We start from the raw sequence: 57,671 nt of genomic DNA on the forward strand, positions 1-57,671 counted from the left end.
ACCATTCTTGAAGGCAAGTTTACCATTAGCAAAATTACTCTCGCCATCAGCTTCTGCAACTAAAGGAGTGATCGCAGTAGAAAATCCAATCCCCAAAGACATTGCAACAAACATAAAACTATTTCCCAAAGACACCGCCGCTAATTCTGCAGTACCTAATTGACCAACCATAATATTATCGATCAACCCAACAAAAGTATGTCCCAACATCCCTAACATAACAGGTGCTGCAAGCTTGAGGTTATAGTTAAACTCTTTCGTATATCGTTGTAACATTACTTCAATTTAGAGCTGTCAAAGATAAGGAGATTCCTTCTTGAAATATCTTTTGATTAACGCAACTTTAATCACAAAAAAAGGTGCTTTATAAAAGCACCTTTTTAATTAGTTTGACTATTCTCAAAAATTAAATCTTCATAAATTTTGATGTGACTTGACTTCCGCTATTACTTGTTACAGTAATAAAATACATTCCTGAAGATAAATCCACTGTGGGTATTGAAATTTGATTCGTAGCAACATCTGATACTAAAATTGATTTTACTGTAGTACCTGTTATTCCTGAAATAACAACTCTAGAATTTTGAATTTTTGCAAGATCTCCAGAAATATAAAGTTCACTCTTAGTAGGATTTGGATATAATTGTAATCCTAAAGCCTCAAAATCATTAACTGATAATGATCTTGAAGGTTCGATTCCCCAAACCAATTCACCATCAGCATAAATTGGCACTCTTTCAGATTCTACCAATGTATTACTTAATCCATCATATGAAAAATCATTTGAAGGATCCCAAGAACTTTCATCAGCGTTATTAGGTACTGAGACTCTTACCTGAATTTCCTTTCTATGTTCTCCTTGACCTCCAGGAAAAGGCATTTTATCGCTATCAATTGCTACCTCTACATAGTATATATTATTGTCTTGATCCCAAACTTGTAATCCTCCTGTTGCTCCTCCATTACCTCTTCCGGTGATTTCATAATCACTTGGAGAGTATCCTGCATTAATTCCTTCAGTAATATCAATAAAATATCTAGCAGATAAACTACCAGGAACCCTTGCAGGCCAAGCAGATCTGTTATTTAACCATATTGCTAATTCAGTAAATCTTCCAGACTCGCTGTTAATCTTGGTTTCATTTAAAAACTCAACTCCTGCAGCTTCTTCTGTTGGGAAGTTGGGCAATTCTGTACCACCAAAATCCATCACCATTTTAGCAAGCACACCTTGATAACAAGCATTATAATCACATGCTACTTCATTTGCTTGAAAATCTGAACGATTCTCTACAAATACATCATCTGGACTTCCTGGTCCTCCCATTAATGCTCCCCATAATGTATGTCTTGATTCTTCTGGTATAGACTCGCTTCTTGTCCAACTAGAGTGTTGACCTCTATGATGAGGCTTTGTAGGAGGATTAACTCCAAAACCCGTCACCAAACTTCTATCATTTGGATTATCTCCTAAAGCATATTTCACCTGACTTACCGCAAAATCATAGTAATCTTGATTATTAGGTGTACTTACATTATTCACAAATATCAATGCTGTTAATGCAGCATTCATAGAGTGACGTAAAGATCCCCATTGTGTTAAATGTGCTTGACCTCCTGGAGAATAGGTAACTCCACTTCCATTATCAATCCAAAACTGCAAATGTCTTTCTGTATTATCAATATACTGTTGCTTACCGGTAAGTTCTGCTAACAATACCATATTACCATATCGTTTATCATCCCATACCAAACTCCATAAATAGTCCGGCTCTCCATACGTTGCTTCTGCTTTCTGAAGATATGTGTTATCACCAGTTGCTTTATATAGCCAAAGCGCTCCCCAAGTTAATTCATCTTCATAACCACCAGAAGAATAGGTTCCTACTGCAGGGATTCCTCCTTCTTCTGTATATTTTCCTTTATATGTCTCTCCGAATTCGTATAAATCCTTAGCATGCTGTAATAAAGTAGCACTATAAGTTGGATCACTATCTTTAAAAATAATACTGGCAGACGCTAGTGCCGCGGCAGTTTCACAAACCACCTCTGTTCCAGGATGACTTGTATCTAATTTAAAAGATTCTCTTTGTCCATATTGTGGATGTACATCTACCATCTCTGCTGGCATCCAAAAACTATGGTCTTGACCTTTTTTAGAAACTTGAGCATAAAACTCAAATTTTGTTGGATGACACTTGATAAAATAATCCGTTACCCATTTGATGTTTCTTTTAAAATGTTCTGTTTGATTTACAGCATCATAACCATCTTTGTATTCTAAAAATCCCCAGTTTAAAGCAGTTACAGAAAATGCCATTGGAAATCCAAATTTAATATGATCTCCCGCATCGAACCAACCACCAGTAAGATCTAATCCTACATCTTGTCCATCATTAACTCCTGCATCACTTCGCCAACTTACTCTATTCCAATCTGGAAGTACTCCAGATTGCTGAGATTCATAAAATAGAATTGATTTTTGTAGGGCTTCTCCATAATTGTGCTGGGCGATGACTTGTGTTCCTTGTAATCCTAAAAAGATTACCAATAAGCTTAGTAAGTTTTTTTTCATTTTTGAATGATTTGTGTTTAATTTAATTTGTGTGGTTTGATAAGGTATTAATAACTCTATCAGGGCTTTTATATTATGATTTTTTTCATTTGTTAAGAGAGTGATAAGATCTTTCTGAACTTTTGAAAAAAATTCTTACAACAGTATTTTTTATGTTATCCGAAAATTAAGAAGAGAAACTGCCTTTTATCAAAAGACAGCTTCTCTTAGCTGAGTTTGCATCAATGTATATTGGTAGTTAATCAATATTCAATTAATTTTTTAATTACTCTTTATTGTTTGATTATTTTAAGAGTGCTAATATTCTTATTTGTCTTTCCTGGTTCTAGAATAGTAATAATATAATACCCAGAAGACAAACTACTCATGTCTATAGAGTTTTCTCCCTCATTCATTTGCTTCTCTTTTATTAATATCCCATGAGTATTAAAAATCTTAATGGTTTTACCTGACATTTCCTGAGAAAAATTGATTTTATTAATAACAGGATTTGGATATAATGTTATATCATTTGCTAGATCATCATCCTCTCTATTTGTGGTATAGGTTATAACTAATTGTGGTTTTGCTACCGATCCATTTTCTTTAGACGCGAATGCAAAATCATTTCCTGAAAGCGCACTTATTATTAATGAAAGTCTATTACCAGAAATTTGAGCTGTTTTTAAAGGTATTGTTTTGGTATTACCAATTTGGAAATTAGCATTCAATGACCCTAATTGGGTTCCTTTTCCTGGTTTGTTATCATTCGACAAATTAGCTTCTGTCCAATTGTTACTATTTCCTTTGTTTACAGAAATATTACCATTTCCTGGATCCGAAAACACGGTAAACTTCAAATCCGCTTTAGAAATTGTTCCGTTAATAGATGAAAGGTCAAACATTAAGTATCCAGTCCTTTTATTAGATTCTATACGGACCATATTATTATTATATCTGGTAGATCCTTGCATGTACGCATCATGAATTGGACTTAATGTTATCGTTTGTTCGACAGGTTGAATTTTTGTTGCAACAACTTTATCGATATTATATAAATATCCTGATCCTCCCTTGAATGATAATCTCAATGTTTTTTCTCCAGAAGAAAGCGCTACTGTAGTTGAATATTTCTTATAATCATGCCATTGACCAGTAACAGGAATGTTTACAGAACCAACGATACTTCCTGATTCTAAAATATCTACTCTTCCTCCAGTTCCTTTACTTGAAGCATATATATCAAAGGCATATTCGCTAGATCCATCAACATTAACCTTATATTCTGAGTAGTCATTATTAACTATGTATCCGAGATTTTTACCAGAATTGCTTCCTGGCGTATTTTCTACACGAACACTACCTGACTTTGCTTCAAAATCTTCTACTTCAAACGATCCTGGGATCTTTAGAGCATCAATTGGTGGAGTGCTATCATCCTTAACTGTTATCGTAATGGATTGTGAAGTTTTTGTTGCACCATCGTTATCGGTAGCTTTAGCTGTTAAGGTATAATTACCAGGAGTATTGATGGTCGTAGATGTTTCATAGGGAGCATTTTGTTCTGTTGCTGTCAAATTATTATTGATAAAGAACTCTACTTTAGATATAGATCCATCACTATCCGATGCGTTCGCCTTCAATGGTATTGTTTGACCAATAGTATAAGTCGCTCCATTTGATGGAGTCGTAAGGTTAACTGATGGAGGATTGTTAGGATTCGTATCATCTACCAATCTATAAGAACGTACCCAATCATAGTACGTAGTTCTATTCTCTAGAGAATCATTCATTCCATCCTGACCATTTTTTGGTGGATTCCAGTCGTAAGTCTCTACTACCATTCGTAAGTACATTGGAAGATCGAAATCTGCAGGTGGTTTTATTTGACCTACAAATTGACCATCTAAATAAAATAAAATTTCACTTTTACTTTTCCACCAAACTCCGTAGGTGTGGTAATTTTTCCAAGAGGCTTCTCCAAGTGGAGCTTTATTTCCCTGCTGCCCAACAGGTGTATTATTACAATTGGTATTTCTACTATGCGTATTGGAGTTCATATTGGTAATCATATTATTTACCCAATTTGCTCCATTTGAATTAACACCCACTGTCTCAGTGATATCTAATTCGGTCACACGAAGATCACATCCACTACCTTCATTTCGTTTGTTAATTAGCCAAAAGGTAGAAGACATAAAAGTTTTATTTCCTTTCATACGAGTTTCATAGTATCCATATGTATTTCTTGTTATAGATCTTACCAAACCTCCATTGTGAGTCCAACCATTGAATGGATTGGTCTTTTTAGAAGCAGAAATCTTAAGGTTCCCGCTCCCAACAGAAACTGATGATGTTTCAAATCTAGCTGGTTTTCTACCTTCCCATTGGGGACTATTTATTGCCCATTTGTTCGTATTTAATGAAGAACCATTAAACTCATCGGACATGATGTCTATTTTTTCCCATTTCTTTCCATTCGGTGGAGTAGGCTGCGCAAAAGCGCTAATTGTTATCAAACATAACAATAGGGATATGATCGGTTTTATATTTTTTTCCATGATTAAAATTGTTTTGTTTCTTAGACCTAAAATGTCAAGCTATTAAGATTATAAGATGATATTGTAGCGTAAGCTTTTAAGCTATTACTATTCAATACTACTATATCAGAGGAAAAGGCGGTCTTAAAAATGACCGCCTATTTATATCCATGTCTTTTAACTTATTTTGATCTAATAAGAAAAAGTTTACTTAACGTTTCAATACTTTCTTAGCAGAAAGAATCTTATTGGTTTTACCAGGTTCTAGAATATTTATGATGTAATAACCAGAAGATAAGTTGCTCATATCAATAGTATTTTGCCCCTCAGTTAACGCTACTTCTTTAACAAGAACTCCAACAGTATTAAATACTTTAATAGTTTTACCAGCAGTAGTTCCGGAAATATTCATCACATCGACTATAGGATTTGGATATATAATAATATCATCTTCTAGCAGTCCATCATCTCTATTAGTAGTATACGTAATTACCAACTGCGGTTTAGCGACAGAACCGTTCTCTTTAGATGCAAATGCAAAATCGTTTCCTGAAAGTGCATCGATCACAAGCGAAAGTCTGTTACCAGAAATTTGAGCAGTTTTCAATGGTATTGTTTTGGTATTTCCAATTTGGAAATTAGCATTCAATGAACCTAATTGAGTACCTTTTCCAGGTTTGTTCGAATTTGACAAATTAGCTTCTGTCCAATTATTACTATTTCCTTTTTTCACTGAAATGTTACCATTTCCTGGATCTGAAAATACAGTAAACTTTAAATCTGCTTTTGTAATAGTTCCGTTTATTGAAGATAAATCAAACATTAGATATCCCGTTCTTTTATTCAATTCAATACGTACCATATCATTGTTATATCTCGTAGACCCTTGCATATAAGCATCATGAATAGGAGTCAAAGTAACTGTTTGTTCCACCGGTTGAATTTTGGTAGTAACAACTTTATCTATATTATATAAATATCCTGATCCTCCTTTAAATACTAATCTTAATGGTTTTTCTCCAGAAGAAAGAGATACGCTAGTCGAGTATTTCTTGTAATCATGCCATTGTCCATTTACAGGAATGGTCACAGACCCCACAACTGTTCCTCCTTCTACAATATCCACAGTACCACCAGAACCTTTACTTGAGGCATAAAAATCAAAAGTATACTCACTAGTCGAATCTACATTTGCATTATACTCTACAAAATCTCCATTCTTAATGAATCCTAAGTTCTTACCAGTATTGGTACCAGGAGTATTTTCCACACGTACACTTCCTGATTTTGATTCAAAATCTTCTGCTTCAAAAGCACCTGGAATATTGATAGCATCCGTTGGTGGAGTAGAATCATCTTTAACCGTAATAGTAATAGGTGAAGATGTTTTTGTTGCACCATTATTATCTGTAGCCTTAGCTGTTATAGTATAACTACCAGGATTATTGATAATAGTAGATGTTTCGTAAGGAGCAATTTGCTCTGTCGCTTCTAAGTTATTATTTATATAAAATTCAACTTTTGCAATAGATCCATCACTATCTGATGCACTTGCTACTAATGGAATTGTTTGGCCTATATCATAGCTTGCTCCATTTGTAGGAGAAGTAACAGCAACCTGAGGAGGTGTATTTTGATCTTGACAATCAGTATAGAAAACATCTGGTCCAGCACCTGATGGTTTATTATAAGCTTTTGATAATACAAATTTATCCATCTCGAAACCATCTTCTCTCATAGAGAAAGAAATTGTATGGATTCCTGCAGAAGGAATATCCAAATATATCTTTTGTGCTTCTCCACAGTGATTTGCATTGGTTCTTTGTTTACTTTCCCATGTCCATTGGTTTTTACCTGCACACCACTGCATTCTAGCTCCAGATGCTGGCCAATTTCCATTTAGTCCTACATGAATTCCATTATCCTCCGTTCCTGTAGAGTGTGCTCGTACCCATACAAAATATCTTCCTGCAGAAGTAAATTTCACTTTGTAATTAATAATTGCCACTTGACCAGGCGTATTAGAGAAGCTCACTCCATTCACTAATGGATCTCCATGAGTTACTCGAGTATCTGGTAAAATTTCCAGATATCCACCTCCACTAGCTCCATTAGAATGATCGGGATCCGGATCAGGCGTAGGCGTTGCAGCTCCACTACCATCTAGCACATACCACTTTCTGTCTGCCACTTTAGTTTGGTTTTCAAACTGTTCAGCTTCTACAGCTAAGACTCCATTTTTTTCTGTTGGGATACAATTATCACCATCTCCACCACCGTCACCGTCACCACCATCTCCACCACTGTCTACACATGTGAAGTTTAAGGCTGTCCATCTTCCTCGAGAATATGCTGTACTATTACCTTCTGGTATTGTACCATTGGTATGGGAGTTAAACTCAACTCTAATTTTATCACCTTTCGTTACTTGAATATTCGTAAAAGTAGTTCCTGAAGGTGAATAATCTGTACTTGTAGTAGGGTTTACAAATTCTCCTATTCGAGTACCGTTAAGAGAAACACGGTAGGTTGATTCTCCATCGATCTCTGTCAATGTAGCTAAATTAATATCATAGGTTCCTGATTCACCATTAAAAGTAGCTTCTGCTGCTGCAAACTTATCTTTGTATTGAGCAGCATTGATGGCAAGTGCATTTCTTGCGTTATCCTTATATGCTGGTGAAAAACCTGCTACAGCGATATTAGGGAAATCTGTGATTGCTTGCATAGAAATTGTACCACAATTTCCTCCGCCATTGTTATCACCATCCTTACTAGTTACTAGCGCTACCCAGTCATTATTATCTGGAGCAACCAAGTTATTTCCTAAAGTTTGCTTAGCCGATAAGTTACCACCAGAACGAGGATTATACCATTGTACATCGTATTTATTGTTACCACCTGGCAAGCTTAATCCAGTAGATCCTCCACTTGGCCTATATACTGCATAAACACTTCCTGCTTTTGCAAATACGTAGTCGTTACCATCTGATGTAACCCCATCAGAACTCACCATATTTATCATGTCAGATTGTAAGTAACGATTAAAGAAATTCAGTGCATAACCACCTTCTTTATATTTCTTACCTCTCTTTCTGTGGTCGTTTCCGTTAATATCACCATCATCATTGGTATATCCGCTATAATATTCGACACCAGTTCCTCCAGCCATTAATGTACCCCAAAGTACTCTATGTCTTACTTCTTTATCAGAAACTCTTACTCCTGTAGAAGCAGGCCCTTGTTCATCATTTGCAACAACCCATCTTTTACCAGAATTTCTAGATTTCTCTAGCCATCTTCTTACATCATTATGAACATTATTTTTTCCTGTTTGGATAGAAGCTCCAGTCAAATCAGAATTGTTTCCTAATAATGGATTATATCTCTGATCCTGCTGATTTGGATAGGTATGGATCACGATGTTATGATCATAAGGATCTATATTTTTGATGTATGTAGCTGTTGCTTTAGCTACTTGATCTTTTAATGTAGTTTCCTCTGTTAAATTCCAGTTTAATGCCAAATGGTGACTAAATCTTGCAATTAATTCCCGATAGTATAATTTTCTTTCTCTTCCGAAATTGTCACCATCCATTTTATTATCATTTTCTGTCTCCATGGTTTTGAAGTGCAGATAAACTCCTTTTTTATCAGCATATTCCATTACTTTTTCCCACTGTGCCATTTTGGAAACGTCAAATCTATCATGATGAACTTTGTTCCATTGCTGACCTCTTGCTGTGTTTCCATATTCTTGTTCAGAAACTTTTAATACATGAGGAAAAACGGCTCCACCATCACCTGAAGTATTCCATGTTAGGAAAGAAACTACATTAGCTCCTTCACCAGAAAGGTAATTGATCATTCCTAAAATTTCGGTTCCTTTACCGTTACTCCAAGTATAAGAAGAAGCATCTGAAGCTACATAATCTCTTTGATGTGGTTGCCAGGTTTTATTCCCAATTTTATTAAGATTATTGTTATAGCTAGGAGTTGCATCAAAATCTACATAATTAAACGCATTTTCTGGAGAATCTGCTCCTGCCTTTATGAACCAAGGCCCGTTTGGATTGCCTGGATTAGTTCCAACATGTTTAAGATAGTGCTGACCTACGTATTTGAGTCTTCCTAGTTCTTTACTTCTAAAATCTCTACCAGATTTATTAGATTCGGCAATATTGAAAGAACCGGTATCGCCGTTCATAAAACCAGCATTGGATCCTCCTCCATTTATGGACACATTAGATCCGGATTTAAAAGAGGCAGACCAGTTCCATGTACCTGTTCTATCTGGAGCAAAATGTACTCTCCATTTATTCCCTGAATTACATCCATTGTTTTCTGCATTTCCACARGCAGCAAAATATCCTGGCACTGTATAACTTGCGTTACTTCCTTGATGCGTAAAAGTTACGTCTAAACGATAATCTGAAAATGGATTTGGGTTTGCGGTCTCCGACGTATTCGGACCGTTAAATGTCAATGTGACTTTGTGCCACCTTCTTAATTCTCCTTCTGGTGTTTGTGCTTGAAGCAAAAAACCAAAAAACAGTAATGCTACTAAAGCATTGAGTTTGGTTAGTTTCATAATTTTGAATTGTTTTTTGTGTGTGTAGTTTTAAGATGTTAATAGTCTTAGTTAAGCAGTTCAAAGAACGTATTTTATTATGTTAAATTCCAGTATCAAAAACAACATAACCCACTAGTTAACAGCTTTTAACAAGTATTAAACATTTTAAAAAGTTCTTGAATTAAAGGGTCAAAAATCTATATCGTTTCTAAAGATTTATTAAACGATATTTAGTAAATAGAATTCGTTAATCATTATTGAGAATTCGGTTTTGGAAGACTGTGTTATTCTATTCTATTTTTTAAAAAAGAAGATCACGGAGTCACAAAATCCTACTAACTCAAATTATTTTTTAACTTTTATTTAACTGTTTTGTTTCATTTTTCTGAAAGTTTTTAACGCTTTTTAAAAGGCTGCAAGAAGGAAGGTTTTACAGCCTTTTTCATATATGTTTTTAAATTAATTTATCAAGTCTACTCCTTTACAAACTGAGTTTTACTTTTTCCAAATACAGAAAGGATATAAACTCCAGATTCTATTTCTGAAACAGATATCAATTCATTCGCAGAATTCAGTTTCGTTTTCTTAATAGTTTTACCTGTGATATCATAAATTGTTATAATATCATTGACCTCAGCACCTAGAATTGAAATCGATTCTTTTGAAGGATTTGGATACACTCTTAATAATGAATCTGATGTAGGGTCTTGTCTGTTTCCTAAAGAGGTGATTTTCCATTTCTGATTGGCATTTGTACTACTATAATTCCAAATGATTACATTAGCACCTACCGCTCCTCCTGCTCTATCCAGCGCTCTAGAAAGACAATGCGTGGGTTGTAAAGCGTAAATATCGTTTCCATTTTTAACGATTTTCCATTTTTTATGTGAGTCTACATCATCAATCCAAGTGGCAACATTGGTTCCATTCTCGCAACGAGCATAAGGCACTTCTAAATATCTATTAGTTCCTAAATTTCTAATAGTGTACACATTATCATCAATATGTTTGATCTCCCATTTCTGATCATCAAAATTAGCCGGCTTATGCATTCTAGCACTGTGGTTTTCTAATGCTCTAGCTAATAACCGCTCATTATTTTGAGGTGATTCTATATGATAAACTCCATTTGAGATTAATTGAGAAAAACGAGCAGTAACAGTAACATTATTTATTTGGTCTCGATCTAAGGCATCTTGCCAAGATGTGTTTAAAGGTCTGATATGAACTTTGTAAACATATCCTGATCCTGGTTCTGGCAGATTTGGTAAATTAACTGTGATAGTTTTTGTCCCCGTTCCTTTAGCAACCTGCTCGTTCTGCTGTGCTATCCAACCTGTTGACGACCAAAATTCTACTATGATATCTCTAGTAGTTGAGGCTTCATAACTAATATCAAATGAATAAGATGTGGCTTGCACTACACTAGTTGGCGCATTATTAAAAGAAACCTTATCGGCAAATGTTTGATTCGCAACTGTTACATTATCAACTTGATCTCTATCTATAGCTTCTTGCCAGGTTGTTCCAACCGGTCTTATATGTGCCTTGTATATATATCCTGAACCAGGTGCTGGAGCTGTTGGTAAATCTACCGTAACATTTGCTACACCAGTTCCTGCTTCTACCCTAACCATCTTTTGACCTAACCAATTGGTTGATGACCAAAATTCTACTACAATTTCTCTATTTGTTGATGCGCTATAATTCACTTTAAAATCATAAGAAGTTTGTGGTTGAATAGTTGTTGCTGGATTTATAAAGGCAACCTCATCAGGAGTGGTACTTACATTACAATCCTCACCTGGTAGTCCATAACATCCGTTTCCTGTGGGACCAAGATCTGGATTCCAGTTGATTCCTGGAACCCAATTTGTTCCTCCAAATTCATAGGCGCCTGCATCTGGTGCAGATCCAACAAAACCATCCGTTATTCCAGATATTCTTCTACCAGCATTTACAGCAGGAGAATTTGACCTTAGTGTAAAATCATTACCGTTGTAGTTAGTATATCCTAATTTAGTAATTACGTTATTTTGTTTATCCGCATCTCTTTCGAAAGTACCTTCATCTTCTTGTGTAGAAGGGTCATCTTCAGTTTTAACATCAGCTATATTATTCCAAACTTTTACATTTGAAAAGGCTGTTCCTGGTTTATGCCAAGCTCCCATGGCTCCTCCCTCTGTCTTGACCAAAGTATTATTAAAAATATCAATGTCTTTACCATTCCAATTAATCTGAACTCCGGTCCACTCGACATTCCACACAACATTATGATGTACCGAAAATGCTTCTGCATCATTATCTAAATATATGGCCGCAGCTTTTCTTAGCTTCCCTCTCCCTTCACTATCATGAAACCAATTATGATGAATCTCACCATAATGCGGTCCACCTACTGTGTACAATAAGGCACAATCATCATTAATTAAGTTTGACCTGTATACATCGTTATAGGCAAATTCACTTCTATTATTAAAAAATTGAATACCATCTCTTCCGGCTCTAAAAATTGTATTTCCTTTGAAAAGTGTATTTTTTCCACCTCTAGCATTTATAGGTGCGTCATAAGAACCGATATAATTAAAATCGTGAATTCTAGAGTTAAGAATTCTATTTTTATCTCCGCTTACTTTAATACCATTAGCAGCACCGAAAGCTATTTCACAGTGTTCTACAGTATTATTATTCCCCTCCATTAAAACACTTTGTTTATTAGCGGAAAAACCTTTCTGAACTCCAAGCGTATGATTCCCGTAAAAAGAAGAAACGCCATAAATCACATTGTTGTTTGAATTTCTGGGCATATTGATAGATCCCCCAAAAACAGCTAGGTTTCTGATATGAATAAAACTTCTACCACTTAAATCTACAGTGGTTGTTCTTCTTCTCATTTGTACAACTCCATTAACTGGAGCCTGCCCACCAGGCATTTGTACAAATAATTCTTTTGTCTGTTTATTAAACCACCATTCGTTTTGATAATCTAATGCTCCTTTTACTCCTTCCAAATAAAAATCCCCTTTATCTGCAGGTGCATGAAAGGTTCTTATCCAAGCAGGATTTTTGTCTAATTTAAAATTAACTCTTCCTGATGAACTGCTAGTGATAAATGCTTTCCAGGCAATCCATCCTGATCCAGGTTTATCTCCATAAAAGAAAACTGATCCTCCTGACCAATTGATATTGGGTATCTGTGAAGAAGTTAAGAAAGCACCATTAACTACATTACTTCCACTACCTCCATCATTTCTACGAGAATTTAATGTAAAAGGATCACCATCTGTATTATTGGGCCACCTAGCTAGATCCATGGCCGTATTACCATTTAAGACAAAGTTTTCTTGTCCTAAATCCCAGTTGACCTTGATTTTGTAAATAGCACCATTATCTTTTTGCCATCCACTAAGGGCTTGCATAGCACTAATTATTACTTTCTCTCCTTGTTTAGAAGTATAAGTAATTGGTTGTCCGCCTTGACCTGATCTGGCAGGTCTAATTATTTCCTCATAAGTTCCTCCTCCAATAATGATAACATCACCAGGCTGGGCTACCGAAGAAGCTTTTGAAATCGTTTTGTAAGGTTTGGTTTGCGTTCCGGGATTTGAATCATTCCCGTTTTTTGCTACGTAAATGTCTTTAGCATTTATAAATGATACAATGGTCATTAAAAAGACCAAAATACATCTCCGTAAAAGAGTTTTAAAATTTTTCATGATTGTTAGTTGAGTTTAGTTTTTAAAAGTAAATTTTACATTTATTATTTATGTTTTCGTTTTAGTATTCGTATTCTTTTGTAGAGAATCCGTTAGATATTTCGAGGAAATTTAGAATAAGAGAAAATTATACGAAGAAGCTTTCTCTTATTCTAAATAGAGGTTATTTCCCCAAACATTTTACTTAAGCTATCTATTCACAAAGATTTTCTTGCGTGTTATTTGATTGCTTTCGATATCTTTTATTTCTAAAACATAAATTCCCTGATGTAATCCCTGAAATGAAATTGAAACTTGTTTTTGTTGGTCTTTTAATTTTTCGCGTTTGATTACATTTCCAACAAAATCAGTCAACTTGATCTCAGGATTTTTAAGTGTTTCAAAACCAGAAAGGTTAACAAAATCCTTGGTTGGATTTGGAAACACTTTAATTTCATCAAAGATTCTTGATGCGATAAACGATGAAGATGGTTCAGTACCCCAAACCAAACTATTATTAATGTACAGCGTAATATTTTGATTTGGTGAGAATGCTGTCCCTATGGATTTATATGAATAATCATCTGTTTCATCAAAAGCACTCCAATTTGTTTTGGCAAATCGAGTTTGAATAGGCCCTGAATTTTGAGATGTATCTAATATTCCAGCTCCAGTAGCAAAAGTTACTTCTAAATAATCCATACCATTATCTTGTCCAAAAGTACCATTGACAAGATTAGTTCCTAATTGTGCCCAATCACACCAAAAATTAAGATTACTATTATCTTCTGAAGTAAACCAATATCTGATACTTAGGTCTTCATAAGAAACTGTTTGAGTTCCATTATTTACAATTCTGATATGTGGATTGATCATATTATCAGCAGCATTTCCACGTCCTCCATCCAGATATTCTAGAGTTAAATCACCACTAGGTTGATCCATCACGGAAATTTCTAATGATTTTGTAGCGGTTTGTCCCGCTCCATTATCAATGGTAAGTGTAACTAGATATGTTCCTACACTATTAAAAGTATGACTAGTTGTAATACCTGATCCTACAGTTCCATCACCAAAATCCCATGAAAATGAAAGTGGATTTCCTAATGGATCAGAAGATCCAGAAGCATCAAAATTCACTACCAAAGGAGCAGTTCCGGACTGATTATCCGCTGTAAAATCAACAATAAGGCTTCCATCGGATACAGTGATTGTTTTTGTAATCATATCCTCTAGCTTTCCGTCACTTACTGTGAGTTTTACATCATAAATCCCTTGATTTGTAAATTCATAATCTGTAGTTATTCCTATAGCCGAATCGCCATTTCCAAAATCCCAGAAATATGTTAATACATCATTATCGGGATCTGAAGATGTAGACGCATCAAAGCTTACCAATAGCGGAGCTATTCCTAAATCAACATTTGAAGTAAATTGAGCTATTGGTGGTTGATTAGGATCTTGTACTTCGATAGCTATTGTAGTGCTATCTGTATTTCCATCAGCATCAGTTACTGTAAGAGTAACTATTTGATCTCCTATTTGAGTAAACTCATATGACGTGGTAACTCCTATAGCCGTGTCTCCATTTCCAAAATCCCAAGCAAATGATAATACATCTCCATTAGGATCACTAGAAGCTGAAGCATCAAAATCCACTAGTAAAGGAGAGAAACCTGACATTGGAGTTGCAATTGCTCTTGCTATAGGAACATTACTACCTCCTGGTTCAATCCCGCTTACTAATTGTCCATTGAGGTACAATCCCACTCGATCCCAAGGGGCAAATTCTTTTTTGGTTCCGTCATACGAATAATCATTGGATTGATCAGTTTCTGACCAATTACTATTGGCTATTTTGGGTTCCATTCTACCTGAACCAGCACTTCTTCCTAACATGCCGGCAGCGGGATCAAATGTAATCTCCAGATAATGATTATTTCCTTCTGTATTTACTATTTGACCTTTTACATTAGTACTACCGATCATCGCATAATCCATAAAGAAATTAAGCGGTAAATCCGTTTCTGTTTCAAACCAATAACGAATACTTAAATCTGCATAAGCCACATCTTCTGATGAGTTATTAAAAATTCTAAAATGTGGTTTGATAATATTGGTAATTGCACCTTCTGAAGCATCTTTATACTCTAATGTTAAGATTCCATCTCCACCTATTTGGATATTTCGAGGAGTTGATGTTTTGATCACGCCATTGATTCCTGTAGCAACCGATGTAATCTGGTAGTTTCCATCTGGCAATCCTGAAACATCCAATTCATATGGAGCGGTGGTATCTTCACCAACTAATTCTCCATTACTAAAAAATTCTACTTTAAGTACCGTATTATTCTCATTCAAGAGATTAGCTTCCATATGTACAGTACTTCCTGAGACATATTTATCACCAGATTTTGGAGACATCAATGATAAATAAATTGCTTCTCCACCAGACATTTCTTCCATGCGGAGTGAATGTTCTTTGTAGATCGCAACTTCTATATCTCCTTCAAAAACTCCGAATTTATCTCTTGGAGTATTGTTGTCTGGAAACCACCAAAACGCACTAGCTCCAATCTTTTTTTGTTCGATAAATCCATACATTTCTTCCCACCACTCATATCGCTCTTGAATTTCTACATTAAATTCTCCAATATAGAGCGGTTTCTTTAAGATCTGATGGGATTCATCAGCCCAGTCACAAACAAGTTTCAAAGTCTCTTCTAATGTAAAATTGGACCAGCTCTCCCGAATATAGGGATGTGCTGAAGCAAAGTCTATATAAGGAGATTGGTGTATTTTGATAAAATCATTTCCTTCATCTCCACCAAATCCATAGCGCGTTCCATGAGCTTCTAAACCAGTACTTAGTAAATGATTGGAATCAATTGCTTTGATAAAAGCTCCCATATCATCTACCCAAGCTCTTAATACATCTGAAGTTACATCATCTCCAAATCCCTGATATCTTGGTTCGTTCATCAACTCCCAAGCAAGAATTGTAGGATCATTTCTATATTCTACACCATCATAATGATTGACACGGGTAAGAAAATATTCTACATAATCCTTATATCCTTGAATAGCAGAAGCGTTTGTAAAGAACTGACCTTGATCGTGTGTTCCTGCACCTTCAACTTCAATACCTTCCCATTTAAGGCGATCTTTGATCCCTCCATAATCATTCCAATAATTTTCTAAAGCAACGATCAGTTTAATTCCATTTGCTTCTGCTGATTTGATTACATAATCAAATAAGGAAAATTGACCTTCACTATAAACTCCTTTTTGAGGTTCAAATCCATGCCAATCTTCATGGCTAAATCCCCATAGGCGGACTACTCTCACGCCGTTTTTATATAATCTTCGCATATGTTCATCAATGCGATCTTTATCCATAAACTGTGTTTCTATATCTCCACTGGAAGAACCATAGGTAAAAAAATCATACACGTTAGTACCTGAAAAATAATAAGGCCTACCGTCTAGCATAAATTTCTCTCCATCCGTATAGACAAAGTCTGAAGATGGCATTTTCTGGGAAAATAACTGCATACTAAAAAACAGTAAGCATAGAAATACTAAAGGTTTGATGTTAGTTTTCATTTTAAAATAGATTAGTTGAGTTTTTAAATTGTTTTTTTAATACTCCAACTATTCCCAAACGATATCACTACAATACAAGACATTCCCCATCAGTCTTTATACGTGATAAAACTTTACTTTTTGAATTCGATGTTTTAGATAACTGTTGAACACCTTTGAAGAATTTGGCGCCCAACAGTTTCACATTTACTTGGCAATCTGTTTAATTATAGTTTTCTTGTCTACTTGAATCTGAATAAAATATACACCAGATGGAACTGTGGCCATATCTAGTTTCATTCCTTTTACATCTTCTTGAACATATCTTGATGCTATTGTTTTTCCACTGATATCCACTATTCGGATAAAAGCTTCTTGCAAACTAGAATTACTTTCCAAGCTGAGATAATCTGTAACCGGATTTGGAAATGCTTTGATAGCTATAACACCTTCAAGAGTAGAAGGATCATTTTCCTTATTTTGACAATCAGGAATACTATTTTGATTTGTAAAGTAAATAGTATAAGCTCCACTTTTAGAGACCAGTGCAAAATTGTCACCATCCATTGTTACAAGGTAGGCACCATCAAAATTTGATATTCCAGTTCCAGACAAAACAATATCAGGTGCTATTTGTCCAAAAGTTTGACTAACAATAGAAGCTTTCAAATCAATCCACCATCCTGGGTTTCCGTTATTTGTGCTCATGGAAAGTTGCCATAATCCATTATTTTGCAAATCCCAATTGACTGTCAGATTGGTTACATTACTCAAATCTGGACCATTTTGACCTAAAACATGTACATTATCGTATGAAATATTAGCTAAGGTTGGTAATGCAGTATTTAATGGAGCTCCAAAACTACAGTCATTTCCAGATGATGGTTGGGTTACGGTAATCGTTTGTGTTACATTATCTGACAAAGAACCATCACTTACTGTTAGTGTAATGGTATATATTCCTTCTATCGTATATGTATGACTCTCAGTTTCACCATTTCCGGTAGTACCATCTCCAAAATCCCATAAATACTCTAATATATCTCCATTAGCATCTGAAGATGCTGATGCGTCCATACTTATTACAAGTGGAGCTATTCCTGTAGCTACAGAAGTACTAAAACTCGCTACTGGAGCTACATTTCCTTCCAAAACAGTAATAGTTATTGGTGAAGATACATCCGATTGAATTCCATCACTAATTGTTAAAGTAACAGCATAGGACCCTGCTATAGTATACGTATGTGAAGGGTTTTCTAAATTACTAGTATTTCCATCTCCAAAATCCCATAAATAATCAATGCTAGATCCAACAGGAAAAATAGAACTCGATGGATCAAAACTTACCAGTAACGGAGCATCTCCAGAAACTGGAGTTGCGGTAAAGTTTGCTTCTAAGCCTGGTAATGTATTTTGCACCTCAACTGTGAGCATATCTGTATCCGTTTTCCCATTACCGTCATCTACTGTTAGCATTACTTCATAGGTTCCAAGCTGTTGATATGTATAAGAAGTTGTGATTCCCGTAGCGGTATCTCCATTTCCAAAATCCCAACTATAGGATAGTGTATCGCCATCTGGATCAGTAGAATTGCTTGCATCAAAATTTATAGCTAACGGAGCTTCACCAGAACTAACATCACTCGTTATCACAGCATTTGGACTTCTGTTGGTATTATCACCTTGAATAGGTTCTAATCCCCAAACTAATACTCCTTGATAATAGAGAGTTACTAATACATGTGATTTTAATGACGTTTTAGAAGCATCATACGAAAAATCATTGCTTTGATTATGTGTTTGAAATCCTGCATGATGTAATCGAGTTTGTATTTGACCGGATTTACTATTCGCATTTATATTTCCTGATGATGTAGAAAAGCCAACTTCTAAATAATGTTCATTATCCTGAACTCCATAATTGCCATTGACACCTGTAGGTTGTGAATAGTCAATATTAAAGTTCATCGGAATATCATGTTCTGGAGTAAACCAATATCGTATTTTGAAATCATCCAATGAAACACTTTGATTAGACTCATTCACAATTTGAAATACTGGTTTTAATTCTACAGTAGAAACTCCTGAACTATTGTCGCGATATTCTAAACTGAAATCTGTATCTGGTAAGTCTCCAAATCTTTCATCTACAGTAATCGTGATCTCTGTTGGATCACCTACAATTTCTCCATTAGAATTAGCTCTTATCAATTTTATAGTATGTTCTCCTTCAGAAAGGTTTGTAACTGCAATTGGCGCAACGTTATAAACCGAACCTTGTTCAACATTATCAATAAAATATTTGATATGCTGACCATTTGGAGTGATATCCCATAAGAATGTGGTAAATTCTATTTCAAAATCAGGACCTACCAATCCTCCATCAGAAGGGGATTGTATGATTACTGTAGGATCTTGAGGCAACTGATCCTTAGTTACAATAACTGTTATTGTTTCTCCCAAATCTGTAACAGAGTTATCACTACGCTCCATTTGCAGTGTCAATTCATGAGGCCCTTCGGCTAAAGCTGTTCCATCTGCGTGAGGTCCTTCAGCATCAATCAGTCCTCTGTCCTGACCATCTATTTTAAATCGAAGTTTGTATTGTTGCGACGGCAATTCCCATCCTTCAGTTTCAAAATTGATCGTTATTGGAGCATTCACCATTTGTCCGTCTACCGGAGATGTAAAAAAGATATCTGGTAATGGTCCAATTGGTGTAATAGCATCACCACCATGTAATGTCCAGATAACCGCTGCATCAAACATTTTGAGTCCTTGCTCTGTCAACAAATGCATGAACTGATCACGTAATGGAAATGCTGTTCTTCTGGATGGGATTGAAATACTAGATTCATATCCAAACAAAATTGGTTGTGTTCCTGCTTTTGCAACAATTATAGCTTCTTCAAATGGATTTCCAAATGGTAAACTCTGAGTGATTCCGTATAATGCTGTTTGTGCATCAGCGCCAGCTGCCATTGGATGATCCGTATCAGCGATGGTCACTTTTGAAAATCCTTCAGAGGTAATTCCAAAACCAGAATTCAATGGTCCTGAAGTCATTCTAAGTTTACCGTACATAAATGGATTCCATGTCATTAATGGCACACGAGCTCCCTCAAGATCATTCCCCAGTTCTCTCGGATCGACAGAAGAGGAAATTAATACTAAATCAAATGGATTAGCAGATTGAGGACTGGTAGCTTCTTCATCAGAGAATAATGTAATTGCAAATCCTAATTTTTGCTCTAATCTGGATTTTATACGTTGATCTTCATTTGAAAGATTATCCTTATCTCCAACTACGAACATCACTTTGATCGTATTCTTATAATTCACCTGAATTTCTGGGGTAATTGAAGCTGTTTTAGCGGCATTATAAAATACTTTTGCTGTAATTCTATATGCTTTCCAAATTACCGGATTCCAATTCATTTCATAAGGAGAAGTGGTCACCGTTCCTATTAAATCATCATCCACATAATACTCGATCTTAGAAACATCAGTAATATCTGTATTGACGGATAGCTTTACCGGATCTGAAGTATCAATTTGAGCTCCATCAACTGGAGATGCCATCTCTAATAATTGAGTTCCTGTTATTTCGGATTCTGATCCATCAATTTGTTTGATATATGCTTCTAGTTGGTCAATTTCACTTGCACTCAATGTTGATATAGCTCCATGTGCATCATTTGGATTATAAGTTGTTAATACCTCCCTAATGGTTTTAGCTGATCCATCATGAAGATATGGTGCAGTTGCCCAAACATCTTTTAAGGTAGGCACATCGATTCCTAACAATGGTTTTTCGAGACGATTTCCACTAGTAGTAACAATAGTCCCAACATCGTGTAATTTTCCTGATGGACTATCCGTAAAGCCATCTCCTCCATGACATGACATGCATTGAAGATCGGTAAAAATTGATTTTCCAGCTACTGCATCAGCGGTTAAGGAACCATCTTGGTTTCGGTATGGACTTGGGTCAAACTGATTCAAAGATTCGATATACGCTGTTAAAGCATCTAGATCAGCAGATTTTCCTGCTTTTGGACTTCCTAAAGTTAATGCTGTAGTACCCTCGTTAAAAGTTGCATTATCCATAAAACCTTGTCCTTTGAAATGAAAACGAATATCATTTTCAAAATCCTGAATTTCATCAAAATTAGCACTCCAATGAACTCTACCATGTCCTGTTCCTTCACGACCAACTAATGAAATAGTATTACGTAATCCCTCACCGCGGTCTGTAAAGTCCCATATTCTTCCATCTTGTGTTCCATCGATATGACAACTGGCACAACTTACATAACCATCTGTTCCCATTCTGATATCGGCAGCATCATAAAATATCTGCTTTCCTTTCAAAACCTCAGCACTTAATAACTCCTGATTAACGGTATTTATAGTTGTTACTTCTTCTAACAATGTTGTTCCTTGGGTAACGATTTGATCGGCATCAAATACCGTAATCGAACGATCCATAAAGTTCTTTACAAACAATCGATTGGTTGCTTGGTCAAAAGCCATTCCTTGAGGTGCTTTACCCACATCTTTTTTGACAAGTTCCAAACCTGTTTTAGGATCAATAACCACGATTCGGTTATTCCCTTGCATTGTGATGAAAAGGTAATTCCCTGTAGGACTAAACAAAGCAGAAGAAGGCTGACCATGATTATCAATATCTAACCTATTTTGAAGCATCTCGCTACTCGTAGTGATATTAATAGGAGATATTGCAGTCCGTACTACATTATCAAAAGTTAATGTTTTTCCATCTCTTGCTAAACCTCTTAATGTATTGTCTTTTTTGGCTACAGACCATGCGGTTTGACTATCAGGATGAATACTAATGCCAGCGATATAATTAGGTAACCCTCTTCCTTCATTACCGTTATCCACTGTAAAATCATCCAGTGCTAATCCGATCGTATTTTTAAGAGTAAAGGTAGATAAATCTACTTCCCAAATTTGACCTTCCTGATTTGGAGATATAAATCGAGTTACTAACAATTTTTCTCCATCTCCAGTTATAGCAAGTGCTCTAGGAGTACCTCCTATAGGTAATAAAGATACAACAGTATTTGTCGCTGAGTTAACCTCTATCAATTCTCCCGATCCAAACGCTGAAACAAAACCACGAGCTCCATCAGGTGTAAATACAATACCATAAGGTCTGGAACCTCTATCTAAGGAAATTTTCTTCACAAAAACACCTAGATTATTTAAAATATAGAGTTCATCAGAATCTCTACATGTGATCCAAACATTATCATTGACATCCAAAGCTATATTTACAGGATCCTTTCCTACAGCAACCTCATCGATAATAGTGAAATTATCTGCGTTTATAAGGGTAACTGAGTTATTATCAGGATTTACTGACCAAACAACTCTGTTATTTTCGTCCACTACTATTGGACCAGATTGTTTAGGAGCATTTTCAGATATATTATTAGTAACTACTATTGATTGAGAAGCTACCGCAAATCCTCCATTATTATCAGAAACCTGTACCTGAACCGTGTAGTTTCCTGCTTCCGTAAAAATGTGATTAGTAGTATTACCGATCCAATCTGTTTTTGGAGAACCATCACCAAAATCCCATCGGTAATTCAGCGAATTACCGTCGGGATCTGTGGCATTTGCAATAAACTCTAAATTAGTGCCCACAATTATTGGCGATGGAGTATTCAATTCTATTTTGGTAACTTCTGGAGATTGATTAGATGAATCTCCCCCAGTAGTGAAATAAAAAATGTATTCTTCCATTCCATTTCCAACAGCATCCTTGATTCCATCTTCAACAAATTTTACTTCATAGGTTGTATTGGGTAATAATTTTTCTTTGGGAGCATAATTAATCACTTGATACGAAGTAGTTGTTACATCACCCTTAATAGGTTGGCCACCTAAAGGGCTCACCTGAATTGTTTGATCATTTAAGGTAAGATCATTTAAAGTTTCATTAATCACAAAACCTATAGTTGTAGTAATAGGTTGATTAATAGCACCAGATATCGGGAAATGATGTCCTACGGAAGGTGGTTTTATATCCAAGCCTTCTTGGTGTGCAAAAATGGACGTTTTATCATCCCCACTGGCAACCAAAATATGTCCAATAGGCATCCATTGATTATCTATGAACTGTAGCGTTTCATCACTGGATGGAGGAATAAACTCTTGTTCAACTTCCATGGTTTCAAAATTGAACTTTACTCCTCTATCAAACCTTCCAGAAAATCCATATTCATCTTGGAAGATCATATATCTCCCTAATGTAATTTGATCAGAATGTAGACTGAATCCTCTTTTTACATTAGTAGGATCACTTATATCAAAACCTACCAAGGCATCAGGCCCTTGATTTCCACTCATGAAAACCAAGTAATTTCGCCAAAGCTGAATTCCTGTACTATATTGTTCGTGCGGAATATCTCCACCAAAAGATCCTAAAAATTTAATATCATCAGGATTCCCAAAATCGAAAACACTGATATCGCCGGTTTGAGGTGCATAAAAAACATAATTCCCAACACGGACTACTACATCTGGTAGCGATACTGAAGCAGGTATATCATCTACTTGCTCTCCTGATCGCATGTCGTATACACGATTTCCATTAATCGTATGCGGAAATGTTTCTAAGTTATCATAATTAGATTGCCCATCTTGAACCGTATATAATATATCAGAAGTAGTAACTGGTTTACGATCTAGCATATCAGAAAGATCTAAATATTTATATCCAGTACCTTCTACTTCTGGCACAGAATATTCTCTATAAAACAGATCTCCATCTAATTTCCACCATCGATGTCCATTATTCGCGGCGTCACTGAATTGAACTCTTTTTGGAGCAGTAGGATTAGAAATATCCCAAACTCCTGTTCCTGCTTGACCATTGATCATTAAATAATTACGATGGTAGGTATTAATTCTATCTCCTTCTGGAAAATTTGCAAGAAATGTTCCTGCAGGCCAAGTTTGTGTTGTCATTTCTGGACCGGCAGTTCCGTCATACATCATATTAAATGAAGATAACGCTACCAGACCAAATAAAGTTAGAACTCCTATTGTGTAAAAAAGCGTTTTACGTATGTTTTTAAAATACGAAAGCCATCCACACTTATTTTGTGGTGTTGGTCCCATAATAAGTTGTGAGTTTTTTGAATTGTTTTGTTGTACTTTTAAAAAAAGCTGTTTTTGAATGTTATAAAAAGGAAAGAGACTAAGGAGTTAAGGAAGGTAGTAATCTCTTTCCTTTGTCATTTTGTTATTGTTTTACAATTTGCTTAGTAATTGTTTCATTTTGACTTCTGACTTTCACAAAGTATATTCCTGATTTCACATCTGAAAAATCTACTTCTATACTATTAGAATCGACATTCTTAGTAACTAAAATTCTTTTTAGTACTTTTCCTGTTACATCAACAATATCTACTTGGTTAGTTTCAAAAGTATTGTTAGTTGTAATTACTAATCTATCCAAAACGGGATTTGGAAAAGCTTTTAGTTGAATACTAGTATCTTCAGGTTTTTTTAGCTGATCTGAGCAATTAGGAGCTGTATTGCTATTACTGAAATAAATGGTATAGGTTTTATTTTTGGCCACTAAAGCAAAGTTCTGACCATCTTGTGTTGCGTAATACGCTCCATCAAGATTTGCAAATCCAGTTCCAGAAAGGGTTATGCTCGGTTGTGCAGCATTAAAATTTTGACTAGTTATATTGTTTTTAAGATCATTCCACCAACTTGGCACTCCATTATTGGTATTCATGGATAACTGCCACAAACCATTATTTTGTAAATCCCAATTGATTGTAAAATTAGTTACATTGCTTAAATCTGGGCCACCAGAACCAAATACATAAATATTACTGTAGGATGCATTTGCAATTGTAGGCAATGAATTGGCTAATGGAGCTCCGAAGGTACAATCTCCTCCGTTACCTGATCCCGTTATTGTAATTGTTAATTGCTCTGTATCTGAAATTCCATCAGCGTTTGTTACCGTTAGTACTGCTATATAGCTTCCTTCTGTTGTATATTCATGGTCTACTATAGCTCCCGAACCGGAAGTACCATCCCCAAAATCCCAATTATATAACAAAGCACTTCCATCTGACGATGCAGAGCTTGATCCATCAAAACTAATTGTAGCTGGTGCTACTCCGGAATTAGTATCTACTGAAATACTAGCCGTTACTGTAGGAACAGTATCATCGTTTACTGTTATTGTTTTGCTTACTGTATCATTCAATGAACCGTCACTTACTGTTAAGCTTACTTGATAACTACCAGGTGCATCAAAAAGATGCGAAATGCTTACTCCTGTTGCCGTAGTTCCATCTCCAAAATTCCAAGAATATGATAAAGCATCTCCATCAGGATCTGAAGATTGAGAAGCATCAAATTGCACCGTTAAAGGAGCATTACCAGAACTAGGATTGTTTGTAAAACTTGCTGATGGAGGTAAATTTCCGGTTCCCCCTACAACGTTAGGTATAAATGGAGCGAAATGCGGTCTAAGCACGTCCATTTTCCATTCATTTACAGTAGTCCAATCATCTTGTAATATTCCGCCAGTATCTCCAGAATTTGGATTCATAGTCCAAAACGTCCATGAATAAATGCTTCCCATAAAATCTACCCATTCTGTAAACCAAGTAAAAGCTACACCTCCAAATGCATCCTGATCTTTAATACCAAACTCCCCAATAAATAGTGGAGATGTTTCCTCTTCATATAGATAATGAAAATTCTCTGTCCATATTGGTGGCATGTTTTGAGGAAAAGAAGCAGCTTCAAACCAATCTTGTGGTGCGACTTCTGGTCCATATTCATGAGCTGAATACATTAATTTTGAAGGATTTGATAATTGAACCGGATATTGTCTAGCTCCCATTAATTGTCCTCCCCACCAATAGGAATTCCCTTCGAATTCTCCCACTCCTTCAACAATAATCAATACATTGGGATTTACTTCTAAAATGGCATTCCCACATCGTTCTGCTGCTTTATTCCAATCGGTAGCTGGATTGCTATTACCCCAAGAAGATCCATGAGGTTCATTATTTAAATCCATACCTACAACAGCTGAATAATTTTTATAACGTTCGGTCATAAATAACCAGTCATTGATCCACCTTTGTTCTGAATATTCATTGGTATACCAAAGATCTTCTGCTAAATATCCATCAGCAGCTCTGGAATGATTGTCTAATACAATTTTGATATCATTATCCTGACACCATTGTACCAAAATATCCATCAGTTCAATAGGTTTTGTAATCTGCGACTCTTCTTCATTCATTGGCGAAATACCAGTGTAGGCATCTGTTCCGTACGAATTAATACTAATGGTTGAGCTTGGGTTTAGCATTTCATTGGACCATGGTACTCTGATGGTATTAAATCCTAAATCTTTGATCTGCTGAAGTACACTTTTCATATCTCGACTCCAAATTCCATGTGGGAAATACGTTTGTGTTTCAAAACCAAACCAGTTTACTCCAGTTAATCTTACTTCCTTTCCTGTAGAATCAAATAACTTGTTCCCGGAAACTGAAAGCCAGTTTTGCTGTTGAGCAAAAGCACTAGATACATTTCCTAAAAGAAATAATAGCACTATTGCAAAGTTTATGAATTGTTTCATTTGTAGTTTTTTAATTGTTTTTGATTTTGGATAAAATTTCATCATCCAATGTTGTTTTCAGAATAATTCAACTCTTTCATCAATCCTCTGCACTTCATATTAAAAGATAAAGCATTGCCCTTATGAATGCACATTATATTCTGAAATATCATATTTATTGGGTATTAGGTAATAGAAGCAGCAATGTGAGCACACCATGTTTATCAATCCTAATTGATTAGATAAACAGATCAATCCACAAATCCACTAGGTTTATTTAACGGGCAAAAAAAGTGGAGAGAGGCAATGCTGCCTCTCTCCTGTATTAATTTACTTCTTGATAATTTTATCTCTAAACTTATCTCCTGTGGTAATGTCATAAATTTCTAAAATGTACATTCCCGTAGGTAACTCATTTACTGAAAGTCTTGTTGATTTTTGTTTATTAACAAGAGATTCAGTTCTTACTACATTTCCAGCAATATCTATTACTCTAATTCTGGTATTTTTCATATCAAAATTTGTAGTAATATTGATATAATCAGAAGCTGGATTTGGAGTAGCTGTTACTTCAAATATTTTATCTGGTGCTTTTGTGCTAGGTTCTTGATCTGAGAAGAAGTATCCAAATTCAGCATTTGCTAAAGCTACTTCTATCTGCGCCCAACTTCTGTGGTAGCGTTGAGTATATTCTGCTCCAGCATTATAAGCTGTTTCCAATCTATCGAACTCAGGATCATTTCTATATCCAGATCTAATATCTAAGAATGTAACTCCAGGCTCAATTGCATCTCCATTTGGCATCGTTCCTGTGAAACCATTTGGAACATATACCTCTTCTTCAAAGATTCTTGAAAAATCTCCTCTGTCTTCTGGAGAAGAAACTCCTTTATCATCTCTATAGGTATTCCACATTCTGTCAAGCACTTCTTTAGCAAGATCTCTTGCATCTGTATCGAAAGTACTATGCTTTTGAGTAGCTGCTGCGTAATAAATTAATGCTTTGGCCATAGAAGCTGCAACTCCTAAATCTTTTCCATAATCTGTAACCGTTACACTTAGATTTGTATTACTACCTGGATTAGTTGGATCCCAAGTATCTGGTTCTCCTGTCCACTCTAATGTTGCAGGAATTTCAAAGTCATCAGTACCAATAAGTTGTACTTCACTTTTTACCCAAGCTACCCATTTATCCATTAAAGCTTTTGCCATTGGGTCGTTAGTAATATAATAATACTCTGCAACTCTTTCCATAGACCAAGCTTGCCATCCAAACCAAGTTCCACTTCCTGGATCGTGATATACTGGATCTTTATCATATGCCATTCCATAGAATGTAGATTTTCCTGCAGGATAAACACTATAATCTCCATTCCAACTATTTGTCGCTCCACCAGCAATTGCTCCTTCTTTAGACTGTAACCAGGTGTAGAATTCCATTTGTCTTTTCAGACTTTCATTCCAATCTCTTTCTCCATTCTGAGATATTGGCTTTAACTCATCTACTTGGGTCAATGCATAGGCTGCCATTGGATTTTGATATCCAAAGTGACAATGACTAGAGCTTATTCTAAATGCCCATTGCGAAGCAGGATCTGCCGAACCACCCCAAGACATGTACCACGACATTAAGTAATGTGCACTGTCATATCCAGATCCCGCTCCACTAGAAGCACTTTGCACTCCTAAGGGCTTAAAATATTTATCAAACATGGCTATTCTCAAATAGTCACCCATTTTAGTTGCCTTGTCTAGGTCAAGATTTCCTAAACTAGCTCCTTGTTCTTTTGCATAAATTTGTGCCCAATACATTGCTTGAACTGCTCTAGCATCAGCATCTGGTGCACTTGTATACCTCCATTGTCTTGCATAGTTTTGATCTTCAACAAATAATGGTAAGAATCCGCTTGATCCTCCCCAATCAAAGCTTTCCCAAGACGGATGAGGTATTGTTTCATAAACTGATTCTTGTTCTCCTCTTTGGAACGTATTGATATAAGATGGTGTACTAACTCCATCACCTCTATTACCATATCCATAGAAATTATCATTATCCAGTAACCAATGCATCTGATATACATCCGGACCATATGTTGCTGTTAAATCTGCAGAAACAGGATCTACTCCTACGGGAGCATTAAACTCTAACGGTGCAGGATAATCACTAGGCAGTGGGAATTCTGCTGCAAAAGCTGCAGGTGAAGAAGGGTTATAAGCTGCATTACTTGGTTGATCTGCTTTTGTAGGGATTATAAATTGCTCTATTTTATCCCAAACGTTACTCAATGGAGCCCAATCTTGGGTAACTCTTCCATTCATTACCTCTAACCATAACCAGTATGAATATAATTCACTTGTAGATTCATGTCCATAATCTGGAGCCTCTACAATTAACGTTTCAATAGAATGATGTGGAGATCCGTCTGCACTAAAATATCCATTAGCAGGGTCATAGAACTCATTTCTCAGCTCTATAAAGCGATTGATATATGCATTATCTGTTGGAGGAGTTATAATAATATCTCCATCTGTCACATTAATTGTAATAACCGCTTGATCAGTTCCTCCATTCCCATCATCAACGGTTAATGTAGTCGAATAAGTTCCTAAAGAAGTAAATGTATTTTCTACAGTAACTCCATTTGCAGTGTTTCCATCTCCAAAATCCCAAGTATACGTTAATGCATCTCCATCAGCATCGGAAGAAGCTGATGCATCAAAATTAACTAATAATGGAGCATCTCCAGAAATAGGAGTTGCAGAAATATCCGCAACTGGATCGGTATTACCTCCAGTATTATCACAATCTGGAGCTATAGCAGAGTTACTAAAATATATAGTAAACCCTCCTGTTTTAGAAACCATTACAAAATCAGTTTCATTTACTGTTACCCAATAATCTCCATCCAAACCAGGAATTCCTGTTCCTGATAGACTAGCTTCAGGGTTTGCTGTGCTAAAATTATATGTAAGATTAGGTCTTAGATCTACGTACCAATTCGGTTGTCCATCATTTGTATTCATTGCAAATACATAGAGCCCTGTATTTTGTAGATCCCAATTAATAGAGAATTCTCTAAAATTACTTAGACTTGGTCCTCCATTTCCTAAGACATGTACTTGAGAGTATCTATTATCTACACTTGGTAGTGCTGTTGAAATTGGTGTTTCGAAAGAACAATCACTTCCATTAGAAGCTGGATTTCTAGTAACAGTAATAGAGTTTGAAAGATCAAAGTCTCCTACTAAATCAGCTGCGTTGTTACCAACAGCTGCTCCTTGTAATCCATCTTCAAAACTCAAATGCCATATCAAGCAAACTCCTGTTCCGGCTCCATCAAAATCAACTCCTTCGACATCTGCTATAGTTGGTGGTAATCCTAAGATATTATTTAGATCATCAGTAATTACCCAAGTACTATTGGTTCCTTCGGCACCGGTTAAACTTATGCCCGAAACATTATCTGCAATACCATCTCCAACGGTAAAGGTAAATGGTCCTCCCGAGATGGTACCTCCATCTACTACTGGAGTAGCAACTGGATTTCTAGTAACAGTTATTGAATTTGAAAGATCAAAATCTCCAACTAAATCTGCCGCGTTATTACCAACAGCTGCTCCTTGCAATCCGTCTTCAAAACTCAAATGCCATATTAAGCAAACTCCTGTTCCAGCTCCATCAAAATCTACTCCTTCAACATCAGCTATCGTTGGTGGTAATCCTAAGATATTGTTTAAATCATCTGTAATTACCCAAGTACTATTCGTTCCTTCGGCTCCTGTTAAGTTTATGCCTGAAACATTATCAGCAATACCATCTCCAACAATAAAGGTAAATGGTCCTCCTGAAATTGTTCCTCCATCCACTACTGGGGTAGCAACTGGATTTCTAGTAACGGTTATTGAATTTGAAAGATCAAAATCTCCAACTAAATCTGCTGCGTTATTACCAACAGCTGCTCCTTGCAATCCGTCTTCAAAACTCAAATGCCATATTAAACAAACTCCTGTTCCAGCTCCATCAAAATCTACTCCTTCAACATCAGCTATAGTCGGTGGTAATCCTAAAATATTATTTTGATCATCAGTGATAACCCAAGTACTATTTGTTCCTTCGGCACCAGACAAACTTATTCCTGATACATTATCCACTATTCCATCTCCAACAGTAAAGGTAAACGGTCCTCCTGAAATTGTTCCACCGTCAACTACAACTGGAGTAATAGTACCACATTGTGGTTCGACATCTGAATTTGAAAAGTAAATTGTATATCCACCGGTCTTAGAAACCATTACAAAATTACCTTCATCAATTGTCACCCAATAAGATCCGTCAAAACCTGGTATTCCGGTTCCAGTAAGAACAGCATCTGGACTAGCAGCGTTAAAGGTTTGTGTAAGATTATCTCTAAGATCTACATACCAATTTGGTTGCCCATCTGTAGTATTCATAGCGAATACATAAAGACCGTTGTTTTGTAAATCCCAATTAATTGAAAACTCTCTAAAATTACTTAAACTTGGACCTCCATCTCCTAATACATAAACATTTGTGTATCTATCATTAATATTTTGTAGAGGAGTAGCGATAGGTGTATCAAAAGTACAGCTTGTACTTCCATCAGTAACATTAATTATTTGGGTAGCAACATCTGTATCACCAGCTACATTTGTAACCGTTAAAGTAACGGTAACCTGTCCTATCTGTGTGTATGTTGCCGCAGTACTTACCGTAGAAGCTGTTTGTCCATTTCCTAAGTCCCAGCTATATGTTAAATTACCACCTGTAGGATCCACCGATCCTGAAGCGTCAAAAGTAACATCTAAAGGAGCTATTCCTGAGTCAGTACTTACTGTAAACGAAGCAATTGGACTACCGTCTGTTACTGTTATTTTTATGGTTTTACTATCTTCTTTACTTCCGTCACTAACCGTCAATTTGGCATCATATTCTCCAATTGCAGTATATTCATGAGTAACCGTAACGCCAGCACCGGATTCTCCATCTCCAAAATCCCATATGTAGGTTAAAGAATCTCCATTTTCATCTGTAGATACTGAGGCATCAAAACTAACAGTCACTGGAGCAACTCCGGATGTTGGTGTAGCACTAAAGTCCGCTACTGGTGCTATGTTTCCATCCAAAACTGTTATAGTTCTTGTAAATTCTGAAGAAGTATTTTGTCCATCACTTACAGTAAGTGTTACCAAGTAAGAACCGATTGCCGTGTAGGTAATTAAAGGATCCACCACTGATGAAGTCTGTCCATTTCCAAAATCCCAATTATATGTCAATGCATCTCCATTAGGGTCTGAGGAAGCTGATGCATCAAATGAAACCTCTAATGGTGCTGTTCCAGATACGGGAGTAGCTGTAAAAGATGCAGTTGGTACTTCTCCTCCATTAGGTTCATTACCTCCTACCAATACTCCATCTGCATAAATTGGTACATTATCTGCAATTTTTAATGTATTATTTAATCCTTGGTAAGAAAAATCATTTGAAGCATCCCAAGCACTTTCTGGAGCACTTGTGGGCAATGAAATTCTTAGCTGTATTTCACTTCTGTATTCTCCTTGACCTCCAGGAAATGGCATTTGATTCTGATCTACTTCAATTTCCGCATAATAAATATTGCTAGAAGCATCCCATTCTTGGAGACCATTAATAGTTGTTCCTCCTGCTCCTCTTGCTGTTAGTTCATAATCGCTAGCACTATACCCTGCTGCAATACCTTCTGAAATATCAACAAAATAGCGAGCTTTTAACGTATTGGGAACTCTAGCTGGCCATCCAGAACGGTTATTAAGCCAAATAGCTACTTCTGTAAATTTCGCTTGATCGTTATTTAGTTTTACTTCATTAGCAAATTCTAATCCAGGAGTCTCTGGTTGTGGAAAATTAGGTAGTGGTGATCCACCAAATTCCATAATCATTCTAGCCAAAACTCCTTGATAACATGCATTGTAATCAGTTGCTACTTCATTTGCTTGAAAATCATCTCTGTCTTCTTCAAAAAAGTCATCTGGTTTAGCCGGACCTCCCATCAATGCTCCATACATAGTATGTCTTGACTCTACTGGGTTAGCACTGCTTCTAGACCAACTAGAATGTTGTCCTCTATGGTGAGGTTTTGTAGGTGGATTAACACCAAATCCGGTTACTAAACTTCTATTGTTTGGGTTATCTCCGAGTGCATAATTCACTTGATTGATAGCGAAGTTTTTATATTGATTACTTTTTGGAGTATTTACATTATCACTATAAATTAAAGCGGTCAGCGATGCATTCATTGCATGACGTAAAGAACCCCACTGTGTTAAATGTGCCTGACCTCCAGGAGAATAGTTCACACCACCATTACCTTCTTGCCACCAATCTAAATGGCGTTCTGCATCAGCTTTATATATGTCTTTTCCAGTAATTATAGATAATAATACCATATTACCATAAGATTTATCTTCCCACACTAGGCTCCATAAAAAATCTGGTTGGGTATATTCTGCCTCCGCTTTATCAAGATATTTCTGATCACCAGTAGCCTTGTATAACCAAAGTGCTCCCCAAGTTAATTCATCTTGAAAATTTCCTGAAGTATACGTTCCTACTGCAGGAATATTTCCTTCAGAAGTATAAAGTCCTCTATACGTATCACCAAAATTATATAATTCAATAGCGTGACTTAATAAAGTTGCACTATAAGCAGGATCACTATCTTTAAATATTATACTCGCTGAAGCTAAGGCAGCCGCAGTCTCACAAGCTACCTCAGTACCGGGATTACTAGTGGTTAATGCATAAGATTTTCGCTGTCCATACATAGGATGCACATCTACCATTTCAGCAGGCATCCAGAAGTTATGATCCTGAGATTTACTATCTGCAACCTGTGCATAAAAAACATTAGGTGATGGGTGACACTTTATAAAGTAATCTGTAACCCATTTAATATTTCGTTTAAAATGTTCTGTCTGATTTGCGGCATCATATCCGTCTTTATACTCTAAGAATCCCCAATTAAGAGCTGTTACGGAAAACGCCATTGGAAAACCAAATTTTACATGGTCTCCCGCATCATTCCATCCACCAGTTAGATCGAGCCCAACATCAGCTCCATCATTAATCCCAGAATCGGACCTCCAACTTATTCTATTCCAATCTGGTAGAATTCCAGATTGCTGTGTTTCATAGAAAAGCAAGGACTTTTGCAATGCTTCTCCGTAATTAAATTGTGCATACGATGTAGCACATAATAAGCACGCTATGAGCATTGTGCTTATTCTAATAAAGTTTCTCATTGTAAGTGTAGTTTTAAGAATTGTGTTTTTAGATTAGGTTTTAAGTTTTTTGGTTAAGTAAATTAAGACGTCGAAATTAACTGTTAAGCCTTTATACCTGTAAGACCAATTACTAAGCGATATGAATTAGAAAGAATTCGTAATATATATTGTATTGTTCGCTATAAATTGGTCAACCAATTTATAATGCAAAAACATTACCTGAACAACATCTGTTCTACAATATTTTAATCAGTCTTTTTGTACTTTGGAAAATCAGCTAAAAAAGTGCCTTATTTCGGAATTCAAAGCTTTCTTTAAATAAAATAGCTTTGGAGATGTCAGTATCTCCTTGTTTGTGAGTTTGCGCATAGTTAGTTTAGTTTTAAGTTCACTGTCATTAAGATCTATCATTCATTAATTAGGGAAAATGTATGATATGTTGTGTGTGTTATTTTAATTCATGCGTTTATCGATATTTTCAATTAATAGATATGGTATTTATTTTTCTACAATTAAAAGTAAGTAACAAATAAACCGATATTCAAAGTTATAACAACTTGGATGTAAAAAAAGACTCATCCATACCTTTACTACCTCTTAACATTTTTATTATCTACACCTATAAATCAAGGCACAACGGTTCCATCGTATAATGTTTTTAAGGGGAAAAATAAATTTGAACTACCAAACTCTTAACCAAGAAAAAAAATGAAAAAAAACCATTTGTTAAGAAGATACTAAGAAAATATGGTAAGAAAAAAAATAAAAAAGTATCAATTTTATATAAAAATATAACTTTCTTAATGGTAAAACCATAAACGAATTTAACAAAAAATCATTTTATAAAGTAATTTCTTATAAAAATTTTCTTAAAAACGTTAAAATTTTAAACAAGAAACAACTTACAGGATTTTTTAATCTTTAAGTAATATATAGACTAAATACTTATCATAAATACAAGTTTTATTAATTAATAGTAACTCATATATACAATTCAGCCTGACTTATTGAGTATATTTTAATACAAAGAGAAAATTATATTAATATTTAAAAACCCTATGTATCATAGGAACATTTTAGTCTAAAATAATAGATCAACTAACAATAGATTATCATAAATCTATGTATTCTGAATATATTGATCATTATATCAGGAAGATAATTTGGTTTTAAAAACTGAAGCTAATTTAAGTTGATGTTTTTACGAAACACTCCTTTGAAAATAGATTTTACTCTTATTTTTTTATTCCATATTTATCAAAAAGATACACTAAACTTGCCATTGTTGCTGCTCCTAGCTCTAATTCCCTTTTATTGATAGCATCGAAAGTATCATTCTTAGCGTGGTGATGATCAAAATATCGTTGAGAATCTGGGCGAAGTCCTGCCAAAACAATTCCATCTTTTTTTAATGGATTAATATCTGCTCCACTTCCTCCTTTGACAAAATAATGAATAAGATAAGGCTCAAAAAGGGGTTTCCAACTTTCAATCTGGGTAAAATTATTGTCATCACAGTCAAAAGAAAATCCTCTTGGTGTAAAAGCTCCTGCATCACTCTCTAAAGCGAAAACATGATTTTCTCCTTTCTTCTTTGCTACTTCTGCATATTTCTTACCTCCACGTAATCCATTTTCTTCATTCATAAACAATACAACTCTTATGGATCTTTTTGGTTTATATCCAGTTTCTTTGAATAACCTCAACACTTCCATAGATTGTACTACTCCGGCTCCATCGTCATGTGAACCATCTCCTAAATCCCAAGAATCCAAATGTCCTCCAACAATTATATACTCATCAGGAAATTCACTTCCTTTAATTTCACCAATTACATTAAAGGATTCCACATCTTTCCAAGTTCTACAGTTCATATTAAGTAAAAACTTGATCTTAGGATTAAGTGCTAACATTGAATGTAATAATTCTGCACCATTTGTACTTATGGCTGCAGCTGGAATTTTTTCTAAATCTGTCAAATTACCATAACTCATTGCTCCAGTATGAGGAAAATCGTCTAACCTCAAATTCATAGAACGTACAATAACTCCAACTGCACCAAACTTAGCTGCTTCAGCTGCTCCAGAATATCTTTGATCTACACAACCAGAATAGGCTTCGAAAGTATTAATTACATCTGCTTGCATAGGTCGATTAAAGAAAACTATCTTCCCTTCTATTTTATCAGTTCCTAATTTACGAAGATCTTCCAACCCCTGTACTTCAATCACTTCCGCCTTTACACCTCCTATAGGTGTTGGTACAGAACCACCAAGAGCACAAACAGGAACATTTGTAGTTTGTCCTGGTTGTGTTTCTATATACGCAAACTCAGTTACTCCTCTTGTCCATTTCGGAACCATGACTGATTGAAGCCATACTTTATCCAATCCTATCTCTTTTAATTCCGTTTCCGTCCATTCTACAGCTTTTTGGGCATTGAGAGAACCCGATAGTCTCGCCCCTATTTGATTAGACAAATGATCTAACCAAGAATAACTCTTCCCTTTTAGTAATGAAGAGCTATAGAAGTTTTTAATCGTAACGGAATCTTCTTTATTGATTTTCTTTTGCCCAAAAGAGGTATAGAAAAAAAACATACAGAAAATAATAAGGACTATCTTTTTCACTTAGGTATTTTTATTTATAATTATTTATCAATCTATTAGAACAATTATTCGTTCTCTAACTGTTCCTTGTATGATGCTAAATTTGATTTTGTTTCTTCATCTAATTCTGGTTCTTTGATATCATCAAACTTTACAAGGGTATCATAAAGAATCTTCGCAACGATATATCTTGCAGTTGGCTTATCATCTGCGGGAATTATATACCAAGGTGCGTGAGGTAATGATGTCTTATTAATTGCATCTTGATAACAATCCTGATATTGATCCCATAGTTTTCGTTCTTTAAGATCTCCAGCAGAAAATTTCCAATTTTTTTCTTTCTTCGCTAATCTACGTAATAATCGATTTTTTTGCTCATCTTTTGATAAATGCAGATAAAACTTATAAATCAATGTTCCATTTTCAGCAATATGTTTTTCAAAATTTCTAATCTGCTCAAAACGTCGTTCCCAAAACTCCTCATTTATATCTTCTACCGAATTGATATTAGGAAGTTTTTCACTCATTATATATTCTGGGTGTACTCTTGTCACCAATACATTCTCGTAATGAGTCCTATTAAAGACGGAAAACTTACCTCTTTGTGGCAATGCTATATAATGTCTCCATAAATAATCATGTCCAAGTTCTAAATCGGTTGGTACTTTAAAGCTATGGACTACAATCCCTCTAGTATTAAAATCTTTAAAAACTTCACGAATCAAACTATCTTTTCCTGCAGTATCCATACCTTGTAAACATATAAGGATAGCATATTTATCGTGCGCATAAATAGTATCTTGAAATTCGCCTAGTTTCTCTCTGACTTTTTCTAGTTCTTTTTCTATCTGTTTTTTATCCTCACCAAGATCATAAGTGGTTGAAACATTTGACAATTCGATTGATTGAGAAACCTTAAAATCTTCGTCATTGATTGTATTCATAGTATAAATTGTATTATTCTTGGTAAGATACTAAAGTTTTAGATTGCTAAAAAAAGAAAAACACGAGTATAATTCGAAGAAAAAGAAAAGATAAATATTATTTTTTATTAATTTTTTCTATTATCCAATTGTCAAATTTCTATGTATTCGTTCTTATCATGTGCAATTTGTAGAGAGTAAGAGTATAAATTATTCTAATTATAAAGCATCAGATTCACCTTGCATCAAAATCATAGCTAAATCCGATAAGAAATGTATCATATCTCCTTCCAAGGCTTTTAATATTAAATTCGGCAAAAATATGTACAGGAATAGAAATTTGATGTAAAGCTCTCAACTTTATCTGCGCTCCATGATTAAAATCTCCGCTTCTAAATGCTATGAGCGCATCATCTTCGATTTCTTCGAAAACACTAGAATCATTCCCTATATATCCAAAACCGGCTGTTATTGTCGTAGGATACCAATTAAATAAGATAAGATTTACCCCAATTGCCAGTTCATTATATCCCTCTACTTCATTACTTGCACCAACAGAAAATAATCGATTATATTCTCCCATATAGGTAGTATAACAATTGGGAGCATATTCTATTCTTGCTCCGAGTCCTACTTCTTCGGCAGATTCAAAACTCTTAATGGCTACAAGTCCATAATTTATAGCACTGGGTTCATATTGAGCATTCGCAACAAAACCAATACTGATTAAAATAATAAAAAAAGCTCTCTTCATTAGGGGCAAATATATTAGAGATAGGTCGAAAGATAAGAATTCTCCTTACTTAGCAGCAAAAAGTTTAACATCTTCCTCACTTACTTCATTTCCTCCTAGTATAATTAAACGCTCTACAACATTACGCAATTCTCTGATGTTACCAGTCCAATCATATTGTTGTAATTGCTTAATTGCTTTTTCAGAAAATGTTTTGGCAGGAGATCCTTGCTCTCCAGCAATTTTCTTTGTAAAATAATCAACTAATAATGGAATATCTTCTCTTCTATCATTTAGGGCAGGTACTTTGATAAGAATTACTGCTAATCGATGGTATAGATCTTCTCTAAATCTGTTTTCGGCGATCTCCTTTTTAAGATCTTTATTCGTAGCTGCTACCACTCTAACATCTACTTTTATATCTTTATCGCTTCCAACTCTTTGAATTTTATTTTCTTGTAACGCTCTTAAAACCTTGGCTTGAGCTGAAAGACTCATATCACCAATTTCATCTAAAAAAATGGTTCCACCATTTGCCGCTTCGAACTTACCGGCTCTATCTTTATTAGCTGATGTAAACGCACCTTTCACATGACCAAACAACTCACTTTCAATTAATTCTCCTGGTATAGCTGCGCAATTTACTTCAATCATCTGACCTTTAGAGCGATCACTTTTTTGATGTATCCAGTGTGCTACTAATTCCTTTCCAGTTCCATTGGGTCCCGTAATCAAAACTCTAGCATCTGTTGCTGCTACTTTTTCTATGATATTTTTAATGTCAGAAATAGCTTCAGATTCTCCGATCATTTCATAATTCTTAGACACTTTCTTTTTAAGCATCTTATTCTCTACTACTAATTCTTTACGATCCAGTGCATTTCGAACAGTATTCAGCAATCTATTAAGATCAGGTGGTTTTGAAATATAATCGAAAGCTCCTAAACGCATTGTATTTACAGCAGTATCTAAATCTCCATGACCTGAGATCATTACCATTGGCACTTCGGGCTTTATTTTTTTTGCTGCTTCTAGCACTTCTACCCCATCCATTTTTGGCATTTTTATATCACAAAGTACTAGGTCATAATCGTCATTTTTGATCATGTCAATACCTACTAATCCATCTTCAGCTTCAAAAACTTCATACTTATCATTTTCTTCAGATAATATTTTAACGAGAACTCTTCTGATTGCAGCTTCGTCTTCAATAACTAATATTTTTGCCATTATAATTTTAATTTAATTCCTCCTCTCATATAGAATGTATTTCTATCATTGAGAATTAAAACATTTTCTTGATTTTTATCTCTTAATCGGATTTCATTACTCAATGTATATCCTCCATAAGCAAATAACAATAAGTGTTCCGTAAAGTAGTATTCATATCCCAAAGCACTATTAATAAGTAACATCGAGGCATTTTCAGCGATTTTGGTATCTCCATTTTCATCTACAAAAGCTCTGTTGTTCTGGATATTACCATAAAAACGATCCAACCCTACAAATGCTTGCAAGGTATTTTTATCATTAAAAAAATATTTTATACTTGTTTTTGGTGTACCCAATGAATATGACCAATTAGGATGAAAACGTTTGGAATAATTGATAATTGGTAAAGGGAAATTAATACTTGCTGGAACGGCATATCTAAGTCCCAAAACCAATCTAGCTGAATTGATGGCCTTTTTATCACCATAACTCTTAACAAAATAAGCAGATACTACATATCTAAAATCATCACTTTCAATTCCAGAAGCTTCTAAATTTGAAGAAAGTCTTGTTCCTAATTTGGCCCCAAACCTCCAATCATTTTTCATTTTAAATGTATATCCTAACTCAAATCCAATGGTATGAAAGTCCTGTAAACCTTCTTTATCCACAACAACCTCATCATTTAGTTGTAGATTGTTTAATCGATATTGAAAAGCCATAACAAGATAGGTTCCTTTCTCATCCATTTTTATAGGGTAGTTTCCTGAAACTCGAAGACTACTATAATTATTATCACTTTTAGATTGCGGAATATATGCATATTCTACCCTTGCCAAATTAGTATCTTGAGATCGCACCATAGAAATGGCGCAACAGATTGTTATAAAAGGCATGAGTAGACGGATATTTTTCATTTTTTTACCTCATAAAATCTTTAGATTATTCTTTATTCGGGTTTAAGATAGTTACTTCTCGTTGAGGGAACGGAATATTTATATTATTTTCTCTAAACAAACGATCAATTTCAAATCTTATTTCACTTTTAGGAATACCAGCTTGAAAACTATCATTCATAGTAAAAACAAGTTTAAAATTCAAAGCGCTATCTCCAAAACTAGTAAATAACACTAATGGTTCCGGATGTTGAAGAATCTTATCATTCTTAGTAGCTATTTTAAGTAGTAATTCTTTTACCAAATTCACATCGCTCCCATAAGCTACACCAATCTCTACTGATTCTCTAGTTATTTTACCATTCTGTGTCCAGTTGTATAAGGTAGAGGTAAGATATTTATGATTTGGAATAATCAATACCTTATTATCAATTGTAACTGCTCTTGTAGTTCTTAATTTGATTTCTTCTACCCTTCCGACCTTACCATCTAATTCTACGATATCACCAACCGAAACAGTCTGATCAATAAGAATAAAAATACCAGAAATCACATCTTGAATTAAGGTTTGTAACGCAAGACCAACTCCTACCAATAATGCAGCCGAAGCAGCAAAAATAGCAGTAATATTAAAACCTATACTATCTAAAGCGATCAGGATAACGATTACGTAAATAAAATATTTGGAGAAAGAAAAAACGGATTCAAATTTTAATTTATCTTCATTTCGCAATTTTCTCGTTACAATTCTTCTAATAAATCTTAATGATAGAGTAGTAACTATAAGAATAAAAACTACAAAAAGTAATAGACCAACAGTAAGTATAATAGAATGATTATCTGGACCAAAATGGAATATTTCATAATCCAAAAATTTCTTGATGTTACCCCAAACATCTTCGTGGATTACTTCCTTAACCTGTTCTGTAATTTTTTCCTGAATCATATTAATACTTCAACCATTTAAATAATTCCTTATAACTGGGTTTTTTACCATACATTAATATACCGATTCTATAAATTTTTCCTGCAAACCATACCATAAATACTATACTTCCAATTAAAAGGGAGATAGAAATAAGAATTTGCCACCATGGAACTCCGAAAGGAATTCGCATTAACATTACGATTGGAGAAGTTAACGGAATCATTGAGAATACCGTTGAAACGGTTCCATGCGGATTTTCAATCACTGCAAAAAAGCCAACATATATACCTAACATTAATGGTAAAATAATAGGCAACATAAATTGTTGAGAATCTGTCTCGCTATCTACTGCCGCTCCTATCGCAGCATAGATAGAGCTATACAAAAAGTATCCTCCAACAAAATAAACAAAAAATGATAACACTAAAGTAAGTAAAGGAAGTTTCAAAATATCCTGAATCAATAACTGAATCTCTTCTGGATTATTCTCTTCTAACGCAACAGAAGGATCGACTCCAACAGGCTGAGCATCAATCCCAAATAAAGATGTTGCAATTATCAATAATACTCCACCTAAAAGTACCCAAACTAAAAATTGTACAATACCTGCAAAAGAAGTTCCCAAAATCTTACCTAACATTAATTGCATAGGTTTAACCGATGAAATAATGATTTCAATTATTCTATTGGTCTTTTCCTCTATTACAGATCGCATTACCATATTACCATATATAATGATAAACATCATTAATAAATACCCTGCCAATCCACCAAAAGCCATTTTTACATAATTCGACATTTTGGAAGTTTTCTCTCCTGAAAAATTCTCTATTTGGATATTTACCTTAGCTTTAGCTTTTTGGATTACCTCTAGATTTAGACCTTCATCCTTATAATTTTGTTCGGTTAATTTATTTGCAATTATTCTCTCAATTCTATTTAAAACGGAAAAATTCGGAGACTCTTCTGCATAAAACTGAATAGATTTTGCCAAATTTTTATTAGTAGATTTCTCTGGAATATATAATAATCCATAGAGTTTTTGAGAAATAACAGAGTCCTTTGCAGTTTCTAAACCTACCTTGCTGTAATTTAAATAAGTGACTTCTTTTGTGTCTTCAAAATCGGATACAAAAAGCTCTGTCTCGTCTACAACAACCACTTTTTTGACTTCATCACTATTTAATGTAGTAAGCCAAGCTATTAGCGCTACCATACCTACAGCAATTAATGGGCTTAAAAACGTCATAATTACGAACGTTCTATTACGAATACGAGATATAAATTCTCTTCTAATGATTAACTGTAAATTACTACTCATTTTCGGTAATGGTTTTAATGAATATTTCGTTTACACTTGGTATCACTTCATTAAATCTAACTACTTGTGCTTTATCTGATAAGAAGCCTAATAGTTCATTAGGTTGCGTTTTGGTATCTAATGAGATTTTAAGTTTTAACTGCTCATCTATAGCCTTAAAATGCGCGGGCTCTATTTGGAATGTATCTCTCAAAACCTTTTCCAATTCCATATTATTATCAGACAATAATCCTACCTCAAACGTATTAGATTTATACTCTTTTTTAATATCTGTTACCTTTCCTTCTAATATTTTATTTGATTTATGAATCAAAGCCATATGATCACATAACTCTTCTACACTTTCCATTCTATGAGTAGAAAAAATAACAGTTGCTCCTTCATCACGTAATTGAAGAATCTCATCTTTAATAACATTTGCATTTATAGGATCAAATCCACTAAAAGGCTCATCAAATATTAATAATTTTGGTCGATGTAATACCGTTACGATAAATTGCACCTTTTGCGCCATTCCTTTAGAAAGTTCTTGTATTTTTTTATTCCACCAATGTGAAATATCAAACTTATCGAACCAGTACTTTAATCTTTCTTTGGCTTCTTTTTTACTTAAACCTTTTAACTGTGCAAGATACAAAGCCTGTTCACCAACTTTCATTGATTTATAAAGACCTCTTTCCTCTGGCAAATAGCCTATATCTTTTATATGATGAGACTGTAAAGGTTCTCCATCTAAAAAAACATTTCCTGTATCTGGTAAAGTAATTTGATTAATAATCCTAATAAGAGTAGTCTTGCCAGCTCCGTTCGGCCCAAGCAAACCAAAAATACTTCCTTTTGGTACTTTGATAGAAACGTTGTTAAGAGCTATAAAATTTCCAAATCGTTTGGATGCTTCTTCTACCTCTAAAAGATTGGACATATAAAAAGTTTGATTTGTTAAAAAATAAAAACTAGTGCTAATTAAATCAAAATATTGATGAAATGAAATAAATCTCCTGCATAAACTGATGGTATATGTTAAGAAATTTATGATCGTGGCATGACAACAACAAATTCAAAACTAGTCATGATCTTAGAATTCATGTTCTCATAAAAACAAAACCCACCCTGAATACAAGTATTAAGGATGGGAAAAAAATTGCTATGAAAAAGAAAAATTATCACTAAATGCGCTAGTGATGTCTCAAATATACAAATTTTTATTAAACAAAAATTAGCATTTTGAAATGATTCTTATCTTATTTTTTGAATTTTCTTATTATGAAAACATATCTTTTACTTTTTCAAAAAACGACTTGTCCTTACTATCTGGACTAGGTTTGAAATGATCATCCTGTGCCATTTTCTCGAAAAATTCCCTTTGTTCTTTATTCAGTGTCTTAGGGGTCCAAACGTTTACATGCACTAGTAAATCACCTTTACCATAACCATTTATACTTGGAATTCCTTTTCCTCGTAGTCGTAAGATTTTACCGCTTTGTACACCTTCTTCAATCTTAATTCTCACTTTTCCAGAAACCGTATCAATCTCTCTGGACGCACCAAGTGCTGCTTCGGAGAAACTGATATAAAGATCATAATGAAGATTATCTCCTTCACGCTGCAATTGAGGGTGCTCTAGTTCTTCGATAGCCACTAATAAATCTCCAGCGATTCCATTACCAGGAGCTTCATTTCCTTTTCCTGTAACTTTAAGCTGCATCCCATCTTCTACTCCAGCAGGAATCTTAATACTTACTGTTTCTTCTGACACTTTAAGCCCTTGTCCATCAGCATCTGAAGGTCTATGATCAATTATTTGTCCTGATCCACCACAGGTAGAACAGGTAGTAGACGTTTGCATTCTACCTAATATCGTGTTGGTAATTCTTGTAACTTGACCGCTACCATTACAAGTAGAACAAGTTTTATAGGTAACTCCTGGTGCTTGAATTTTTCGTTTTACTTTGATTTTTTTCTCTACACCATTGGCAATTTCTTCTAAAGTAAGTTTTACTCTAATACGAAGATTACTTCCTTTTACTCGACGTTGTCTTCCACCGCCACCTCCGAAACCACCGAAGCCACCAAAACCTCCGCCACCGAAGATATCTCCGAACTGACTGAATATATCATCCATATTCATTCCGCCACCGCCGAAACCACCGCCACCTTCAAAGGCTTGGTGTCCGAACTGATCATAACGGGCTTTCTTATCAGGATCGCTTAGCACTTCATATGCTTCTGCAGCTTTTTTGAACTTTTCTTCGGCCGAAGAATCTCCAGGGTTTTTATCAGGATGATATTCTATCGCTTTTTTACGGTATGCCTTCTTTATCTCAGCCTCCGTAGCATTTTTGCTAACACCTAAAATATCATAAAAGTCTTCTTTCATCTCTTTATTATTGTCCAGTTACCACCTTAGGAAAACGTATTACTTTATCTCCTAATTTATATCCTTTTTCTATGACATCAACAATCTTGCCTTTTAGCTCATCGCTAGGTGCAGGAATTTGAGTAATTGCTTCATGATCATCTGCATTAAAAGCATCTCCAGCACCAACTTCTACTTCTGTTAATCCTTTTCCTTTTAAAGTTTCTTTTAACTTATTATGTATAAGCTCTACTCCCTTTAGCAAGTCTTTATCTTCCGATTTTTCTATTTCTTTCATAGCCCGATCAAAATCGTCCAATACTGGAAGCATAGATTGCATAATCTCCTGACCAGCAGTCTTAAATAACTCTACTCGCTCTTTAGAAGTACGCTTCTTATAGTTTTCAAATTCTGCGAAAAGCCTTAGAAATTTATCCTTTTCTTTTTCAAGATCTTCCTTCAACTGCGTTTCTGTATCTTTTTCTTCTACCTCTTCTACTGCTGCTTCCTCTATTGTTGTATCAAGTACATCTTCTACCTGATCTTTTACCTCTTCCGTATTTTTATTTTTCTTACTCATGTAACCAGTACCTATTATAAGTTTATTTTCTGAAGCTGCAAAAGTACTGCCATTTTTGAATTAATGTCATAATGTCACAGGAATATTTTAGTATATATTTAAGAGTATTCATTTTCTAAAAAAATAATTTTGATGTCTGAAACTATAAACTAACATTATTATGAAATTTAAATTAGTGAATCTACTTGCTATTGCTGTGATTATTGTTTCAGCGATATCTTGTAAAGGTGAGAAAAAAAATGAAACTGAAGCTACTGCTGCAGAAGAAGTAAAAGAAGCTCCGGCAGAAGCAATCACTTTTATCGTAGATAATGCTGCTAGTACTATTGATTGGGTTGGTAAAAAACCTACAGAAAACCATACCGGAACTATAAGCATTGCTAAAGGAAAAGTAAAAACACAAGATGGAAAAATCCAGAGTGGTTCTTTTGTAATTGATATGGCTTCTATTAATGTAACCGATTTAGAAGGAGATCAAAAGGCAGGTTTAGAAGGTCATCTTAAAGGAGAAGGTGAAGGTAAAGAAGATCACTTTTTCAATGTAGCAAAGTTTCCTAATGCTTCTTTTGAAGTAACAGGTATTTCAGAAAAAGATGGTAAATCTATGATCGAAGGAAATTTAACGATCAAAGGGATTAAGAAAAACATATCTTTCCCTGCTACAACATCTATAGAAGGAGATACAATGACACTAAATAGTGAAGTATTTACTATTAATAGAACTGATTGGGGTGTGAATTATGGATCTAAATCTGTTTTTGAGAACTTAGGAGATAAATTTATTATGGATGATATAGAATTAAAGGTAAGTTTAAAAGCAAACAAAGCTTAATTCTATTCTTTATCTTAAAAGATAAAAAAAGGCTAGCGATTTAATGTTGCTAGCCTTTTTTATATTTCACACTATTATCTAAATCAGATCTTCAACAGCATGAGTAATATTATCATATTTGAAATTAAAGCCTGTTTTCATAATTTTATCACAGCACACTCTTTGACTACTAAACAATAACATGTGCATCTCACCAAGAATAAGTTTCATCATAAAACGTGGAATCCCTGGCAACAATATTTTCTTATGTAAAGCCTCTGCAATTGCATGAGTTAATTTATGGTTTGAAATAGGGTTTGGTGCCACTGCATTATACAAACCATATATTTCTTCTTGCACCACGTGTAAAAACATTCCTACTAAATCTTCTACATGTATCCAGCTTTGCCATTGTTTTCCATTACCAAAAACAGCTCCGATTCCTTTTTTAATAGGGTTGATAATTTTAGGAAATGCGCCTCCTTTATGCGAAAGCACTAAACCAATTCTAAGAAGGGTAACTTCGATATCTAAGGTTTGGAATTCCAAAACAGATGATTCCCATTTTTGAACTACTTGACCTAAAAATCCATTATCAACTTCTTCAGAATCTTCCATATAATAATTCTGAAAAGAATCTGGATAAATACCAATTGCACTTGCTGATACTATTTGGCGAACAGAATGTTTTATTGTTTTTAAAGATTCGACAAGCAATGAAGTTGTTATGATGCGACTATCAATTATTTCTTGTTTATAACGATTCGTCCATCGTTTCGCTACTGTAGCCCCTACCAAATGAATAATTATTTCAACATCCTGAAAACAATCTAGGTCTATTTCTCCTGAACTCGGATTCCAATAATATCCTTTATAATTATTTTGAGATATCAGTTTGTTTTTACTTGTTGTTAGATAATTGACATCGATGTTAGATTGATGACATAATCTTACAATTTCCTGACCAATAAGTCCAGTAGCCCCAGTAATTAAAACTTTCATTAGTAATTTTAGTTATTCCTAGTTATAAAATTAAAATGGTCTTTAAGATATGAAGAAAAATCTTCATAAAACAGATCAAATGACAATCTTATAAAATGCAAAATAATACGTGATATTAACAAAACCTATCGCTTTATTATAGGTTTAACAATGTAATTATAAGCTCTTCATTTTTTTGAGCAATCATTAAAGTGTTTATAAAATTTTAGAAGCTCTAAGCATTTCTCTTTTACCAGGTGGTCCTGGAAGCCTTTCTACCATAAAACCAACTTCTTGCATTGCTCTTCGTACACTTCCTTTTGCAGCATAGGTGACTAAAATTCCATTAGGTAACAAAGCATTGTACATTTTTTTAAAGATAGATACTTCCCATAAAGAGGGCTGAACTCTTGCTCCAAAAGCATCAAAATAAATTAAATCATAAGAATTTTCATCTTCAATATCTTCAAAGAGTTGTTCTCGCTTCAAAAGTAAAAATGTATCTGAAATAGCATGAAGATTCTCCCAAGGTTTTTGATGCAAGTCTTCAAAAATAGTTTGATGATCTGTCGCCTCAAGTTCCTTTACATAATTGAGCAGTTTTATCTCATTCGCCAAAACAGGATATGCTTCTACCCCTACATATTTAATTTTCTGATCAGCTCTAATTCCTTCTAAAAAGGTGATAAAAGCATTTAATCCAGTGCCGAAGCCTATTTCCAGAATTTTCAGTTCGTCAAGCTTTTTTGAAGTCAAAATATATTCAAATCCGTTTTTTATAAAAACGTGTTTCGCTTCATTAATAGCTCCATGTTTGGAATGGTAATGCTCATTCAATTCCGGAAAGTGAATCGTTGTAGAACCATCAGATGTGGTAATAACTTCTCTTTTCAGCCCCTTTTTCATTACTGCTTTACTAAAACCCCGTCTGCCATAAAAGAAAAGGTTTTCTTAGGACTTGTAATAGCTGCAATTTCAGCTTCAGATTTTCCTGCATCCGATGCTAAGTGTTTCAGTTCTTCTACCGAAGTCTCAGAAACATATGCTTTACCTTGTACTATGATTGTATCATTTTCGATATCTTTTGGAACAAAAAACCCATAGTTTTTAAACTTTACCATAGTTTCTTGATCATCATTTAGGGCTACTTTCATCCAGCAACCTTTAGCTTTACAAACATCATTTACAGTACTAGAAAAGGATATATCAATCGTATCTCCTTCTTTAAGATTTTCATACTTTTCAGTAATGGCATTTTTATAAAAAATGGCATCAGAAGACACTGCCTCTCCAAAATTGTTATACTCACTTATTTTTATATCCTTAACAGCAAAAGATTCTTTTTCATTTTGAACAGAATTACAAGCTACTAAACATGATAATCCTGCAAAAATTAGTGCAATTTTTTTCATAATACATGATTCTTAATAATGTTTGACAAAATTAAACATTTTTAAAATTCTTAATTTATAAGAAAAGGGTATTTTTGTTGAAAATATAAACTATTGTAAGATTTTCGAAAAGTTAAAGACTATTTAGTAGACCTTATTGAAGTTTATAATCAAACTTTCACAACCTTATAAATAATTATCGGATGAGAAATGCAGTTCCGCAGGAGATTGAAATCACCAAAGTACAAGAATCAAAAATTGGACAAGTAGATTTTAAAAACTTAGCTTTTGGTAAAGTTTTTACAGATCATATGTTTATTTGCGATTACGTCAATGGAGAATGGCAAACCCCTAAAATTGTTCCTTATGGACCTCTAACACTAGATCCTTCTGCGCGCGTATTTCATTATGGACAAGCAGTCTTTGAAGGAATGAAAGCGTACAAAGATGATCAAGGTGACACATATTTGTTCAGGCCAGATGAAAATTTTAAAAGAATTAATAAATCTGCTGAACGATTAGCAATGCCTGAGTTTCCATCAGCATTCTTTTTTGATGGATTACATACATTATTACGTATGGATAATGAGTGGATACAACCAGGTTTTGGAAATTCATTATATATACGTCCATTCGTAATCGCAACACAGCCAAGTGTTTCCGCTTCTGAAGCAGATGAATATCGTTTTATGATCATTTGTTCTCCAGCACAATCCTATTATAGTGGAGATGTAAGTGTATTGGTAGCTGAAGAATTTAGTCGTTCCGCCAATGGTGGATTTGGATATGCCAAAGCAGCAGGGAATTATGCTGGACAATTCTATCCTACTAAATTAGCAAAAGAACAAGGGTATCAGCAAATAATCTGGACAGATTCTAATACGCATGAATATGTTGAAGAAGCTGGAACCATGAATGTTTTCTTTAGAATAAATGACACCTTATTAACAGCACCTACTAGTGATAGAATATTAGATGGCATTACTCGTAAGAGTTTAATCGCTTTAGCCGAAAAGCAAGGATATAATGTAGAAGTACGACCTATAAAAGTGAGTGAAATTGTAGACGCTTTCAAAAATGGCAGCTTAAAAGAGATTTTTGGAGCAGGTACCGCTGCAGTGGTGAGCCCTGTCAAAGCTTTTGGATATAAAGGGGAGCATTATGAATTGGAAAAACAAGAAAACTCATATGCATCATATTTCAAGAAAGCTTTGATGGATATTCAGTATAACCAAGCTGAAGATCCATTTGGATGGAGAGCAAAAGTATAATGAAAAACAATAACCATATTATAAAAAAATCCGGAATCGTTTTCCGGATTTTTTTATGATTTCGATTTGTCATATGGTAGCTATCTGATTAAAAAACGATAGATTTAAAGTAATGACACATACTATATGAATCATAAAACGTTACTAAAGTAACAACTATTGAAACCTAAAAAATACCCAAATGACAAAATCACAACTCTTATATAAATTCCAAACCTTTATTTTACTTTGTTCGTTTCAGATTCTGATAGCTCAAATACCAGATGGATATTATGATACTGCAATTAATCAAGGAGGTGCTGATCTTAAATTAAAATTAAATCAAATCATAGATAACCATGTAGAATTTCCATACACAGCTTCAGAAACCGATGTTTGGGACATTCTAAAAGAGACCGACAAAGACCCAAATAATCCCGATAATGTAATCTTGATCTATTCTGGAGTAAGTATGGATGGAGATGATAGATTTAACCCTTTTAATACAAACGGATGGATTCGAGAACACGTTTGGGCTAAATCTAGAGGAGATTTTGGAACTGAAATAGGTCCAGGAACAGATGTTCACGCATTGAGACCACTAGATATAGTAACCAATGTTAGCCGTAATAATAGAGCCTTTAACAATTGTACTAATTGTGAAATAGTAGAAGATCAGTCAGGAAACGATACGGGATCTAAAAGAGATACAAATGAATATTCTTTTGAGCCAAGAGATGCTGTAAAAGGAGATGTTGCCAGAATGTTATTTTATATGGCTGTTCGTTATGAAGGATTAGACGGTTATGTAGATCTCGAACTGACAGAAACGGTACTTCCCCTTGGTGACAATACTCCTTTTCTGGGAGTGCAATCTACTTTGTTACAATGGCATCGAGATGATCCTGTAGATGATTTCGAACGCAACAGAAATGATGTCATTTATTACTCATTCCAACAAAACAGAAATCCCTTTATCGATCATCCGGAATTGGCTGAATATCTTTGGGGAAATAATGTGGGAGAGGTCTGGGGGAACACACTTAGTACCTCAGAATTTGAAACTAACACAATTCATTTATTCCCAAATCCCACACAAGATGTATTGACTATTAGGGGATTGACCACTAATACTACAATTTCGATATATGATACATTAGGAAAAAATGTTATGTCTTTTAGTGCCAAAAATGATCAGAACACTATAAATCTATCTACGTTAAAAGGTCTTTATATCTTAAAACTAACAACAAACGATTATACAATAACCAAAAAAATTGTTGTACAATAAAGTCGTATTACTGTTACTCTAAACCTATTAAACAACACTGTTGAGTCTATTTTAGAGTAACAGTTATATTTTATCTATCTAAAATCTCTCGAATATTCGGTTTAAAATAATTAGGGCCTTTGAGTACTTTACCATCTTCTCTATAGATAGGTTTTCCGTCTTCTCCTAATTTACTCATATTACTACGTTGAATTTCTTCGAAAACCTCTTCGATTTTATGTTGCATTCCATGTTCAATGATAGTACCACATAAGATATACAACATATCGCCCAAAGCATCGGCCACTTCTACCAAATCATTATTTTGAGCTGCCTCAAAATACTCTTCGTTTTCTTCTTTCATTAAATTAAAACGAAGTGTGTTTTTAGCTTCTCCTAAATCTGCCATTGGTTCATTTTTATATCCAATCTCGAATGCAGTATGAAATTCTTGTACGGCAGCAATTTTATTTTTCATGTATTTTATTTATTTGATTTTAATTTGTTCTAGCCTTACTGTCAGTCTGAGCCTGTCCAAGACTTTATGAACCCAATACTTGGTATCACTTTGACAAGCTTAGTACGACAAAATAATGCGTGATTTTATGATCTTATCTTCATATCTTTGCGGTAAAAATAACAATTTATGTTCAGTACTGGTCAGTTGATTTTTGCAGGGTGTTTTGTAGTAGCTTTTGTGGTATTAATGATTATTAGCTACAGAAAAGACCTGAAATTACATCGCAAATATTACAAGGGCAGTATTTTTATTCTCATCGGTTTTATTATCTTTATTTTCATGTTATTCGCATTAAAAGTGTATTTAAGGCCAGAATAAATTTTAGAGTAGTATCGGTTTATTTCCTATTAAATCTGCGCCAAAGACCTTCATTTTTTGAAATTTATTACTTCCGGTATTCAAATATAAATTTACTTTTTCTTCTAAATCGTTATAACTTATATTTCTATTAGCGTTTATTACTTCATTGGAGTAATGACTAAAAGCTCCTCTAGCCTCAAACTTATCTCCAATTTGATAAACATATTCCCAAGCATCTCTTGATATTCCATTAACAGCACTAATGAAAATTCTTTCTTTATTTTGAGTTCTATTTTTAACAATACTATTAAATGATAAAGGCTCATTCTTTAGTTGAAATTTTGATTGTCTTGGTAGATATTTTATTGTTGGATACTCTTTTGATAATTCCTTTTCGTCCATCCTTTTCCATGGTCTTTCTAATCCATATGAAGAACAAGCATCGAAAACCAGGATAAGTCTGGTATTTTCTTTTTGATAAGAATCAAACAAAGTATGTAATTCATGATCATATAAAATACCTTCACTAAAACAAATATATTCAGCAGAAGAGGTACTACTATACTGTTCATTTGCTCCATGACCAGAAAAAAAGATGAGACCTGTATCTCCTTCTTTGATATCTGATACAAGAAATTCTTTAATTCTTTCTTTACCTTTACTCTCCTTTACATCAAAAAACTCTTCAACTTGATAATTGAATGGGGGTTTAGTAATTATAGAAGACCAAATTCGTACATCATTATGACTCCCTTCGAGATGTTTAGAATAATTAATACTATTATTAATTCCAAATAAAATAGCTTTTCTACTCATGATAATATCCTGTTATAAATTATTAATCTAAATTACGATTACAGTATAATTAATAATATACCCATTAATCGGTATTTTCCCGTTACAAGTAGATTTGTAGCTTTACAAAAATTAATTAATCCAATAAACTATGAAAGATTCTATTTCCAAAACTTCTGATCTATTAAATACTTTTTCTACTATATCCTTTAACCAAAAACATAAAGATGTCTGGCAACCTGTATATATGAGCCAACTATATGGTACTTTTTTTGGAGTATATGGTAAATTCAATTTTGATAAGGAAAGTAATTCAATTGAAGTAGATTTTAAAACAATTAATTACAAAGGAATCATTAATATTGGAATAAAAAAGGCTGAGTTATCCAAACCTAATAGAAATAGAATACGAGTAAAGGAGTCAAAACTAGATGATCCAAAACATATTAATGTTATATCTTTCACTTTAAAGGTTGCTGGGCTTGTAGTGGAAAAAGAAAAAAACGACCAAAATCCTTATTTAAATAACCCTTTCCCCAAAAGTGATTTTTCTAAAAGAAAAGCCACCTATACCATTCCTGAAGAAATTGATATTTCAAAAGATAACTTATATTTAGAAATAATTAGAGAATTAGAGCCATTAGATGAAGGGCATTGGTCTATTCATGGAATTTTTGACAACGAACATTATTATCGTGATGGACAAAGAGATCCTTTTGCGTGGGAAGAAAATTCTGACTACATGAAATATACATCTGCAAAAACGATAAACCCAAGAGTAGACGCAAATAATCGATTAATAGATAAAATAACCCAGACTGTACAAGATGAAACTGGCAGACCGAAAGGACCTGGAGGAATTTGTCCAAGAGGTTATAATTTAATTACAACTTAATGGCTAGGATTTTTATATACTTATTTATCTTTTTTCCTTTTTATTACTCTCTCTCTTTTGAGAAAGACACAAAAACCTTAGATGAATATTATTATTTATTATCGAATTTAGAATACGAAAAATCTATAAATAAAATCTCCGAATTAACATCGTTAGAACTAAAGGAAGGTTTGACAACTTTATCAAACCTTCTTTATTATAATGGTCAAAAGGAAATTAACTTTTCAGTTATTAAAGAAATTAAAAGCATTGATCCATTAGTTATAAGCACCATCAAACTATGTAATGGATATTATAAACTTTATCATAATATTGAAAATGAAATAATATTAAAAGATTTTTTTGAAGCCTATAGTGCTGCGAAAGAGACGGAAAATTTACTTCTAATTAAATTTTGTCTATTAAGTATTTTAGAATTTTATCATTATGAGTTCTCACAGACCAATGATCAGTTCAAAAAATATTTGGATGAATATAAAGAACTAGCATCAAGTCCTATAGAAAAAACTTGGACTAACATTTATGAAATTTATTTCTCATCTCAAAGTATATTTAAAGACAAACGAAAAGCATTGAATGCTCTAAACAATCTGGAAAATCATATTAAAAAACTTCCCCAAAATCATAAAATAAGACCTCTCTTCTTATCATTAAAAGCAGTACAATTAGAGTTTATTGGAGAAAATAAACAAGCAGAAAAATATCATTTTCAAGCCTTAAACGAAAGCTCGAACTACCCGTTTTTGAAATATATTAAATTCAGAACCTGTATAAGACTAGCAGATCTCTACTATAAAACTAAAGAATACTCAAAAGGTTTAAAATATGCAGAAGAAGCAGTCAAGTTTATTGATGCTTCTGACACTCTCAGAAGTAAAATTTACATTTATAAATATAAATCTCTAAACAATAAAGGGCTAAAGAATTATAAAAAAGCGTATGAGCAACTCGAAAAATCAAAAGAATTAGAATACAAACAAGATTTTAGAAAAAACTCTTTAGAAAACTCTAAATTAGAAATACAACTTCAAACCTTAGAAAAAGAAAAAAAGATAGTTCAACTTTTAAACACAAATCTTAAAAGTGAAGCTGAACGAATTAAGAATCGAAATTGGTTAATTGGTTCTTTAGCTCTTTTACTTTTTGGCTCTATTACCACTTTTCTAATACAAAAAAACACCAAACGCAAACAACGTATTGCTGAACAAGAACGAGAAATAGAAATTCAAAAAACTGAAAAACTATTAAAAAACCAAGAATTAACCGCGATTGATGCCATGATTTCTGGTCAAGAAAAAGAGCGACAGCGATTGGCAAATGACCTTCACGACAACTTAGGTAGTACGTTAGCTACTGTAAAATTACATTTTGATCATCTAAAGAACAATCACAACAATCCAAAAGCAGAAAATATCGAAGAGCTTTATAGTAAAACCAATAATTTACTAGATGAAGCTTATCAAAAAGTTCGTAGTATTGCTCACGAAAAAAATAGCGGAGTGATGGCTAATCAAGGACTACTGCCAGCCATCAAAAAATTAGCCGCAAAAGCTTCTAACGGTAATCAATTACAAATAGACGTACAAGACTACGGATTAGATGAACGCCTGGATAACGCGCTGGAGATCTCTATTTTCAGGATGATTCAGGAATTGATTACAAATGTTATTAAACATGCCAATGCTTCCGAAATTAATATTTCATTAACCAATCACGATTCTTTATTAAACATTATTATTGAGGATAATGGAAAAGGATTTAATGCTAAAGTATTACCAGAAAAAGACGGAATGGGATTAAAAAGTATCGAAAAACGTGTAGAACATATGGAAGGTACTTTTGAAATAGATTCTACCATCGGAAAAGGAACCAATATTATCATAAACATCCCGATATGATCACAGTAGCAATTGCAGAAGACCACCAATCCTTAATAGATGGAATTGATTTGTTACTCAAATATGAAGAAGAAATCAGTATCATTGGTATGGCTAATGATGGCGAAGAATTATTATCCATCGTGAGAAGAAAACAACCTAAAGTCGTTTTAATGGATATTCGTATGCCAAAAATTGATGGTATTGCAGCCACAAAAATTATTAAAAAAGAATTACCGTATATTAAAATTATTGCCTTTTCTATGTTTGATCAGGAAGATGCTGTACGACAAATGGTAGCGGCTGGAGCTTCTGGATATTTATTAAAAAACTCACCTTTAGAAGAAGTCCTTACCGCAATTCATGAAGTAATTAAAGGAAACACTTATTACGATGCTTCAATCGATCCTTCCTTTTTCTCTGAAGACACCAATCAACAGGTAAAAAAACAAGTGTTATCCAAAAGTGAGCGTGAAATACTTACACTCATCGGGCAAGGAAAAACCTCCTCTGAGATAGCAGCCATTCGTTTTAATTCTGTCTCTACCATAGAAACACACCGAAAAAATATTATTCGCAAATTAGGACTAAAAGGAAAAGGAGAATTATTACGATATGCAATTGAGAAAAAATATGATTTTTAATATTTAAGATATTCTCTATCTAAATATTAAAAATGCAGTTAGCAAAATATTTTTATATACTTATTAAAATTGGAGTACTAGACATTGCTTCTTAAAAAAGTTGCATAAAAAAACGCCTTCTGAGGAGAAGGCGTTTTTATTCTATAAAATAATTCGTTAATTCACTTCAGGTAAAAACCCATAAGACTTGCTATATTCGAGCATCTGACTTACAAAATCTTTAGGCTGAGTAACATTGATTTTAGTTATTTCTCCATTTTCATCCATTTCTGGCACTAAAACAGGATTCACAAAACCACTGTAAGGTGCAGAAGTGAATTGCTCATTTCTTTTAAGAACTTCTGCATGAATTGTTTGATCCACTTTTACTCCATAACCTTCTACCAAATCTTCTGCCGCTTTAAAATCTCCTTCTGATTTAATACGCTGTGTTTCTTTAAGCAGCTCACCAAAGATTTCTCGCAACTTGGCATAGTCGTTAATATTAAAATATGTTTTTCCGTCTTTGCTAACTTTTTCAATTACATTGTCCTTAGCTCCTTGTTCAAACGCCCATGCACTTACCCATTGACGATTACGCATATGTGCTTCTTCCACATCATCTCCTAAGTTAAGACGTATTAACTGTGTCATCAATCCATTTCTTATGTATCCATCATAAGCAGCTTTTCCTACTTTTTCCCAATCCTCAACCAATCCAAGTTCTTGTAATTTTGGATCCATAAGATAATATAGACCTACCAAATCTGCACGTCCTTCTTCCATCGTAGACGCATAATTCTTTAATGTTTCTTTAGTCTCTCCCACTCCAGGATTTAATTGACCAGATGCATGACCTATTACTTCATGCAAAGCCGTATGCAGTTTATCTGCCAACTGTCCATATTTTTCTTCTAACTCATACTCTTCTTCATCATGAACAAATTCTTTTAATCGACCTGAACCTCCTGCATTGTTATAGGCATTAATAATATTACCTAAGGATACAGACTTTGATCCCACTGCTGCTCGAATCCAATTAGCATTTGGAAGATTTACCCCTATTGGAGTACTTGGAGATGCATCTCCAGCTTCACCAGCAACAGTAACTACTTTATAGGTTACGCCTACTACACTATCTTTTTTGTGTTCTTTCATTAATGGAGAATTATCCTCAAACCATTGTGCATTTTCGGATAAAACGGCCATTTTTTGAGACATATCAAAATCTTTAATTTGTACAATCGTTTCGTAAGAACCTCTATATCCAAGTGGATCGTTGTATACTTCTATAAAACTATTGATATAATCAATATTCCCTTCGGTAGCAGCGGTCCACGCTACATTATAATCATCCCAAATTTGTAAGTCTCCAGTTTTATAATATTCTATAAGTAACGCTAATGCATCACCTTGAGCCTTATTTTCTGCTACACCTTGCGCTTTTTCTAACCACTTAACAATTTCGTCAATAGCTGCTCCATATAAACCTCCAGATTTATAAACTCTTTCCTTCAGTTCTCCATTTT

The 57,671-nt window shown here is 34.3% G+C and carries 31 protein-coding genes (2 of these 31 cut by a window edge); 6 read left to right on the forward strand and 25 right to left on the reverse strand.

Going from position 1 to position 57,671, the window contains the following annotated elements; translation table 11 throughout:
• The 19 genes from GBO31_RS08780 to GBO31_RS08870 all read right to left on the reverse strand — a co-directional run.
• Positions 1 to 276: the beginning of an MATE family efflux transporter gene (locus GBO31_RS08780; RefSeq protein ID WP_219007957.1), read on the reverse strand. The gene continues 1,104 nt to the left of window position 1, outside the view; only the first 276 of its 1,380 coding nucleotides appear in the window; it begins with the start codon at positions 274 to 276; the stop codon falls past the left edge of the window.
• Between the two features lie 130 nt (positions 277 to 406).
• Positions 407 to 2,575 carry a glycoside hydrolase family 9 protein gene (locus tag GBO31_RS08785; protein ID WP_219007958.1) on the reverse strand — a complete coding sequence of 723 codons (2,169 nt, stop codon included), beginning with the start codon at positions 2,573 to 2,575 and terminating at the stop codon, positions 407 to 409.
• Between the two features lie 272 nt (positions 2,576 to 2,847).
• Positions 2,848 to 5,115, reverse strand: coding sequence for a carbohydrate-binding protein (locus GBO31_RS08790; RefSeq protein ID WP_219007959.1), 2,268 nt, complete (start codon positions 5,113 to 5,115; stop codon positions 2,848 to 2,850).
• Positions 5,116 to 5,305: 190 nt separating this feature from the next.
• Positions 5,306 to 9,685 carry a carbohydrate-binding protein gene (locus GBO31_RS08795; RefSeq protein ID WP_219007960.1) on the reverse strand — a complete coding sequence of 1,460 codons (4,380 nt, stop codon included), beginning with the start codon at positions 9,683 to 9,685 and terminating at the stop codon, positions 5,306 to 5,308.
• A gap of 455 nt (positions 9,686 to 10,140) precedes the next feature.
• A complete protein-coding gene (locus GBO31_RS08800) occupies positions 10,141 to 13,383 on the reverse strand; it encodes an RICIN domain-containing protein (RefSeq protein ID WP_219007961.1) in 3,243 nt (1,080 codons plus the stop codon).
• Positions 13,384 to 13,572: 189 nt separating this feature from the next.
• Positions 13,573 to 16,968: a PKD domain-containing protein gene (locus tag GBO31_RS08805; RefSeq protein WP_219007962.1), complete on the reverse strand. Its 3,396-nt coding sequence runs from the start codon at positions 16,966 to 16,968 to the stop codon at positions 13,573 to 13,575.
• 186 nt (positions 16,969 to 17,154) lie between these two features.
• Positions 17,155 to 24,105: a PKD domain-containing protein gene (locus tag GBO31_RS08810; RefSeq protein WP_219007963.1), complete on the reverse strand. Its 6,951-nt coding sequence runs from the start codon at positions 24,103 to 24,105 to the stop codon at positions 17,155 to 17,157.
• 124 nt (positions 24,106 to 24,229) lie between these two features.
• Positions 24,230 to 26,611: a cellulase family glycosylhydrolase gene (locus tag GBO31_RS08815; protein ID WP_219007964.1), complete on the reverse strand. Its 2,382-nt coding sequence runs from the start codon at positions 26,609 to 26,611 to the stop codon at positions 24,230 to 24,232.
• Between the two features lie 309 nt (positions 26,612 to 26,920).
• A complete protein-coding gene (locus GBO31_RS08820) occupies positions 26,921 to 33,889 on the reverse strand; it encodes a glycoside hydrolase family 48 protein (protein ID WP_219007965.1) in 6,969 nt (2,322 codons plus the stop codon).
• 1,217 nt (positions 33,890 to 35,106) lie between these two features.
• Positions 35,107 to 36,501, reverse strand: a complete 1,395-nt coding sequence (locus GBO31_RS08825; protein WP_429725724.1) for a M20/M25/M40 family metallo-hydrolase — start codon at positions 36,499 to 36,501, stop codon at positions 35,107 to 35,109.
• Between the two features lie 44 nt (positions 36,502 to 36,545).
• The gene (locus tag GBO31_RS08830) at positions 36,546 to 37,424 is read right to left on the reverse strand and encodes a PPK2 family polyphosphate kinase (protein WP_219007966.1); all 879 of its coding nucleotides are present in this window, start codon (positions 37,422 to 37,424) and stop codon (positions 36,546 to 36,548) included.
• A 214-nt stretch (positions 37,425 to 37,638) separates the two neighbouring features.
• Positions 37,639 to 38,157 (reverse strand): hypothetical protein, encoded by a 519-nt coding sequence (locus GBO31_RS08835; RefSeq protein WP_219007967.1) that lies wholly within the window; start codon positions 38,155 to 38,157, stop codon positions 37,639 to 37,641.
• A gap of 45 nt (positions 38,158 to 38,202) precedes the next feature.
• Positions 38,203 to 39,366 carry a sigma-54-dependent transcriptional regulator gene (locus tag GBO31_RS08840; protein ID WP_219007968.1) on the reverse strand — a complete coding sequence of 388 codons (1,164 nt, stop codon included), beginning with the start codon at positions 39,364 to 39,366 and terminating at the stop codon, positions 38,203 to 38,205.
• On the reverse strand, positions 39,366 to 40,265 hold the full coding sequence (locus GBO31_RS08845; protein ID WP_219007969.1) for a DUF6268 family outer membrane beta-barrel protein: 900 nt from the start codon (positions 40,263 to 40,265) through the stop codon (positions 39,366 to 39,368). Before GBO31_RS08845 ends, GBO31_RS08840 begins: the two co-directional genes overlap by 1 nt.
• 25 nt (positions 40,266 to 40,290) lie before the next feature.
• Positions 40,291 to 41,190, reverse strand: coding sequence for a mechanosensitive ion channel family protein (locus GBO31_RS08850; protein ID WP_219007970.1), 900 nt, complete (start codon positions 41,188 to 41,190; stop codon positions 40,291 to 40,293).
• Position 41,191: 1 nt separating this feature from the next.
• Entirely contained in the window at positions 41,192 to 42,493 is a 1,302-nt protein-coding gene (locus GBO31_RS08855; protein WP_219007971.1) for an ABC transporter permease, read from the reverse strand.
• Positions 42,486 to 43,415: an ABC transporter ATP-binding protein gene (locus tag GBO31_RS08860; protein WP_219007972.1), complete on the reverse strand. Its 930-nt coding sequence runs from the start codon at positions 43,413 to 43,415 to the stop codon at positions 42,486 to 42,488. Before GBO31_RS08860 ends, GBO31_RS08855 begins: the two co-directional genes overlap by 8 nt.
• Before the next feature lie 339 nt (positions 43,416 to 43,754).
• A complete protein-coding gene (gene dnaJ / locus GBO31_RS08865) occupies positions 43,755 to 44,870 on the reverse strand; it encodes a molecular chaperone DnaJ (protein WP_219007973.1) in 1,116 nt (371 codons plus the stop codon).
• Between the two features lie 7 nt (positions 44,871 to 44,877).
• Positions 44,878 to 45,429, reverse strand: coding sequence for a nucleotide exchange factor GrpE (locus tag GBO31_RS08870; protein ID WP_219007974.1), 552 nt, complete (start codon positions 45,427 to 45,429; stop codon positions 44,878 to 44,880).
• 160 nt (positions 45,430 to 45,589) lie between these two features.
• Between GBO31_RS08870 and GBO31_RS08875 the strand changes: the two genes are divergently transcribed.
• Positions 45,590 to 46,261, forward strand: coding sequence for a YceI family protein (locus GBO31_RS08875; RefSeq protein ID WP_219007975.1), 672 nt, complete (start codon positions 45,590 to 45,592; stop codon positions 46,259 to 46,261).
• Between the two features lie 78 nt (positions 46,262 to 46,339).
• Here the strand turns inward: GBO31_RS08875 and GBO31_RS08880 are convergent, their stop codons facing one another.
• The 3 genes from GBO31_RS08880 to GBO31_RS08890 all read right to left on the reverse strand — a co-directional run bounded on the left by GBO31_RS08880 (position 46,340) and on the right by GBO31_RS08890 (position 48,633).
• Complete coding sequence (locus GBO31_RS08880) at positions 46,340 to 47,242, reverse strand: TIGR01777 family oxidoreductase (RefSeq protein WP_219007976.1); 903 nt, start codon at positions 47,240 to 47,242, stop codon at positions 46,340 to 46,342.
• 195 nt (positions 47,243 to 47,437) lie between these two features.
• The gene (mnmD, locus tag GBO31_RS08885) at positions 47,438 to 48,115 is read right to left on the reverse strand and encodes a tRNA (5-methylaminomethyl-2-thiouridine)(34)-methyltransferase MnmD (protein ID WP_219008005.1); all 678 of its coding nucleotides are present in this window, start codon (positions 48,113 to 48,115) and stop codon (positions 47,438 to 47,440) included.
• 11 nt (positions 48,116 to 48,126) lie between these two features.
• Positions 48,127 to 48,633 carry a DUF4920 domain-containing protein gene (locus GBO31_RS08890; RefSeq protein WP_219007977.1) on the reverse strand — a complete coding sequence of 169 codons (507 nt, stop codon included), beginning with the start codon at positions 48,631 to 48,633 and terminating at the stop codon, positions 48,127 to 48,129.
• Between the two features lie 182 nt (positions 48,634 to 48,815).
• On the opposite strand from GBO31_RS08890, the gene GBO31_RS08895 reads away from it, so the two are divergent.
• Both GBO31_RS08895 and GBO31_RS08900 read left to right on the forward strand, forming a co-directional pair.
• The gene (locus GBO31_RS08895) at positions 48,816 to 49,883 is read left to right on the forward strand and encodes a branched-chain amino acid aminotransferase (RefSeq protein ID WP_219007978.1); all 1,068 of its coding nucleotides are present in this window, start codon (positions 48,816 to 48,818) and stop codon (positions 49,881 to 49,883) included.
• Between the two features lie 181 nt (positions 49,884 to 50,064).
• Complete coding sequence (locus tag GBO31_RS08900) at positions 50,065 to 51,153, forward strand: endonuclease (RefSeq protein WP_219007979.1); 1,089 nt, start codon at positions 50,065 to 50,067, stop codon at positions 51,151 to 51,153.
• Between the two features lie 70 nt (positions 51,154 to 51,223).
• Here GBO31_RS08900 and GBO31_RS08905 read toward each other — a convergent pair whose 3' ends face one another.
• Positions 51,224 to 51,610, reverse strand: a complete 387-nt coding sequence (locus GBO31_RS08905; protein ID WP_219007980.1) for a nucleoside triphosphate pyrophosphohydrolase family protein — start codon at positions 51,608 to 51,610, stop codon at positions 51,224 to 51,226.
• Positions 51,611 to 51,973: 363 nt separating this feature from the next.
• On the reverse strand, positions 51,974 to 52,768 hold the full coding sequence (locus GBO31_RS08910; RefSeq protein WP_219007981.1) for a caspase family protein: 795 nt from the start codon (positions 52,766 to 52,768) through the stop codon (positions 51,974 to 51,976).
• A gap of 130 nt (positions 52,769 to 52,898) precedes the next feature.
• Here GBO31_RS08910 and GBO31_RS08915 point away from each other — a divergent pair, with 130 nt between their 5' ends.
• The 3 genes from GBO31_RS08915 to GBO31_RS08925 are packed head-to-tail and all read left to right on the forward strand — an operon-like array spanning position 52,899 to position 56,163.
• Positions 52,899 to 53,642, forward strand: a complete 744-nt coding sequence (locus tag GBO31_RS08915; RefSeq protein WP_219007982.1) for a hypothetical protein — start codon at positions 52,899 to 52,901, stop codon at positions 53,640 to 53,642.
• Positions 53,642 to 55,540 carry a sensor histidine kinase gene (locus tag GBO31_RS08920; protein WP_219007983.1) on the forward strand — a complete coding sequence of 633 codons (1,899 nt, stop codon included), beginning with the start codon at positions 53,642 to 53,644 and terminating at the stop codon, positions 55,538 to 55,540. Before GBO31_RS08915 ends, GBO31_RS08920 begins: the two co-directional genes overlap by 1 nt.
• Entirely contained in the window at positions 55,537 to 56,163 is a 627-nt protein-coding gene (locus GBO31_RS08925) for a response regulator transcription factor (protein WP_219007984.1), read from the forward strand. Before GBO31_RS08920 ends, GBO31_RS08925 begins: the two co-directional genes overlap by 4 nt.
• A 156-nt stretch (positions 56,164 to 56,319) precedes the next feature.
• Here the strand turns inward: GBO31_RS08925 and GBO31_RS08930 are convergent, their stop codons facing one another.
• A protein-coding gene (locus GBO31_RS08930; protein ID WP_219007985.1) for a dipeptidyl peptidase 3 crosses the window boundary here: on the reverse strand, positions 56,320 to 57,671 show its 3' portion. Its footprint extends 703 nt past the window's final position; 1,352 of the gene's 2,055 nt are visible here — the last part of the coding sequence; its start codon lies off the right edge, out of view; its stop codon occupies positions 56,320 to 56,322.

This window comes from Aquimarina litoralis (genome assembly GCF_019295435.1).
Lineage (GTDB): Bacteria > Bacteroidota > Bacteroidia > Flavobacteriales > Flavobacteriaceae > Aquimarina > Aquimarina litoralis_A.

What these genes read in the sequence shown, in the direction of transcription:
- GBO31_RS08785 (WP_219007958.1), bottom strand. Translation starts at nt 2,575, where the DNA reads ATGAAAAAAAACTTACTAAGCTTATTGGTAATCTTTTTAGGATTACAA.
- GBO31_RS08790 (WP_219007959.1), bottom strand. Translation starts at nt 5,115, where the DNA reads ATGGAAAAAAATATAAAACCGATCATATCCCTATTGTTATGTTTGATA.
- GBO31_RS08800 (WP_219007961.1), bottom strand. Translation starts at nt 13,383, where the DNA reads ATGAAAAATTTTAAAACTCTTTTACGGAGATGTATTTTGGTCTTTTTA.
- GBO31_RS08805 (WP_219007962.1), bottom strand. Translation starts at nt 16,968, where the DNA reads ATGAAAACTAACATCAAACCTTTAGTATTTCTATGCTTACTGTTTTTT.
- GBO31_RS08810 (WP_219007963.1), bottom strand. Translation starts at nt 24,105, where the DNA reads ATGGGACCAACACCACAAAATAAGTGTGGATGGCTTTCGTATTTTAAA.
- GBO31_RS08815 (WP_219007964.1), bottom strand. Translation starts at nt 26,611, where the DNA reads ATGAAACAATTCATAAACTTTGCAATAGTGCTATTATTTCTTTTAGGA.
- GBO31_RS08820 (WP_219007965.1), bottom strand. Translation starts at nt 33,889, where the DNA reads ATGAGAAACTTTATTAGAATAAGCACAATGCTCATAGCGTGCTTATTA.
- GBO31_RS08830 (WP_219007966.1), bottom strand. Translation starts at nt 37,424, where the DNA reads ATGAATACAATCAATGACGAAGATTTTAAGGTTTCTCAATCAATCGAA.
- GBO31_RS08835 (WP_219007967.1), bottom strand. Translation starts at nt 38,157, where the DNA reads ATGAAGAGAGCTTTTTTTATTATTTTAATCAGTATTGGTTTTGTTGCG.
- GBO31_RS08840 (WP_219007968.1), bottom strand. Translation starts at nt 39,366, where the DNA reads ATGGCAAAAATATTAGTTATTGAAGACGAAGCTGCAATCAGAAGAGTT.
- GBO31_RS08845 (WP_219007969.1), bottom strand. Translation starts at nt 40,265, where the DNA reads ATGAAAAATATCCGTCTACTCATGCCTTTTATAACAATCTGTTGCGCC.
- GBO31_RS08850 (WP_219007970.1), bottom strand. Translation starts at nt 41,190, where the DNA reads ATGATTCAGGAAAAAATTACAGAACAGGTTAAGGAAGTAATCCACGAA.
- GBO31_RS08855 (WP_219007971.1), bottom strand. Translation starts at nt 42,493, where the DNA reads ATGAGTAGTAATTTACAGTTAATCATTAGAAGAGAATTTATATCTCGT.
- GBO31_RS08860 (WP_219007972.1), bottom strand. Translation starts at nt 43,415, where the DNA reads ATGTCCAATCTTTTAGAGGTAGAAGAAGCATCCAAACGATTTGGAAAT.
- dnaJ (WP_219007973.1), bottom strand. Translation starts at nt 44,870, where the DNA reads ATGAAAGAAGACTTTTATGATATTTTAGGTGTTAGCAAAAATGCTACG.
- GBO31_RS08870 (WP_219007974.1), bottom strand. Translation starts at nt 45,429, where the DNA reads ATGAGTAAGAAAAATAAAAATACGGAAGAGGTAAAAGATCAGGTAGAA.
- GBO31_RS08875 (WP_219007975.1), top strand. Translation starts at nt 45,590, where the DNA reads ATGAAATTTAAATTAGTGAATCTACTTGCTATTGCTGTGATTATTGTT.
- GBO31_RS08880 (WP_219007976.1), bottom strand. Translation starts at nt 47,242, where the DNA reads ATGAAAGTTTTAATTACTGGGGCTACTGGACTTATTGGTCAGGAAATT.
- GBO31_RS08890 (WP_219007977.1), bottom strand. Translation starts at nt 48,633, where the DNA reads ATGAAAAAAATTGCACTAATTTTTGCAGGATTATCATGTTTAGTAGCT.
- GBO31_RS08895 (WP_219007978.1), top strand. Translation starts at nt 48,816, where the DNA reads ATGAGAAATGCAGTTCCGCAGGAGATTGAAATCACCAAAGTACAAGAA.
- GBO31_RS08900 (WP_219007979.1), top strand. Translation starts at nt 50,065, where the DNA reads ATGACAAAATCACAACTCTTATATAAATTCCAAACCTTTATTTTACTT.
- GBO31_RS08905 (WP_219007980.1), bottom strand. Translation starts at nt 51,610, where the DNA reads ATGAAAAATAAAATTGCTGCCGTACAAGAATTTCATACTGCATTCGAG.
- GBO31_RS08910 (WP_219007981.1), bottom strand. Translation starts at nt 52,768, where the DNA reads ATGAGTAGAAAAGCTATTTTATTTGGAATTAATAATAGTATTAATTAT.
- GBO31_RS08915 (WP_219007982.1), top strand. Translation starts at nt 52,899, where the DNA reads ATGAAAGATTCTATTTCCAAAACTTCTGATCTATTAAATACTTTTTCT.
- GBO31_RS08920 (WP_219007983.1), top strand. Translation starts at nt 53,642, where the DNA reads ATGGCTAGGATTTTTATATACTTATTTATCTTTTTTCCTTTTTATTAC.
- GBO31_RS08925 (WP_219007984.1), top strand. Translation starts at nt 55,537, where the DNA reads ATGATCACAGTAGCAATTGCAGAAGACCACCAATCCTTAATAGATGGA.